Consider the following 57,179-nt stretch of genomic DNA (forward strand, 5'->3'; position numbering starts at 1 on the left):
ACTGGGCGATAAAACGGATCCATTCGGCTGGCTGCATGATCTGCTCCCTGTGTGGTAAGTATGCAGAGTCAGACAGCAATGCCAAGGGAAGATTCCGGCAGTTCCCCTATTTACCGATGACAGAGCCCAAAAAAACGGAGGCCGCAGCCTCCGCAAAAACGCCGGGGTACGGCGTAATTAATACAGTACGACGGAGCGGATCGACTCACCGCTCTTCATCAGGTCGAAACCCTGGTTGATATCGTCGAGCTTCAGCCTGTGCGTGATCAAATCGTCGATATTGAGCTTGCCTTCCATGTACCAGTCGACGATCTTCGGCACGTCCGTGCGGCCGCGCGCGCCGCCGAAAGCGGAACCTTTCCACACGCGCCCCGTCACCAGCTGGAATGGACGCGTGGAAATTTCCTGGCCGGCCGCCGCCACGCCGATGATGATGGACTGGCCCCAGCCCTTGTGGCAGCACTCGAGCGACTGGCGCATGGTGGTGGTGTTGCCGATGCATTCAAACGAATAGTCGGCGCCGCCATCCGTCAGTTGCACGATGGTGTCGACCACGTTTTCCACCTCGTTGGCGTTGACGAAATGCGTCATGCCAAACTTGCGCGCGATGTCCTGGCGCGCCGGGTTGATGTCGACGCCGATGATCTTGTCGGCGCCAACCATTTTCGCTGCCTGGATCACGTTCAGGCCGATGCCGCCCAGACCGAATACGACCACGTTGGCGCCCGCCTCGACCTTGGCCGTGAACAGCACGGCGCCCACGCCCGTGGTGACGCCGCAGCCGATGTAGCAGACCTTGTCGAAGGGCGCATCTTCGCGGATCTTCGCCAGGGCGATTTCCGGCACGACGATGTAATTGGAAAAGGTGGAGGTGCCCATGTAATGGAAGATGGGCTTGCCGTCGATGGAAAAGCGCGAGGTGGCGTCCGGCATCAGGCCGCGGCCCTGGGTCGAGCGGATCGACTGGCACAGGTTGGTCTTTTGCGACAGGCAGAATTTGCACTGGCGGCATTCCGGCGTGTACAGGGGGATGACGTGATCATCCTTTTTCAAGCTTTTCACGCCCGGCCCCACGTCGACGACGATGCCGGCCCCTTCATGGCCGAGGATGGACGGGAAGATGCCTTCCGGATCGGCGCCCGACAGGGTGTAGTAATCGGTGTGGCAAATGCCGGTGGCCTTGATTTCGACCAATACCTCGCCCTCACGCGGGCCGGCCAGGTCGACTTCTTCGATGGTCAAAGGCGCGCCCGCCTTCCATGCAATCGCTGCTTTGGTTTTCATGTGTGTCCTGTGTATGGTTGAAACGCTTACTTGGCTTTCGCGCGGTTGAGGAAGGCGCCGTGCAGGCCGTTCAAGGTTTCCTCGGCCAGCAGCAGCTGGCTGGCGATTTCATTGATCTTGCGGCGGCTGGACCGGGCGTGGTCGCGCAACACTTCGAAAGCCGTGTTGCGATCCGTTTGGAACTTGCCCATCAGCAAACCGACGGCCAGGCTCGTTTCGCGGCCCGCGGCCAGGGCCGCGTTCAGGTTCAGCTCGGTGCGGCGCAGCTGGCGGATTTCGTCGGCACGGGCCAGGCCCGCTTCGAACGCGGGCATCAAGCGGCCTTCATCGACGGGTTTGACGACATAGCCGACAGCGCCGTAGGCGGCCGCCTGCTTGCCCGATTCGCTGTCGCCGCTGCCGGACAGGAACATGAATGGCACGGCCGTTTCGCCATGCAGGCGCTTGGCCAGTTCCAGCCCGGACATGCCCGGCATGTGGATATCGAGCAAGGCCAGGTCCGGCTCGCGCTGGGTGATCAGCTGCAGCGCCACTTCGGCCGAATGGGCCAGGGCTGTCTCGTAGCCGGCATGGCGCAGGACTTCGCCGAGGAATTCCAACAGGAGCTGGTCATCGTCAACGATCAGGATAAGGCGTTTCGCGGCGGCTGGCTGACTCATGGGCAAAGGGACCTCGGTAATGAATGATGCTCATATTATATGCCGATTATTCGCCAAATCCGTCCCCTCACGCCTCCCCTGCATGCGCAAATAGCAGATTGAATTGCTGCATCGCAATATCCACATCGTCCGCTTGATAGACGCTAGTGATGGCCGCCACCATGTCGGCGCCACGCGCGACCAGCGGCGCCGCGTTCTCCGGCGTCATGCCGCCGATCACCACGCAGGGCAAGGCAATCTCGCGCTTGGCTTGCAGCACGATATCCAGGGGCGTCGTGACCGGATACTTTTTTACCAGTGACGGATAAAAGCCGCCGAAGGCCACGTAGCTGGCGCCGCCCGCCTCGGCCGTCAGTGCCAGGGCCAGGTCGCCATAGCAGGAAGCGCCGACGATCTTGTCCTTGCCCAGGCGCGCGCGCACCTGCGCCACGGACGCATCCGTGCCGCCCACATGCACGCCGTCCGCGTCGAGCTCTTCGCACAGCTCGATAAAATCATTGATGATGAAAGGCACGCCATATTTGCGGGCCAGCGCCAGCAAGGCGCCCGCCTGTTCGCGCCGCTGCTCCGCCTCGGCGCTCTTGTGGCGGTATTGCAGCAGGGCCACGCCTTCCTGCAAAGCTTGCTCGCTCACGTCGAGCAGGCGGTCGGTGTCGTCCCAGTTCGGGGTGACCAGATACAGTCCACGCATGATGTTTTCCTTATTGAATGAATCGTTGCGGCATGAGTTGACCTGGCGCAATCGCATACGCACCGGCCAGGGCCGCATGGCAATAGCGTTGCGCCAGATCAAGCGCTTCAGGCAATGTCTGTCCCAGCGCCAGGCGCGCGGCGATGGCGGACGCCAAAGTGCAGCCGCTGCCGTGGAATTCACCGGGCAGGCGCGGCCAGCGCCACTCGCGCTCGCCGCCAGCGCCGTCAAACCAGCGGTTGACGATCACCTCGCCGTCGCCATGGCCGCCCGTCACCAGCACGTTCTGACAGCCTTGCGCGCGCAAGTTTTCTGCGCCACCGAGGGCCAGCGCTTCCGGCCCGTTCGGTACGATGACGGTCGTCACCGGCAGCAAGGGCGCCAGCGCCAGCACGGCGTCGTCTCGGCTGAGCACGTCGCCATGGCCACTGGCCAGCACAGGATCGAGCACGACAGGCAAATCCGGCCGGAGTAGCTTCAATTGCGCGATCAGCTGCGCAATGACGGCCGCATTCGCGGCGCTGCCGGGAATGCCGATCTTGACGGCATGAATCGCCATCTTGTCGATCAGCGCCTGCGCCTGGCGGCGCAGCAATTCCGGCGCCACCGCTTCCACGCCAAAAACCCTGTCGTTGTCCTGCACCGTCAAGGCCGTGATGACGGGCAGCGCATGCGCGCCCTGCGCGGCAATCGCCACGATATCGGCGGCGATGCCGGCGCCACCCGACGGGTCGGCGCCGGCAAACACCAGCACAGTGCGGCGCATCGGCACCATCACGCCAAGCGACCCGCCATCGGCGACGACGGCGACGCGGCGAATTTACGCGGCATGCGGCCGGCCAAAAACGCTTCGCGCCCGGCCCGCACGGCCAGCTTCATCGCATGCGCCATGCGCACGGGGTCGCGCGCGCCGGCAATGGCCGTATTCATCAGCACGCCATCGCAGCCGAGCTCCATGGCAATGGCCGCATCCGACGCCGTGCCCACGCCCGCGTCGACCAGCACGGGCACCTTCGCCTGGTCGATGATCAGCGACAAGTTCCACGGATTCAAAATGCCCATGCCCGAGCCGATCAGGGAAGCGAGCGGCATGACCGCCACGCAGCCAATGTCTTCCAGGATCTTCGCCTGGATGGGATCGTCGCTGCAATAGACCATCACGTCAAAGCCATCCTTGACGAGCGCTTCGGCCGCGACCAGGGTTTCCGGCATGTGCGGAAACAGGGTCTTTTCATCGCCCAGCACTTCCAGTTTCACCAGATTGCGCCCGCCCAGCAGTTCACGCGCCAGCTGCAGGGTGTAGACGGCGTCTTTGGCGTTGTAGCAGCCGGCCGTGTTCGGGAGAATCGTGTACTGGTCGGGCGGCACGAAATCGAGCAGGCTGGGCGCGTTTGGGTCCTGGCCAATATTCACCCTGCGGATCGCCACCGTGATGATCTGCGCCTCGGCCGCATCCGTCGCTTCGCGCGTCTGCGGCAAATCCTTGTACTTGCCGCTGCCCACCAACAAGCGCGATTGATACTGTTTGCCTGCGATGGTCAGCAGGTCGTTATGTGTTACGGTATTCATGTGTTCTTCCTTGTCTATTCTGAACTTAGCCGCCGCCAATCGCGCGTACGATCTCAACCTGGTCTTGTACTTGCAAGACCTGTCCCGGCCACGCCTTGCGCGGCACGACATTGCGGTTGACGGCCAGCGCCAGCGCCTGGTTTTCCAGCGACAGCGCGGCGATCAGCTGGTCCAGGGTTTGCCCCGGCGGCACCTGGTGCGGCGCGCCGTTGAGCGTGATGGATATCAATGCAGGCATCACGCTCTCCTTCAGACCTTGCGGTACAGCTCGGCACCGTTCTTGATGAATTCGATAGCCTTGATTTCCATGCCCTGCTTGAGCGCCTTGTCTTCCGCGATGCCCATGCCGGCCGCGTATTCGCGCACTTCCTGCGTGATCTTCATCGAACAGAAGTGCGGGCCACACATGGAGCAGAAATGCGCCACCTTGGCAGAATCCTTGGGCAGGGTTTCATCGTGGAATTCGCGCGCCTTGTCCGGGTCCAGGCCGATGTTGAACTGGTCATCCCAGCGGAATTCAAAGCGGGCTTTTGACAGGGCGTTGTCGCGGATTTGCGCGCCCGGATGACCCTTGGCCAGGTCGGCCGCGTGCGCCGCAATCTTGTAGGTGATGATGCCATCCTTGACGTCCGCCTTGTTGGGCAGGCCCAGGTGTTCCTTCGGCGTCACGTAGCACAGCATGGCCGTGCCGTACCAGCCGATCATGGCCGCGCCGATGCCCGAGGTGATGTGGTCGTAGCCGGGCGCGATATCGGTGGTCAGCGGTCCCAGGGTGTAGAACGGCGCTTCGCCGCACTGTTCCAGCTGCAAGTCCATGTTTTCCTTGATCAACTGCATCGGCACGTGGCCAGGCCCCTCGATCATCACTTGCACGTCGTGCTTCCACGCAACTTGCGTCAGCTCGCCCAGGGTTTTCAGCTCGCCCAGCTGCGCCTCGTCGTTGGCGTCGTAGATGGAGCCGGGACGCAAGCCGTCGCCCAGCGAAAACGACACGTCATACGCCTTCATGATTTCGCAAATGTCTTCGAAATGCGTGTACAGGAACGATTCCTGGTGGTGCGCCAGGCACCATTTCGCCATGATGGAGCCGCCGCGCGAAACGATGCCCGTCAGGCGCTTGGCCGTCATCGGCACATAGCGCAGCAGCACGCCTGCATGGATGGTGAAATAGTCGACGCCCTGCTCGGCCTGCTCGATCAGGGTGTCGCGGAAAATTTCCCAAGTTAAATCTTCGGCCTTGCCATTCACCTTTTCCAGCGCCTGGTAGATGGGCACGGTGCCGATCGGCACGGGACTGTTGCGCACGATCCATTCGCGCGTCTCGTGGATATGTTTACCTGTGGACAGATCCATCACGTTGTCGCCGCCCCAGCGGATGGCCCAGGTCATCTTTTCCACTTCCTCGCCGATCGACGAGGTGACGGCCGAATTGCCAATATTCGCGTTAATTTTCACCAGGAAATTGCGGCCGATGATCATCGGCTCGACTTCCGGGTGGTTGATGTTGGCGGGGATGATGGCGCGGCCGCGGGCGATTTCTTCGCGCACGAATTCCGGCGTGATCTCGGCCGGGATGCTGGCGCCAAACGACTGGCCGGGATGCTGGCGGCCCATCAGCTCGGCCAGGCGCTCGCCCATGGGGCCGGACGCTTTCAGCTCTTGCAGATACTCCTGGCGACGCATGTTTTCGCGGATGGCGACGAACTCCATTTCCGGCGTGATAATGCCGCGCCTCGCGTAATGCATTTGCGTCACATTCTTGCCGGCCATGGCGCGGCGCGGCTTGCGGTGCAAATTGAAGCGCAGCTCGGCCAGCTTCGGGTCTGCCAGGCGGGCAATGCCGTAGTCGGAGGTCGGGCCGGGCAATTCTTCCGTGTCGGCCCGCTCCATGATCCACGGCAAACGCGGCGTATCGAGGCCGGAGCGGATGTCGATCTGCACGTCCGGATCCGTGTACGGGCCGGAGGTGTCGTAGACGTAGATCGGCGGATTCTTTTCGCCGCCGAACGACGCTTCCGTGTCGGACTGGCTGATCTCGCGCATGGGCACACGGATGTCGGGACGGCTGCCTTCAACATATATTTTGCGCGAATTGGGCAGCGGCGCGATGGCGGCTTCGTCGACCGTGGCGGTGGCGGAGAGGAATTTCGGGTTGGCGTTCATTTTGGCTCCTTGGCTAGACTATTTTTAAGCCTGGAGCCAGCTAAGGAGGTTCGGAATTACGCACGCGGAAAGGCGGGGTGCGTTCATCCTAAAGCTTCCCTTCGCTGGCATTATCCAGATCAGGTTCGGAGGGTATTTCTCACCCGCGCTTGCACCGTGTTTCCACAGCGAAAGGCAGGACCCCTAGCGTTTGCCGCCTTGCGGCAGCGAGCCAATTATACGCGGTTCACGCCGCGCGGCCAGATGATTTCTTGCAGGTGTCGTCTTTGTACATCGCGCTACTTCTTCTTGCCCCAGCGCCAGGTGGTCGGTTCGCCCTTCATCTGGCAGATGAAAATGAGCACGGCAACGATGGCCGCTTCATAGATGATGTACCGCGCCAGCGAGTCTTGCGGCGGGAACAGGAAGGCGCCGCAGGCGAACAGCGCCAGCGCGGCCAGGAACACCAGCCAGCCTTGCCAGGTGATGGGCAAGCCCCAGCCCCAGCCATAGGTCTTGGCGGGGAACCAGTATTGCTGCGGCGTTGCCGGGGGCGATTTGTCAGCCATGATGCTTTCCTTGTGGATATGGATAGCAGCAAGTATAAATCAGGCGCTGCGATGGCGCTCCGTGACATCGAGGCCGATGCCGCGGTAGCCGATGAAGCGGCTGCCCGTGTCGAACATCGGTTCACCGCTCACCTGCAGGTACTGCGTGCTGCCGTCGAGGTTGGCGCGGCTGTAGATAAAATCGAGAAACGGTTCGCGCGCGGCGATTTTTGCATCGAGCAAGGCGCGCTCGGTGGCGTTCCAGCGCTGCGGCTCTTCCTCGCTGCCGATGCCCAGCATTTCAGCCACGGGGCCGGAAAAGCGCGTCAGGTTACCCTGCGCATCTTGCTCCCAGTACCAGTCGGACGACAGTTCCGTGAAGCGCTGGAAACGCGCTTCGCTTTCGCGCAACTCCGCCGTGCGCTCTTCCACCATCTGCTCCAGCGACTTGTTGTATTCGGCCAGCTTCTGGTACAGCAGGCGCACTTCCAGCATGTTGTGGATGCGGGTCTTGACTTCCACCAGGTCGAAGGGCTTGCTGACGAAATCCTTGGCGCCAGCCTGCAGCGCGCGCAGCTTGTGGCCCGGCTGTGCCGTGATCACCAGCACGGGCAGATAGCTGCCCGCCTCGATGTCGCGCAAGGCTTCCATGACTTCAAAACCATCCATTTCCGGCATCTGCAAGTCGAGCAGGATCAGGTCATAGCGGTGCTGCTGGTGCAACGCGCGCACGGCTTGCGGATCCATGGTGGACGTGATGCGCGTATAGCCGGCATTGCGCAGCACCTGTTCCAGCAGCATGACGTTCGCCTCCTGGTCATCAACGATGAGGATGCTGGCGTTCAGGATCTCGGTGGCTTGAAGCATGGCGGTATTCCTAAAAATAAGTGCTGAATTAGCGTATTACGTGAGAGTCATCGGCCAGGCCGAGCGCGGCCGCGTGGTGCAGGGCCACATCGAGCGCATCCATGAATTCGACGACCTTGATCGGCTTGGTCAGGTAGCGGAAGAAACCCGCTTCCAGGCCTTTCTCGATGTCGCGCGGCACGGCGTTGGCCGACAGCGCCATCACGGGAATGTGGCTGGTGAGCGGGTCGTTGTGCAGGATATGCAGGGCGCCGAAGCCGCTGATACCGGGCAGGTTGATGTCCATCAAGATCACGTCCGGCTGATACGTGCGCGCCAGGTCGATACCCAGGTGCGCATCGATGGCCGTGAGCAACTTCAAATCGCTGCGGCGGGCGATCAATTGCTCCACCAGCGCCAGATTGGCGGGATTGTCTTCCACGTACAGCAAGGTACGCTGGCTTTCCTGCGCTTCCGGCACCTGCGGCAGCGCGTCGCCGCGCCCCAGTACCAGTGCCGGCGCGCTGGTGGCGGCCAGCTCGAACCAGAAGGTGGTGCCCACGCCGACCGTGCTGTCGACGCCGATGGTACCGCCCATCAATTCGATCAGCTGCTTGGTGACGACCAGGCCGATGCCCGTGCCCTCTTCCGTGCTGTTTTCCTGTCCCAGGCGGTTGAAGGGTTGGAACAGCTGGGCAACCTGTCCCGCATCGAGGCCGGCGCCGCTGTCGCGCACGCTGACCCGCACCTTGGCGCCGCGCTGGCTGCAGTCGACGGTGACGGAACCGCCACCCTGGTTGTATTTGATGGCGTTCGACAACAGGTTGATCATCACCTGTTTCACGCGCGTGCGGTCCGCATGCACGAAATAGGCTTCGCCGCAGCGGGGGAAATGCAGGCTGATGCCGCGCTTTTCCGCCTGCGGCGCGATCATCGCCTGGCAATCCTGCAGCACGTCAAGCAGGGACATCGCTTCCTGCGACAAGGTAACCTTGCCCGATTCGATCATGGCCAGGTCGAGGATTTCATTGATCAAACGCAAGAGATACCAGCCGCCCTTGAGGATCTGTTCGATCGAGCGTTGTTGCGGCACGGTGGGCGGCGGCACGTCGGACGCCATCAGCTGCGCAAAGCCCAGCACGGCATTCAGGGGCGTGCGCAATTCGTGGCTCATGCTCGACAGGAATTCGGACTTGGCACGGTTGGCCTTTTCCGCCACCAGGCGCGCCTTCTTCAGTTCGGCATTGTTGGTCTCGACCAGCGAGCGCGTGTACGCCTGCTGTTCGCGCAGGCGCTGGTCCAGCAGCGCCTGTTCCGCCTCGACCTGCTTGCGTGCCGTATTGTCAGTGCCGATCAGCAAGTAACCGATGACCTTGTTCTGCACGTCGCGCAAGGCCGTCACGGAAACGATGGCGGGGAAGCGGCTGCCATCCTTGCGGATGTAGGTCAGTTCATAAATGTCTTCGATGCCGCGCGTGGCCTTGAAGACGAGCGCTTCCACGCCGGGCGTGATGACCCTGTCGAGTTCGGCACTGAGGGCCGCCGCGCGCGCGACGATTTCTTGCGCATCGGAAATGCCGGCCGGTGTCAGCTTGTCGACCACGTCGCTCGCTTCATAGCCGAGCATGCGTTCGGCGCCCACATTGAAAATCTGGATCACGCCCTGCGCATCGGTGGCGATGCAGGAGAAATTGGCGCTGTTGAAAATCGCATCCTGCAAGGCGCCCGCCTTGAGCAGTTGGCGCGGCAGGCTGGCCGCCAGGGTGCGCCGGTATAGCGCCACGAGCAGCATCAGCAGCAAAAAGACCAGCGCGTCGATGGCGCAGGCCGTCTCGAACGGCGCGCGCCAGGCCAGCAGGCCGATGGCCAGCAGCACGATGGCGCTGAAGGAAAACGCCAGCGCCATGGGCCAGCGCGACGGTGCGCGCGGGGGAATTTTTTCGACAGATTGCATGGGGTAGCCCGGGCTGTGACAACGATAAGAATAAGGGGGAATGCCGTGCTCAAGAAGCCTGGCGCTGGCGCACGTCCGACAGCAGGCGCGCGAATTCCTTTTTGACCACGCCATAGCATTCGCACACATGGCCTTCGAGGCCGCTGCGGTCCAGCACGGAAATATGGCCGCGCCGGTAACTGATGAAGCCGCGCGTCTGCAGGCGCCCGGCCGCTTCCGTCACGCCTTCGCGGCGCACGCCCAGCATGTTAGCAATGAGTTCCTGCGTCATGGTCAGCTCGCGGTTCGGCAGGCGGTCCATGGTCAACAGCAGCCAGCGGCACAATTGTTGCTCCACCGTATGGTGGCGGTTGCACACGGCCGTCTGCGACATTTGCGTGATCAGGGCTTGCGTATAGCGCAGCAGCAAGCGCATGACGGGACCGGCGCGGTCGAATTCTTCCATCAGCAAATGCGCCTTCAGGCGGTAGCCGACGCCACCCGTCTGCACGACGGCGCGGCTCGGCGTCGAATTGCCCCCCATGAACAGCGACACGCCCACGACGCCTTCATTGCCGACGCCGGCAATTTCCGACGAGCCGCCGTTTTCCAGCAGGTAGTGAATGGAAACGATGGCCGTGGTGGGGAAATACACATGCTGCAGCTTGTCGCCCGAATCGTAGATCACGTCACCGAGCAGCATCGACACTTGCTCCAGGTGGGGGGCCAGGCGCGCGAAATCGGCGTCGAGCATGGCGGCGAGCAAATGGTTTTGATTCGGGTTGTGCAACTGGGCATGCGGACTCGACATGGGCAGGTTTCCTGGTTTCCAGTCGTCAGCTAGGGGGTCGATGAAAGGCGTCCGAACGAGGGCCGCCATGTGGTGCAGCGTAACACAGCGCTGGCACGGTGCCCCGACTATATTTCTTGCTGGCATGGCCGTCCGTTCGGTAGCGAACGGAGACATTTCGCCATGCGCCCTACAGTCAGTCACTGCCCGGCCTGCCTGATCATGGATCGGCACCGGCGCTGCCACGGGACTCACCATGCAATCATTCTTCAAGCGCATCTCCATTTCCGTTTCCACTTCGGCCCTGCTCACCCTGGCGTGCGGACTGTGCCTGACGGCCCTGTGCTACGCCTCTGCGCGCCAGATCGAAGCGGAAAGCGCCCGGCTACTGCTGCAGTACCACGCCAGCGGGCACACCTTGGGCGCCGCCCTGCTGCCGGCCAAAGGCATGGGCCTGGACGCCAGCCATCGCGGCTCGCTGTATGTGCTGCTGGGTGGAATGCTGTCGAGCCTGCTGGCGGCCGCGTATGTGTATCAGCTGGTGTCGCGCAATTCCGTGATTGCCCGCATCACGGGCGAGCGCACGGCGGCGCTGCAGTTTGCCAATTTGCGCCTGTCCGAAGACATCGCCGCGCGCATGCACAATGAAAAGTCGCTGCGTTTGCGCGAACGCATCATCGAAGTGTCGGCCAATGCCATCATCCTGTGCAGTGCCGACGCGCCCGGCTACCTGATCGAATACGTCAATCCCGCCTTCGAACGCATCACCGGCTATGCGGCAAGCGAAGTCATCGGCCAGCGCCTGGAAGACTTGCAGGGTCCCGAGCAGGGCCGGCAAGACATGCACGCCATTACGGCGGCCCTGCGCGAACAGCGCGAAGGCAAGGCCATCGTGCGCAATTTCCGCAAGGATGGCAGCTGCTACTGGAGCGAGCTGTTCGTCGCCCCCGTGCGCGACGATGGCGATGGCGCACTCAGCCACTTTGTCGTGGCGCAATACGACATCAGCACCGTCATGCGTTTCGAACAGGAACTGGAATTCCAGGCCCGGCACGATATCCTGACGGGCCTCGCCAACCGGGCCCTGCTGCGCGAACGGCTGGAGCAGGCGATGGCCGTGACGCGGCGCAGCGGGCTGCCCCTGTGGGTGGTGTTCATCGACCTCGACCGCTTTAAATTCGTCAACGATACCCTGGGCCACGATGCGGGCGACCTGGTGCTGAAAAGCGTGGCCGAGCGCCTGCGCGACGCGACGCGCGAAGTCGACACGGTAGCGCGCCTGGGCGGCGATGAATTCGTGCTGCTGCTGCCCCAGCATGGCAATGGCGAACCGGGCGCGGCCATCCTGCAGCGCATCTTGGACGCCGTGGCGCAGCCGCTGCAACTGGGTGAATATGAATTTTTTCTCAGCTGCTGCATGGGCGTGGCCGTGTATCCCGACGATGGCGACGATGCCGACACCCTGATCAAGCACGCCGACATCGCCATGTACCGCGCCAAGGAACAGGGACGGGGCCACTGGCAATTCTATGCCTCGAGCATGAATGCGGGCACCCTGGAACGGCTGGGACTGGAGAGCGAGTTGCGCCACGCCCTGGAGCGGGGGCAATTCCACCTCGAATACCAGCCCCAGCTGGACCTGGCCAGCGGCGAAGTGGTGGGCATGGAAGCGCTGCTGCGCTGGCAACATCCGCAGCTGGGACGCATTCCGCCTGCCAGTTTCATCGGCCTGGCCGAGGAAATGGGCTTGATCACGCCCATCGGCGACTGGGTGCTGCGCACGGCATGCGCGCAGGCACGGGCTTGGCAACTGGCCGGCCATGGCCCGCTGCGCCTGGCCGTCAACCTGTCGGCGCGGCAATTCAAGCAAAAGAATCTGCTGCACGCGGTGGCGCAGGCACTGGCGGAAACGGGACTCGCCGCGGCCCACCTGGAACTGGAATTGACGGAAAGCATGGTCATGCATGACGTGGAGCAAGCCACGGCCATCATGGCCAACCTGAAGGCGCTGGGCGTGCAACTGTCCATCGATGACTTCGGCACCGGCTATTCCAGCCTGGCCTATCTGCGCCACTTCCCCATCGACGTATTGAAAATCGACAAAACTTTCGTCAGCGACATCACGCACAGCGACGATGACGCGGCCATCGTGCGCGCCATCATTTCGCTGGCGCACAGCTTGCGCCTGAAAGTCATCGCCGAAGGCGTGGAAACGGCGCAGCAACTGGCCTTCCTGCGCCAGCACGGCTGCGATCAGATGCAGGGTTACCTGTTCAGCCGACCGCTGGCCGCCGACGCATTCGAAACATTGCTGCTCGAAGGCAGCATGCTGCCCGCTTAAAACGCGTGGCGCAGGCCGACGTTGAAGGCGCGGTTGCCGCTGCCCACTTCGGTTGCATTGCCCACCATGTAGGCGGCGTCGTTGCGGTTGCGGATATGCGCGTAGGCAACATACACCTTGCTGCGCTTGGACAGAGCATACGTGGCGCCGATGGCCAGCTGCTGCGCGTCGCGGTTGGCCGCATCGCGGTCATCCTTGTGGACGTACGAGGCGAGCAAGGTCGTCGCGCCGAGCGGCACGGACACGCCGACGATAGCGTCGCGGCTGTCGCTGGACTGGGCCGGCGCCTGCGCCGCGCCGTACGGATTCTCGGCAAAGAACATGCTGCTGCCATCGCCCGTGTTGCGGCCATAACCGGCAAACGCCGTGGCCACGCCGAAGTTGTAATTGCCGGCCAGAATGGTGTTGTTCACGTCGGCCTTGCCGGGTTCGCCGGCACGGCTCTGGCGCGCCAGGCGCAAGGTCAATGGACCGTTGACGTAGCCGAGGGCCAGGCCCAGCGAACGCTGGTCCGCCGCAATCGCCGTGTGTTCGCCGGCACCATACATGACGGTGGCCGTCACGCCGCGCCATTCCGGCGAGGTATAGCGCACGGTATTGTCGATGCGCGTGGCCGAATAGCCGGCCAGGTTGGTCGCCGCGCCGGCCAGACCGCCCTCGAATGGATCGGCCACGTCGGTCAGCGCCTGGCTTTGCAGGTTGTACTGGCGGCCCACGGTCAGCATGCCCAGCGGACTGTTGAGGCCGACAAACGCCTGGCGGCCGAACAATTGGCCCGCCTGGTCCGAGCGGCCCGTGTCGCTCAGGACACCCGCTTCCAGGGTGAACACGGCTTGCAAGCCATTGCCCAGCGATTCCGTGCCGCGCAAGCCCAGGCGCGAACCGGCCGAGACGCCGCTGGTGAGCTTGCTGACGCCGCCTTCCTGCACCAGGCCCGCATCCATCAAGCCATACAAGGTGACTGACGACGGGGTGACTGAAGACGGGTCGACGGACGACTGGGCGTGGGCGGCAGGCATGGCGCCCATGGTGGCGATGGTCGAAACGAGGCCGACGGTGATCGAGATTTTTTTCATGCTGGTTTCCTTGTCAAGGCAAAACCGGGAAAGCGCGCGGCCATGGCGCGGCCACAGGCGCCAAAGGCGCGCTGGGGAGTGCCGTATCGAAAGACGACTGGCCAGGCAACGTGATTCCTGGCGAAGCTGTGGCGGCAGCGGCGTGCAATGACGCCGCTTTGATTCCGCCGTGAATGGTGCACCGCTGGCGGTGCGCGTGGCTCAGGCACCCGGCCCGAAGGGGACGCTCTGAAGGTGGCTGGCATCGCGGATGCGCTGGCCTTGAGACGCGGACGAGTGCTGGATATGCAACGTGAATACAACCGCGTCTGCTGGCGCCGTCCGCAAGGATGAGGCAGGAAGCGCCGAGGCCGGCATTATAGCATCGGCGCCGCCCCTATCCCCGTTCTGTTGCGGGAAAACGACTCGCCAGGCCGCCAAAACACGGCCATACGGCCGCGTTCACTTCACCTTGTCGTATGACAGCATTTGCCCGTCGCGATCCCAGGCCAGTGCGCCATCCTCGATGCCAATGACGGCGTGGAAATCACGCATGCCCGAGCGCGGCGGATACAGCGCAAAACGCAACAGGCCTTGACGGGCCGGCAGCGTTACCGTGGCAAAGCCCGCTTCCGGATGGGACAGCGCCAGATGGCGCAGCGGCCCGGCAAACGGCACCTGCCACGGCTGTGTCCCGCTGACGCCTTTGGCAAACGCGGGTGCATCGCCGAGCGCCGCCAGGCCGATATCGGGCACGGCCTCGTTGCGATATTCGACGATGATGCGGGCCGGGCCGGTGGTGGTGTCGCCGGAGCGCGGCGGCAACAGCGCAAAGGGAGCGTCGGGCGACTTCCCGTCGCCCTGCAGCAGCAGTGCGCCGTCCCGCACCGACCAGCGTCCCTGCGCCGCTTGCTCATCGGCGCCGTACACCATCTGATAACTGAAACGCCCGTCGGCGCGCAGCACGATCTGCGACGCGACCTCGGTCCGGCGCCCCATGGTGTAGCGTCCCGGCAAGCGCTGTTGCAGCGCCAGGTCGGCTGCCTTGTCCTTGTGTGCGGGCGCAGCCGCAAGCTGCGCAGGCGGCACCCGCCAGCCGCCGGCCGCCAGGATGGCCAGCATGTCGGCGCGTCCCGCGGCTCGCAGCGCGCTCCAGTCCTGCGGCGCGAGTTGCCGCAGGCTGCCAGCCAGGCGCGGCAGGCGCGCGGCAAAGCGCTGGCCCAGCCAGCCGGCCAGGATCAACCCCGGTTCCTCGGCAAAGGCGGTGATCAGGCGCGGCGCCATGGCGTGCTCGCACTGCGGCGGCGCGCTGGAAAATCCATGCTTGAGCAGCAAGTCCCAGTACGCATCGGACGCGTTCATGACGATGTCGATCAGGTTCGGCGTGTCCGGCAGGCAGACCTTGTCCAGCGACAGCGTCCAGTCGCGCGTGACGAGCGCCAGCATATCGGTATTGAGACTGGCGGCGGCCAGGTCCAGCGCGCCACCCCATGCGTGCTCCGTGCCGTCATCGATCCGCGCGCCGCGCGCGAGGAACAGGCGCACGGCCTCGGTATTGCCATTGACGATGGCCTGCTCCAGCGCGCTCTTCTGATTGGCGCCGCGCCAGTTCGGGTCCAGCCCCAGGTCCAGCAGACGCGGCAGCAGATCGCCGCGCTGCGCCCGCAGCGCCTGCCGCAGCACCACCGCATCGCCCGGCGCGCGCCGCACACCGTCGGCGCGCCGCAACATGCCGTGCTCCAGCAACAGCGGCGCCAGTGCGCGCTGCGGCGACTGTACGGCGAGCACGGCGGCGTTGTTGCCCAACTGGCTGGCCGGCAGGCCGGCCGCCAGCATCAGGCGTACCCGCTCGACGCCGGCCGCATCGCGCACGGAACGCAGCGCCTCGTCCAGCGGCGACCACTTGATGTCTGCCAGCGGCTGGCGCGCCGCAACGGCCGCCAGCAGCAAGGTCAGCACGGTATTGTTTTCCGGCGTCGGCTTCAGTTTCAGCGCCATCCTCAAGACGGGGAACTCGCCGCCCAGCGGGTCGGCGCCCAGGCCCAGCAGCAGCTTGACCATCGCCGCGTCACTATTTTCGACGGCCGCCAGCAAGGGCGGACGATAGCCATCGCTGACGACGGGCGCACCCATCGCGGCCAGGCGGGTGACCCAGTCAGGCCGCTGGCTGCGCACGGCATGCCACAGCAGGGTTTCCGTTTCCAGATGCAGCGTGTCGAGCGTCGTCAGTTTGCTCATATGAAAGTCGTCGACTGCGGGACCAACTTGCTTCCACGGCATGCCGGGCATCACCAGCTGGCGCAGCACCTCCTCGGACGCCGGCTGATGGTTGTACATGGCGCGCATCGCGGCGTCGAGCCAGCGGTCCTTTCCCTTTGCGTCATGCCGGGGCACGCGCTGCTTGAGCCAGTCCAGCGCGCCGGCGTTGCCCGCTTCGGCGGCGTAGGCGTACAGCGACTTGCCCTGTTCGTAGATCTCGGGCGTGGTGCCGGTGGCCAGCATTTTATCGAGCACTTCGGTGCCGCGCGTCAGGCCCAGCAAGCGCCCCCAGAGCATGTGATCAGCCAGCGGCCGTTCGGCTGGCGGCGCCGCGCCGTCTTTCGCCGTCTTTTTCTCTGCCTGGCGCAGCTCTGCCATGCGCTGGTCACCCACCAGATAGGGCAGGCCCGAACCAGCGTCCAGCAAGGCGATCATGTTTGCCGTGCGTTCATCCGCGTCGAGCAATTCCGGCAGCATGTCCGCGTCTTCCTGCTGCAGCGCGTATTCCAGCGGCGCCAGCGTTTCATTTCCGGCGCCGTAGTGCCGCACATCGGCGCCATGGGCCAGCAACAGGCGCACCATCGCGGCGTTGCCGTACATGGCCGCCAGATGCAGGGGCGCGACGCTATTGCCCCCGGTGCCTTCGCCGACCGGCACGCCGCGCTGCAACAGCAGCGTCATCATGCGCAGCCTGGCCGGCAGCAGCGCCGCGTGCCGCTCGCGTTGCGCCTCGCGGTGCGCCCGCCGCTGCACTTGTTGCAGCAGATGATCGTCCAGACGCGGCTGCGCCTTCTGCCATGCCGATTCGGCTTCGACCAGGCTGTACGCGGGCAAGATCAAGGTGTGCAGCAGGGTGCTCGAGCCGCTTCGGTAGGCGCCCGGCAGGGCGACGCCGGCGAGCAGCTGGCCGAAGGCGGCTTCATCGCCCTCGCTGGCGGCATCGAACAGCGCCCGCACTTCGGGCGTCGGCGGCAGCTTGTCGCGCGCCACGCGCACATAATGGATCATGCGTTCCATGCCGTGCACCGAGACCTGCGGCAGCGGCATGCCCACCTTCCACGCCCGCGCCAGCTGATCCGCCTCGGCGTTTTGCGCCGCGTTCATCGCCTTTGCCCAGCCTGCCACGCTGGCGGCGGCCCCCGGCTCCCCGCCCGCCGCCGCCAGCTGGCTCAGCATGGAGGCGAGCACATAGTCCTGCGGCACGCCCCAACCCATGCCGTACACCTTGACCAGTTGCAACTGGGCCTTGGCGTTGCCGCTTTCGGCCGCCTTGCGCAGCCAGCGGGCGGCCTGCATTTCATCCAGGCCGTCTGCTCCGTTGCAACACAGCATGCCCAGCTGGTAGGCGGCGTCCATGTCGCCGCCCTCGGCGGCACGGAGGTACCAGTCCTGCGGCGAGCGCCGCCCCGTCAGCGACGTCGCCGGCAAGGGCATGCCGCGCCGCCAAAGGCCGGCCAGGCGCACGGCTTCGTCGACCTGGTCCGGCGACATCGCGTTGCGGCGTGCCGGCAGATACCTTTCCAGCTCGGCCGCGCCGCGCCATTCCTTGTCCTGCAGCGCCAGCAGTCTGAGCGCATACGACAACACCTTGTCGGCCGGCACGCCTTCGCCCTGTTCATACATTTTCGCCATTTGGGCCATCGGCTCGCCGGCGCCCTGCGACGCCAGGCTGCGCAGCCAGGGCAGCGCGCGCGCGGGATTGCGCATGCTGCCCAACATGATCGTATACAGAGAAACAAGTTCCTCCTGAGCAACGCGGTCGCCGCGCTTGGCCGCCAGCAGATACCAGCGCACGGCATCGGCATCGCTGCGCGCCACATCCGAACACCGCTCCGCGCCCGCGTAGATATCGCCGAGAACCTTTTGCGCCTTGATATTGCCGCCCAGCGCAGGTCCGCGCAATTGGGCCACGGCGTCAACGCAGCGCCCGCGCTGGAAAGACGCCATTCCTTCCGGAACACCGGCGCACGCGCCACCGGCAGCCCATCCTGCGCCGAGCACGGCCAATTGCCACAATTTTTTCATGATTGCCTAAGCTTTCAAATAATGTTGCAAAGATGATAGCTTAGAAAAAATACAATGCAGCAATATTGCGCAATTGTGCGCGGCTTTTCGGGTCATCCAGGCCCGCTATTTGCTGCGCATGCTTTATGCACCCCTTATAATGGTTCCTTTTGCCAATCACACGCCAAATCATGGAATTAGCCAAGTCTTTCGAGCCCGCCGACATTGAACAATTCTGGCGCACCGAGTGGGAACAGCGCGGTTACTTCACCGCCACCCTCGATGCCGGAAAACCTTCCTTCAGCATCCAGTTGCCGCCGCCGAACGTCACCGGCACCCTGCACATGGGCCATGCGTTCAACCAGACCATCATGGATGGCCTGACCCGTTACCACCGCATGCTGGGCCACAACACGGCCTGGATTCCCGGCACCGACCACGCGGGCATCGCCACGCAAATCGTCGTGCAACGCCAGCTGGACGCGCAAAAGATTTCGCGTCATGACCTGGGCCGCGAGAAATTCGTGGAAAAAGTGTGGGAATGGAAAGAAAAATCCGGTTCCATCATCACCGGCCAGATGCGCCGCCTGGGCGCCTCGGCCGACTGGAAGCGCGAATACTTCACGATGGACGAGCCGCGCTCGAAAGTCGTCACCGACGTCTTCGTGCGCCTGTTCGAGCAAGGCCTGATCTACCGCGGCAAGCGCCTGGTCAACTGGGACCCCGTGCTGGGCACGGCTGTATCCGACCTGGAAGTGGTGTCCGAGGAAGAGGACGGTTCCATGTGGTACATCAAGTACCCGCTGGCCGACGGCAGCGGTTTCCTGACGGTGGCCACCACGCGTCCTGAAACCATGCTGGGCGACGTGGCCGTGGCCGTCGATCCGACGGACGAGCGCTATCTGCCGCTGGTGGGCAAGATGCTCAAACTGCCTTTGAGCGACCGCGAAATCCCCATCATCGCCGACGAATACGTCGACAAGGAATTCGGCACCGGCTGCGTCAAGATTACTCCTGCGCACGACATGAACGATTACGCCGTCGGCCAGCGCCATAAACTGGCACAGATCGTCATCCTGACCCTGGACGCGAAGATCACCGACGACGCGCCCGAAGCCTACCGCGGCATGGACCGCTTTGCCGCGCGCAAGCAGATCGTCGCCGACCTCGACGCGCAAGGTTTGCTCGAGCAAGTCAAGCCGCATAAACTGATGGTGCCGCGCGGCGACCGCACGGGCGTCGTCATCGAGCCGATGCTGACGGACCAGTGGTTCGTCGCCATGAGCAAACCGGCCCCGGAAGGCACCTTCTTCCCAGGCAAATCGATCGCCGAAACGGCGCTGGACAAGGTCGCCAACGGCGAAATCAAGTTCGTGCCGGAAAACTGGAGCACCACTTACAACCAGTGGCTCAACAACATCCAGGACTGGTGCATCTCGCGCCAGCTGTGGTGGGGCCATCAAATCCCGGCGTGGTACGACGACGCCGGCAATATCTTCGTTGCCAAGACGGAAGCCGAGGCACAAGCCAAGGCGCAGGCGGCCGGCAGCACGGGCCCGTTGAAGCGCGACGACGACGTGCTCGACACGTGGTTCTCGTCGGCCTTGGTGCCGTTCTCGACCATGGGTTGGCCGGAAGAAACCCCGGACATGAAGGCGTTCCTGCCATCGTCCGTGCTGGTGACGGGTTTCGACATCATCTTCTTCTGGGTTGCGCGCATGGTCATGATGACGGCGCATTTCACGGGCAAGGTACCGTTTGAAACCGTCTACGTGCACGGCCTGGTGCGCGATTCGACGGGACAGAAAATGTCCAAGTCGAAGGGCAACACCCTGGACCCGATCGACCTGATCGACGGCATCGACCTGGAAGGCTTGATCGTCAAGCGCACCACGGGCCTGATGAACCCGCGCGACGCGGAAAAGATCACCAAGGCGACGCGCAAGGAATTCCCGGAAGGCATTTCGGCCTACGGCACGGATGCCGTGCGCTTCACCATGGCCAGCTATGCCTCGCTGGGTCGCAACATCAATTTCGACCTGGGCCGCTGCGAAGGCTACCGCAACTTCTGCAACAAGATGTGGAACGCCACCCGTTTCGTCATGATGAATACGGAAGGCAAGGATTGCACGCCGAACGACGCCGACCTGTCGCAAGCGGACAAGTGGATCATTTCCCTGCTGCAAAAGGCGGAACTGGACGTGGCCAAGGGCTTTGAAGACTTCCGTTTCGACAATATCGCCGCATCGATCTACAAATTCGTCTGGGACGAGTATTGCGACTGGTACCTGGAAGTGGCCAAGGTGCAAGTACAACAGGGCACGGAAGGCCAGCAGCGCGCCACCCGCCACACCCTGCTGCGCGTACTGGAAGTCGTGCTGCGCCTGGCCCATCCGATCATCCCGTTCGTCACGGAAGCCCTGTGGCAAACCGTGGCGCCTTTGGCCGGCAAGACATTGAAGGCGGAAGGCGATTCGATCATGATGCAACCGTATCCGATCGCCAACACCGACAAGATCGATGAGTCGGCCGAAGCGTGGATGCAGCAGCTGAAAGCCTTGACGGATGCGACGCGCAACCTGCGCGGCGAAATGCAAATCTCGCCTTCCGTGCGCGTGCCGCTGATCGTCGAAGCGGGCAATGCCAGCGAGAAAGAAGCGCTGGCGTCGTACGCGCCGTACATCCAGTCGCTGGGCAAGCTGGCCGACGTGCAGATCGTCGATGCGCTGCCGGACTCGCCAGCGGCCGTCGCCATCGTCGGCACCACCAAGCTGATGCTGAAAGTGGAAATCGACGTGGCGGCCGAACGCGAGCGCCTGGGCAAGGAAATCGCCCGCATCGAAGCAGAAATTGCCAAAGTAAATAGCAAATTAGGCAATGAAAGCTTCGTCGCACGCGCCCCTGCCGCCATCGTTGCGCAAGAAAACGAGCGTTTGCTCAGTTTTTCGGCCACAATTGAAAAATTGCGCGAACAGTTTGCTAAACTAGCCAGCGCATAAGGCAAGTTTGGAAGGATTGCGCGGCCGTCCCCCGTGACGCCGCGCAATACCGCTGGTCTTGCCTTGGTATATACACTGTTCGTGATCCGATCAAAAAAACCAATGGAGACTAGCGATGCATAAAGTATTCACAGCAAGTGTTAAAGCAGGCGTACTGGTGGCCGCCCTGGCCATCGCCGGCAGCGCCACCGCGCGCGACGATAACCACACCCCCGTGGGTACGTGGAAAACTATCGACGACGCCAGCGGCAAGCCGAAATCCCTCGTCGTCATCACGGAAAACAATGGCGTCTTGCAAGGCAAGATCGAAAAGCTGTTCCGTGGCCCGAATGAAGATCAGAACCCCAAGTGCGACAAGTGCACGGGCGCCAACAAGGACCAGCCCATCATCGGCTTGGTCATCCTGACGGGTTTGAAAAAAGACGGCGATGCATGGACGGGCGGTGAAATCACGGACCCGGCCAGCGGCAAGGTCTACAAGAGCAAGGCCGAACTGCAGGAAGGCGGCACCAAGCTGCAAGTGCGCGGCTATGTCGGCGTGCCGATGTTTGGCCGCTCGCAGACGTGGGTGCGCGAAGAGTAAGCGACGCACGCCCTGCCCTGATCCCTGATGAAGCCGGCCCTGCGCCGGCTTTTTTGCGCCTGCGCTCCGCACACGGCCGTTGTTTTTCAGGCCGAATCGCACCCTTTGGAACCCATTTCCAGTCTAAGACAAGCTATGCGCGCCACCGAACATACTTGAAGTTTCCTAAATGAAATAGTGCATGCCTGTGACGCCATCGCCTGTAGCGACGGGCGGCATGGCTCTGCCGGATGACCTCATCCGCGGATGCCCGGCAATGACTGCCATGCACAAAGGAACACTATGAATCTCTTCAAGCGATACTTGAACCCGCTGCTCGTCTCGGCAGGTTTGCTGGCCATGGCCGCCCTCGCCGGCTGCGGCGGCGGTGACCAGGGGCGCGATCCCATCCTCGGCTTGCCGGGCGCTACCCTGTCCAGCCTCGTCGTCACGCCAGCCACGGCCACGGTCGCGATCGGCGCGGGCCAGCAATTCACGGCCATCGCTACGTATAGCGACGGCTCCTCGCAAGACGTCAGCGCCAAGTCGGCCTGGACGTCGGCCACGCCGGCCAGCGCGACCGTCAATGCCGCCACAGGCTTGAGCACCGGCATCGCTGCCGGCAGCAGCGGCATCAGCGCCGCGTTTGGCGGCAAGAGCGCCAGCGCCGTGCTGACCGTCACGCCAGCCACCTTGCTGTCGATCGCCGTCGCGCCGCAGAACCCGATCATCCCCGTCGCCGCGACGCGCCAGCTGGCCGTCCTTGCCACGTATTCGGATAACAGCACCGCTGACGTCACGGCCGGCAGCAGCTTCGTTTCTGCTACGCCCGCTGTCGCCACGGTCGCCAGCAATGGCCTCGTCACCGGCGTTGCTACCGGCAGCAGCGTCATGAATGCCAGCTTCAACGGCAAGACGGCCAGCACCACCGCCACCGTGCCTGCTGCCACCATCGTCAGCATCGCCGTCACGCCAGCCACCGCCAGCATCGCTGTCGGTGCCACACAGCAATTCGTTGCCACCGCAACGTATTCGGACAGCTCGAACGCCATCATCACCAACGGCGCCATCTGGACGTCGGGCACGGTTGCCAACGCCAGCGTGCTGAACACGGGCGTCGCTACCGGCATCGCCGCCGGCACCAGCGGCATCACGGCCACCGCTGACGGCCAGTCGGGCAGCGCGCTGCTGACCGTCACGGCCGTCGCCATCCCGCCCGTCCTGAACCCGATCATCCTGGGCCGCGCGGCACCATTCGGCGTACTGGCCGGCACTTCGATCACGAATAATTCGGGCGGCACCACCCTGATCACGGGCGACGTCGGTGCGCCGTCGCAGACCACCGATCCGACCCAGGCGGCCGGCTTTAGCAACTACAAGTCAGGCGCCATCCTGGCCGGTGCCATGACGGATCTGCAAGCGGCGATTACGGACGGCAACAGCCGCAGCTGCGACGTCAGCTTTGCCGGCGGCATCGACCTCGGTGGCCAGACCTTCGGACCCGGCGTGTATTGCTACGCGGGCGCCATCAGCATCACGGGTAGCCTGACACTGAACGGTCCCGGCGTGTACATCTTCCGCACGGCATTGACGCTCGATTCGACCGTCAATTCGGTAGTTGCCCTGAACAATGGCGCCACGGCCGACAACGTCAGCTGGCTGCCCGTCGGCCCCACCACCCTGGCCGCGAACAGCGTCTTCAAGGGCAATATCCTGGGCCAGTCGGCCGCCATCACGGTGGGCGACAACACGACCCTGCTCAATGGCCGCGTGCTGACGGCTGCCGCCGTTACCCTGCGCAACAACCAGATCACCAAGTAACCGGGACATGACCATGACTATCGCACACACACTGGGCGCCCTGAGCGTCATCACCGGCGCCTTGCTGGCAGCCCAATCGGCGCAAGCGCAGGACAACACGTTCATCAACCCGGACTGGGCCAACAGCGCCTGGTATATCGGCGCGGGCGTGGGCCAGTCGCGCGCCACCATCGACGAGCCGCGCCTGCGCGCCAGCCTGGCCGCCAACGGCGAAACCGTCACCGGTTTCAGCAAGGACCAGCGCGATACCGGCTATAAACTGTTTGTCGGACGGCAACTGAACCAGTATGTCGCCGTGGAAGCGGGCTACTTTGACCTGGGCAAGTTCGATTTCCAGTCGACCACCAGCGGCAACGGCGTGCTGAACGGTCAAGCGGCCTTTCGCGGCGTGAACCTGGACTTGCTGGGCCAGCTGCCGCTGTCGCAGCGTTTGTCCCTGCTGGGCCGTGTCGGCATGCACTACACCAAGACCAACACGGAGTTCAGCGGCAATCGCCTGCTGGGTTCGACCAATATGCATGCCAGCGAGCGCAAGCTCAACGCCAAGCTGGGCCTGGGCCTGGAATACAAGTTCAGCGAAGCGCTGGCACTGCGCGGCGAAGTCGAGCGTTATCGCCTGAACGACGCCGTCGGCAACCGCGGCGATGCGGACCTGTATTCCGTCAGCCTCGTGTATAAGCTGGGCCGCCCGACCAGCGCCGCGCCCGCCTACCAGCCGGCGCCCGAAGTCGCCCCGGTCGTCGCGATGCCGGCGCCGCTGATCGAAGCCAAGCCCGCACCGGTGCCCGTGGCGGAAAAAGTGTCGTTTGCTTCGGAGGCATTGTTTGATTTCGATCAATCGACGCTCAAGCCGCAAGGCAAGGCGGCGCTGGACCAGTTGCTGGGCCAGTTGAAGGGCATGGATCTGGAAGTCATCGTCGCGGTCGGCCATACGGATGCCGTCGGCCCGGACGCCTACAATCAGAAACTGTCGCAGCGCCGCGCCGAAGCCGTCAAGGCCTATCTGGTGGCGCAAGGCGTGGAAACGAACCGCGTCTACACGGAAGGCAAGGGAGAAACGCAGCCCGTGGCCGACAACACGAGTGCCGCCGGCCGCGCCAAGAACCGCCGCGTGACGGTGGAAGTGGTGGGCACAAGAAAAGTGCTGCGCTAGATCAAACTGACGCGTAAAAAAACCGGCTTGCGCCGGTTTTTTTACGTCTGGCGCAAGACCGCCGCCGGCTTGCGGTGATGCTTGCTCAAATGCCGGTCCAGGCTGTTGGCGAACTGCTGCCTGTCGGACTGGCTGAAGGCGGCAGGGCCGCCCGTGTCGACGCCGCCGCTGCGCAATTCTTCCATGAAGGCGCGCATCGTCAGTTGCTGGGCGATATTATCCTTCGTGTAAAACTCGCCACGCGGGTTCAGCGCAAAACCGCCCTTGGTCAGCACGTCGGCGGCCAGCGGGATGTCGCCCGTGATGACGAGGTCGCCAGGATTCAACAGACGCACGATTTCCTGGTCGGCCACATCTGCGCCGGACGGCACTTGCACGGTGCGGATAAAACGCGAGGGCGGCACGCGCAAGCCCTGGTTAGCTACCAGGGTGAGCGGCAATTCCAGGCGGTCGGCGACTCTATACAAAATTTCCTTGATGACAACGGGACAGGCATCGGCGTCGATCCAGATCTGCATCCCCGGCGTGGCCTGCTGGCTGCCGTCCGCCATCACAGTTCCCACGCTTCGCCGCCAGGACCCATGCGCGGCGCGCTGACGCCGAAGTGCAGGTAGGCGGCTGGCGTGGCGACACGGCCACGCGGCGTGCGCTGCAAAAAGCCTTGCTGGATCAGATACGGTTCCAGCACGTCTTCGATGGTATCGGCCGCCTCGCCGATGGCAGCCGCCAGGTTGCCAATGCCGACGGGGCCGCCGCCGAACTTGAACAGCACGGCTTCGAGCAGCTTGCGGTCCATCACGTCAAAGCCAGCGGAATCGACGTCGAGCATGGCCAGCGCGCGGTCGGCCACCACCTTGGTGATCTCGCCATTGCTTTTGACTTCCGCGAAATCGCGCACGCGACGCAACAGACGGTTGGCGATGCGGGGCGTGCCGCGGGCGCGCTGGGCGATCTCATGCGCGCCTTCCGGATCGATGGGGGCCTTCAGCAAGGCGGCGCTGCGCGTGACGATCTTCGTCAGTTCGCCCGTGTTGTAAAACTCCAGGCGCGCGACGATGCCGAAGCGGTCGCGCAGCGGATTGGTCAGCATGCCGGCGCGCGTGGTGGCGCCCACCAATGTAAACGGTTGCAGATCGAGTTTCACGGAACGGGCGGCCGGGCCTTCGCCGATCATGATATCGATCTGATAATCCTCAAGCGCCGGATATAAAATTTCCTCGACAACCGGCGACAGGCGGTGGATTTCATCGATGAACAGGACGTCGTTCGCTTCCAGGTTCGTCAAGATCGCCGCCAGGTCGCCCGGGCGTTCCAGCACGGGGCCGGAAGTCTGGCGCAAATTGACGCCCATTTCGCGCGCGATGATGTGCGCCAGGGTCGTCTTGCCCAGGCCCGGCGGACCGAACAACAAAGTATGGTCGAGCGCTTCCTTGCGCTGGCGCGCGGCCGTGATGAAGATTTCCAGCTGGTCGCGGATCTTTTCCTGCCCCACATACTCGTCGAGCTGCTTCGGACGCAAGGCCCGTTCGATGGCCTCTTCGTTGTGCGAGATGGGCGCCGCGTCGATGATGCGCTGTTCCGTGAAGCTGTCGGTCTGGATGCTCATGCCCTATCAGCCTTTCGACAGCGCTTTCAGCGCCAGTTTGATGCCGTCCGACACGCCGGTGCCGGCCGGCACGTTTTTCACGGCGGCCAGCGCTTCCTTGTCCGAATAGCCGAGCGCGACCAGGGCATTCAAAATGTCCGATTGCGCATCCGGCGCCGCATGCGCGCCGCCGGCGCCGATATCGGCCCCCAGCTTGCCTTTCAATTCCAGCAGCAGGCGTTCGGCCGTCTTCTTGCCGATGCCGGGCACTTTCACGAGGCGGCCAGAATCCTGCAGGGTAATGGCTTGGGCCAGGTCGGCGATCGTCATGCCGGAGAGAATCGACAAGGCCATGCGCGCGCCCACGCCCGTGATCTTGATCAACTGGCGGAATACGGCCCGCTCGGCCGTATTGCCAAAGCCAAACAGCAAATGCGCATCTTCGCGGATGGCCTGGTGCGTGAACAGCACGACTTTTTCACCCACGTGGGGCAAGTTGTAAAAGGTGCTCATCGGCACGTCGACTTCATAGCCGACGCCCTGGCAATCGACCAGCAATTGTGGCGGATTCTTTTCAAGCAAAATACCGGAGAGACGGCCTATCATCGCGTGTTCCTAATGTTAAATTTCAGAGTGATGCCTTATCCAACGAGGCGGCCGCGCTTCATGCGCAAACCCTGCAGTTGCGGCGCCAGCGCGCCGAGCATGGCCAGCGCGTCGAGGCTGTTGGCGTGGCAAATAGCCACGCCCAGGGCATCGGCCGCATCCGTGCCGGGCAAGCCGGGCAAGGACAGCAGCCGGGACACCATGTCCTGCACTTGCTCCTTGGCTGCCTTGCCATGGCCCGTGACAGCCTGTTTCACTTGCAGCGCCGTGTATTCGGCCACCGACAGGTCGGCGTTGACCAACGCACAAATGGCCGCGCCACGCGCCTGGCCCAGCAGCAAGGTCGATTGGGGATTGACGTTGACAAACACTTTTTCGATGGCCGCGCAATCGGGCTGGTAAGTGCCGACGATTTCGCTCACGCCCTGCAGGATGATCTTCAGGCGCGGCGGCAATTCCCCTTCGGAACCCGTCTTGACGGTACCCGAAGCGATATAGCGCAGCTTGTTGCCGTGTTTTTCAATGACCCCAAAGCCGGTCGTGCGCAGGCCAGGATCGATGCCAAGAATAATCATCGCCAGATTCTATAATGAATACGGCAGGCACCGGTGAATAACCGGTGCCTGCCGCTGAGTTACTGCTGGCCGAGTATGGAATCCCGGCCTGTTCCAGATCAATGACGGAAGTGACGCGTTCCGGTATAAAGCATTACGACGCCGCGCTCGTCCGCCGCATCGATCACTTCCTGGTCGCGCATGGAGCCGCCCGGGTGGATCACGCAGGTCGCGCCCGCGTCAACGACGACGTCGAGGCCGTCGCGGAACGGGAAGAAGGCGTCCGACGCCACGACGGAACCGGTCAGGCTCAGGCCGGCGTTTTGCGCCTTGATGGAAGCGATACGGGCCGAGTCGATGCGGCTCATCTGGCCGGCGCCCACGCCCAGCGTCATGTTATTGCCGCAGAAGACGATGGCGTTCGACTTGACGAATTTCGCCACTTTCCAGGCAAACATCAGGTCGGCCAGCTGCTGCGGCGTTGGCTGCAGCTTGCTGACCACGCGCAAGTCGCCGATACCGACGTTTTTCGCGTCCGGCGATTGCACCAGCAAGCCGCCACCGACGCGCTTGAAGTCCATGGCGTGCACGCCGCTGCCCAGCGGGATTTCCAGCATGCGCACGTTTTGCTTGCTCGACAGAATCTGTTTCGCTTCAGCGGAGAACGACGGGGCGATCAGCACTTCGACGAACAGCTTGGCGATTTCGCCGGCCGTGGCGCCGTCGAGTTCCGTGTTGAAGGCGATGATGCCGCCGAATGCCGAGGTCGGGTCCGTCTGCAGGGCGCGCGCATACGCTTCCGCCGCATTCTTGCCCAGGGCCACGCCGCACGGGTTCGCGTGCTTGACGATGACGCAAGCGGCGCTCTGCTCGAAGCCGCCCATGCTCTTCACGCATTCCCAGGCCGCATCAGCGTCGGCGATGTTGTTGTACGACAATTCCTTACCTTGCAGCTGGCGATAGTTGGCCAGCGCGCCGTCGGTGGTGACGAGGTCGCGGTAGAAGGCGGCGCTCTGGTGCGGGTTTTCACCGTAGCGCATGTCTTGCACTTTTTCAAAGGCCACGTTCAGGATTTGCGGATAAGCGCCGCGCTCGGCGTGCACTTTCGTCGGGCCCAGGCTGGTCAGGTAGTTGGTGATGGCGCCATCGTATTGCGCCGTGTGCGCAAAGACTTTTTTCGCCAGCATGAATTTGGTGTCATAGCTGACGTCGCCTGCCTTGCCGTCGGCCGAGCGCATTTCCGCCAGCACCGCGTCGTAGTCGGTCGGATCGCAAATGACAACCACGTCCTTGTGGTTCTTGGCAGCCGAACGCAGCATGGTCGGGCCGCCGATATCGATGTTTTCGATCGCGTCTTCCAGGGTGCAATCGGCCTTGGCGACCGTGCCCTGGAACGGGTAAAGATTCACCACCACCATGTCGATGGTCGGCATGTCGTGCTCGACCAGTTTCGACATGTGCTCAGGGAAATCGCGGCGCGCCAGGATACCGCCGTGCACTTTCGGGTGCAGGGTTTTCACACGGCCATCGAGCATCTCCGGGAAACCCGTGTAATCGGCAACTTCCGTCACAGGAACACCGTTGTCTGCCAGCAATTTGGCGGTGCCGCCCGTGGACAGGAGGTTGACGCCGAGGGCGGACAGGGCGCGGGCGAATTCGAGAACGCCGGTCTTGTCGGAAACGGAGAGGAGAGCTTGTTTGATCATGGCTGTGGCTAGGTGGTTAAGTGTTCTTGGCGAATGGCGCAGCGGTCAGCTAACAGGCTGGGCCCGCTGCGGCGGATTCAAATCTTGGCGTCACTTGCATGCCGGCATTACAGCAAACCGTGCTCCTGCAATTTCTTGCGCAGGGTATTGCGGTTGATGCCCAGCATCTGCGCGGCGTGCGACTGGTTGCCATCGGCGCGTGTCATCACGACTTCCAGGATGGGCTTTTCCACGGTCAGTACGACCATGTCATAGATATTCGATGCTTGCTGTTCGCCCAGGTCATTGAAGTAATCTTCTAGACTTTTCTGTACGACTTCCTGAATGCTTTCTTTGCTCATTTTTATGCTTCAACCGGCTGAACACCTGGCTATCCGGTGCCGCGTCGCTCATGCGGTCCGCGTGCTGCCCTCTTGCCTCGGTGTTGTAATTAATATTGCATGACGCTCTGTATAGGCGCTCGCCCTTGTACTGCTGGTAACTGATTTACCCTGCTTGTTGCTATCTGCTCATGCTGCCGTGGCCATCGGTTTGATCACATCGATCAGGCCACTTTCACTGGATTCGGAGAGGCGGTATTGTAACCGTTCGCCAAATTTCCATTGCGACTCAAAAAATTGATCGACGGCCAGCAACTGCGCGTCCGTCGACTCCAGCAAGTTCATTTGCTGCCGGAACGCTTCGCCGCCTTCCAGATCCTTGACATACCAGCCGATGTGCTTGCGCGCCGTGCGCACGCCGAGAAATTCCCCATAAAACGCGTAATGGGCGCGCAAATGCTCATCCATCAGGCTACGCACTTCATCCACGTACGGCGCCGGCAGCAAGGTGCCGGTGCGCAAAAAATGGTCGATTTCGCGGCAAATCCACGGCCTGCCCTGCGCCGCGCGGCCGATCATGACGGCATCGGCGCCCGTTTGATCCAGCACAAAACGGGCCTTTTCCGGGCTGGTAATGTCGCCATTGGCCACCACGGGAATGCCCACCGATGCTTTCACGGCGGCAATGGTTTCATATTCGGCATCGCCCTTGTAGCCATCGGCGCGCGTGCGGCCGTGCAGGGTCAGCATCTGGATGCCGGCTTGCTCGGCAATGCGGGCGATTTTCAGGGCGTTCTTGTTTTCGCGGTTCCAGCCCGTGCGAAATTTCAGGGTGACGGGCACGTCAACGGCGTTGACGACGGCGTGCAAGATCTTTTCGACCAGGCTTTCGTTTTGCAGCAGGGCCGAACCGCACCAGCTGTTGCACACCTTTTTGACTGGGCAACCCATGTTGATGTCGATGATCTGCGCGCCCCGGTCCACATTGAACTTGGCGCAGTCGGCCAGGTCTTGCGGATCGGCGCCGGCGATCTGCACGGCTTTCGGTTCCATTTCGCCTTCATGGTCCGTGCGGCGCGAGCTTTTTTCCGTCGCCCACAGGCGCGGATTCGACGCCGCCATCTCCGACACGGCGTAACCGGCACCCAACTGCTTGCACAACTGGCGGAAAGGCCGATCCGTCACGCCCGCCATGGGAGCGACGAAAACGTTGTTGCGCAGAATGTGAGGGCCGATTTGCACTGAAGAACCTGGAATGGACGGAGGAACCTGCTATTTTAACCGATTCCCTGCCTAATTAATAAGCACTATTTTTTTAGCTCAGTGCGTCAGAGTGACGATGAGGCCGCTTGGAGCGCTCTTAGCCCAGCTCGTCCATCGCGGGCGCGCTCAGGTGTTCGATATTTCCCCAGTGCACTAAATGCAGTTTGCCGTCGGCGTAAGAAAAACGGTTGACGCTGGCATTTTTGACCTGGAAGTCGCGCGGACTGTCGAGCGTCATGCCGACCGCCTCGCGGTAAGCGCACTCGAGCACGCCGCCGTGGGCCACGATGGCGATCGTCTGGCCGTCGTACTGCCGGGCCCAGCGGGCGATGGCGCCATTCGCGCGCGCATAAAACTGGCGGAAACTTTCGGCCTGGCGCTCGCCCGACGGCATCACGGCATCGATCTGGCGCGATTGCCACTGCGCATACTCGTGCGGATAGCGCGCGGCAATATCCGCATACAGCAAGCCTTCGAAGGAGCCATAGCAGCGCTCGCGCAGCAAGGGATCCGTTTGCACGGGTAAATCTTTCACGTCGGCCACGGCTTGCGCCGTCTGCTGCGCGCGCTGCAAATCGCTGGCGAGGATGGCGGCCAGCGGTTCGTCCGCCAGCGCCTGCCCCAGCGCGGCCGCTTGCGTCAGGCCCGCCTCGTTCAAGGCGATGTCGATATGGCCCTGCAGGCGGCGGCCCGCATTCCAGGCCGTTTCGCCATGGCGTATCAGTAAGATCGTGGTGCTCATGCTTTATTTCTTCAGGGTAAGTGCCAACTCGGGATTGAGCGAATAGGCGACGACGAGTTGGGCTTCGTCGAGGATGTGGCCGTACAGGGCGGCATGCGCTTGCTGCCCCGTAAAACGCTCAGGCAAGGCCAACTGTGGCACGTCGAGCGCGTACAGACGGAAGATATAGTGATGGATGCGCTCGTCGTTCCACGGCGGGCACGGGCCATCATAACCGTAATAATCGCCGGCCATGGCCGCATCGCCGGCAAACCAGGCCGTGTAGTCGTTGAGGCCCTGACGCAGCCCTGTACCAGTGCCGGCAGCCTTGCCGCGCGGGGTGATGCCGCTGGAAAATTCTCCGGCGGCAATAACCCGCATGGCAGGCGGCAAGTCGAGCAAGCTCCAGTGATAAAAGTCGCCGCGCAGCGCCGTCAGCGGCAACGCCTGGTCATCGCGGTTGGCCAGGCTGGCGTCTTGCGGCGCATCGGGGTCGATGCAGAACAGGGCGAGCGACTCGGTACCGTTGGGCACCTCATCCCAGGCCAGATGGGGATTGCGGTTGCCTGCGAGGCGCACGCGGCTGGCCGGATCGATCTCGGCAAAAGTATATTCGGCCGGCATCAGGCCGCCATCACGAAACGTCTCGCTCCACAATTTCATCGCTTGCTCCTCTTTATAGTTTTTATTTATTGCTTGGCATTCACTTGCAGCCAGAAGGTCACCGGGCCGTCGTTCGTCAGCGACACTTGCATGTCGGCACCAAACTGCCCCGTTTGCACGGTCGCATGGCGGCTGCGCGCCTGGTCCACGAAATGCGTGAACAGGCGCAAGCCGTCCTGCGGCGCGGCCGCCGGCGTGAACGACGGGCGCGTGCCGGACTTGGTGTCGGCCGCCAAGGTGAACTGCGGCACCAGCAGCAGGCCGCCGGCCACGTCCGTCACGCTGCGGTTCATCTTGCCCGCCTCGTCGGTAAACACGCGGTAGCCGAGCAGCTTGGCCAGCAGGGCGTCTGCCTCCTTCTCGGTATCACCCCGCTCCGCGCACACGAGCACCATCAGGCCAGCGTCGATGGCGCCGATGGTGGCGCCGGCAACATCGACCTTCGCCTGCGTAACGCGCTGCAACAGCGCGATCATGCCGTCAAGGTGACGCGCGCGAAACTGCGCTTGCCAACTTGCAACACGAACTGGCCGGCGTCCACTTGCAAGCCCTTGTCGCTGATGACGGCGCCATCGATGCGCACGCCGCCCTGGTCGATCTTGCGCATGGCTTCCGACGTCGACGGACACAGGCCAGCCTGTTTCAGCAACTGCGGGATGCCCAGCGGTGCGCCGGCCAAGGTCACTTCCGGGATATCGTCGGGGATGCCGCCCTTCGAGCGGTTGACGAAGTCGGCCAGCGCATCTTCCGCCGCCTGCTGCGAGTGGAAGCGGGCGACGATCTCTTGCGCCAGCGCAACCTTGGCGTCGCGCGGATTGCGGCCTTCCTCGACTTCACGCTTCAGCTGCGCCAGTTCGGCGATCGAGCGCCACGACAGCAGCTCGTAGTAGCGCCACATCATGACGTCGGAAATGCTCATCAGCTTGGCGAACATGGTGTTGCCAGGTTCCGTGATGCCGATGTAGTTATTCTTCGACTTGGACATTTTTTCCACGCCGTCCAAACCTTCCAGCAGCGGCATGGTCAAAATACACTGCTGCTCCTGTCCGTACTGCTTTTGCAGTTCGCGGCCCACCAGCAGGTTGAACTTCTGGTCCGTGCCGCCCAGTTCCAGGTCCGATTTCAGGGCCACCGAGTCGTAACCCTGCATCAGCGGGTACAGGAATTCATGGACGGAAATAGGAATGCCGCCCTGGAAGCGCTTGGTAAAGTCGTCGCGCTCGATCATGCGCGCCACCGTGTAGTGGGAAGCGAGTTGGATGATGCCGCGCGCGCCCAGCGGATCGCACCACTCGGAGTTATAGCGGATTTCGGTCTTGCTGGCGTCCAGCACCAAAGATGCTTGCGCGAAATACGTCATCGCGTTAATCTCGATCTGTTCCTTGGTCAACGGCGGGCGCGTGACATTGCGGCCCGAAGGGTCGCCGATCATGGACGTGAAGTCGCCGATGAGGAAAATGACTTGATGACCGAGGTTTTGCAGCTGGCGCATCTTGTTCAGCACGACAGTGTGGCCCAGATGCAAGTCGGGTGCGGTCGGGTCCAGGCCCAGTTTGATGCGCAGTGGAACACCGGTTTTCTCGGAGCGTGCTAATTTTTGCGCAAATTCGCTTTCGATCAAGAGTTCGTCGACGCCACGCTTGGTAATCGCGAGGGCTTCTTGTACTCTGTCCGACAGCGGAAGCGCGGTCTGAGCGGCGTTAGCCTTTGTAGGCGATGCGGTGGTGTTGATTTCCATAAAATTTGACTGTAGATCTCAAAATGGTAGTAGGTTTGCGGAGTTTGCTATAATGCTCGATCCCATCAATCTTGCCGTATGAAAACGAACCAAAATAACAATAACAAAGAGCACTAGTTCACGAATCGTTCAAGGGCAAATTTTAACTGATTGCATGAACCCTATACATAAAATCACAGGCTCACGCTTGTACACACAGTTGACGACGACACGCAAGGCACGCATTATCGGCGCGTCCGCAGTGCTGCTCGCCGTGGCCGCCTTCGGCGCGGTCGCTGTGTCGCCCATGGCGCCCGATGCGTCTGACCTGCCGGTCACGTCCATCGCCCAGAACCTGGAAATGCCTGATCTCGCCTCGCAAATTTCCGCGATGGAACAGGTAGACCAGAATTTCACCCACGAAGAAAAAGTCCGCGCTGGCGATACCCTCGCCACCCTGCTGACACGTCTCGGCGTGGATGATCCTGTGGCCGCCAATTTCATCAAAACCGACAAGATCGCGCGCGGCGTGATGTTGCTGAAATCGGGCAAGCGCGTGCAAGCGCAAACGTCCGAAAACGGCGACCTCAACTGGATGCGCGCCACCCTCGTCGACGGCACGGACAAATCGGTCAAGAACATCCTGATCACCCGCAAGGGCGACAAGTTCGTGGCCACGGAAGTGGCAGCCCAGCTGGAACGCCGCGTTGAAATGCACGCGCGCAAGATTACTTCCACCCTGTTCGCCGCCACCGACTCCAGCCTGGACGGCACCCGCCTGCCAGACTCGATTTCCGCGCAAATCGTGGAAATGTTCTCCACCAATATCGACTTCCGCTCCGACCTGAAACGCGGCGACTCGTTCAATGTTGTCTACGAAACATTCTGGCAAGATGGCGAATTTGTCCGAGCGGGCCGCATCCTGGCCGGTGAATTCACCAACCGCGGCACGACTTACCAATCCGTTTGGTTCGAAGACCCAGCCAGCAAGCAAGGCGGCGGTTACTACAGTTTCGACGGCAAGTCCCTCAAAAAAGCCTTCCTGAAATCCCCTCTCGAATTCTCCCGCATCTCGTCCGGCTTCTCCATGCGCGTGCACCCGATTTCCGGCAACTGGAAAGCGCACAAGGGCATCGATTTCGCTGCAGCAACGGGCACCCCTATCCGCGCTTCGGGCGACGGCGTGGTCGATTCCGTTGGCAGCCAAAACGGTTACGGCAATGTTGTTGTCCTGAAACACTGGGCCAACTACACCACCGCCTATGCGCACATGAGCCGCTTCGCTTCGGGCCTGAAAAAAGGTCAAAAAGTCAGCCAGGGCGATGTGATCGGCTACGTCGGCACCACCGGCTGGTCCACGGGCGCCCATTTGCACTATGAATTCCGCGTCGGCGGCGTGGCACAAGACCCAAGCAAGCTGAACGTACAAGCCCAGGCGCCATTGACGGCTGCCGAGCTGAGCCGCTTCCGCATGGTGTCCAATGACATGATGCACCGCTTCACCCTGCTGCGTCCGAACGACACGGCGCTGGCGTCGCGTTAAGCAACACTGCCTTCGGGCAATATATAAAGGCACCGCCCATGCAGATGGCCGGTGCCTTTGTTTTATGTGCGCAGGAAAATGCGGCACAATGCATCCATCACTTACGCACGCGAGGAAACACCATGCTGTATATCGGTTTAATGTCGGGCACCAGCCTGGACGGCGTCGACGGCGCGCTGGTCGACTTTTCCGACGAGGGCACGCGCAGCCTGGGCGATGCGTACATTCCTTTCCCCGCCAGCCTGCGCGCCGACCTGATGGCGTTGCAAAGTGCCGGCCAGAATGAAATCGAACGTGAAGCGCTGGCGGCAAACCAACTCGTGCGCCATTACGCCGATTGCGTCGCCATGCTTTTAGGCAACGCGGGCATAGTCGCGGACGCCATCGTCGCCATCGGCGCGCATGGCCAGACCATCCGCCACCGCCCCGAGCTGGGCTTTACGCGCCAGCTGAACAACCCGGCCCTGCTGGCTGAACTGACGGGCATCGACGTCATCGCCGACTTGCGCAGCCGCGACGTGGCGGCCGGCGGCCAGGGCGCGCCGCTGGTGCCTGCTTTTCACCAGGCCATTTTCAATTTGCCCGGCCACACGCGCGTGCTTGCCAATATCGGCGGCATCAGCAATATCAGCGTGCTGCACGCGGACGGCACGGTGACGGGCTACGACACGGGTCCCGGCAATGCGCTGATGGATGGCTGGGTCCTGCAGCACCTGGGCCAGCCCTACGATGCCAACGGCGCCTGGGCAGCGACAGGCCAGGTCATCCCTGCCCTGCTGGCGGAATTGCTCAACGACCCGTATTTTGACTTGCCGGCGCCAAAAAGCACGGGACGCGACCTGTTCCATGCCGACTGGCTGAATAGCAAGCTGAGCAACTATCCGCTGGCCAAGCCTGCCGACGTGCAGGCGACCCTGACGCAGCTGACGGCCGCCAGCCTGGCGCACGCCATCTTGCGCGACGGGGCAACGGCGGAAACGGTCTATGTATGTGGCGGCGGCGCGCAGAACGCCAGCCTGATGGCGGCGCTGGCCCGGCAATTGCCGGGCATGGCGGTGGAATCGACTGCAGCCCTGGGCGTGGCGCCGAGCCAGGTCGAGGCGCTGGCGTTCGCCTGGCTGGCCTGGCGTTTTACGCAACGCAAGCCGGGCAATTTACCCACGGTGACGGGTGCGCAGGGGTTGCGGGTACTGGGAGCGCTGTACCCACGTTGACATGGAATAACTATTCCAGAAACACAAATAGCGGATCATCGATCCGCTATTTTCTTGCTTGCCCAGTTTAGTACTTAAACGGAGAACGAAGAACCGCAACCGCAGGTCGACGTCGCGGTCGGATTCTTGATCACGAACTGCGCGCCTTCCAGGTCATCCTTGTAGTCGATTTCCGCGCCGACCAGGTACTGGTAGCTCATGGAATCGATCAACAGCTGGACGCCGTTCTTGACCATGGTGGTGTCATCTTCGTTGACGATTTCGTCGAAGGTGAAACCGTACTGGAAACCGGAGCAGCCGCCACCCTGCACGAAGACGCGCAATTTCAGGTCGGGATTGCCTTCTTCTTCGATCAGCTGCGCGACTTTTTCAGCGGCGCTATCGGTAAAGATAATAGGGGAAGGGATCACATCTTGCATTTCAGCGACGGCATTCATATCAGGCACTCCTACTAGAAAACATTAAGTCATTATAGACTGTTGGCGCAACTCGCGCTGCGGCCGCCGCTGATGCGGCTGGACGGTGTTGTTCCTGCTCACATTTCCGATACGGCCAGGTGCAGCACGGGGTCGGCGCTGTCGTGCCGGCTGAGCTTGCCCTGCACCAGGGCGCCGCTGTGCATTTCCAGCACCTTGTAATAGACCTCTCCTACAATGCGGGCTTTTGGCTGGATTTCAAGCATTTCGGACACATACACGGGGCCATTGATCTCGCCGCTGACGACCAGGCTCGAGCAGCGCACCTCGCCATCGATGCGGCCCGCCTCGCCCAGCACCACATACGTGGGCTCGCCCGGCTCGCCCGTGACATTGCCGCGCACATGGCCGTCGATGCGCAGGCCGCCGCAAAACAGCAAGTCGCCCTCGATCCGCGTGGCAGCGCCGATCAGGGTATCGATGGGGTTTTTCGCGTTGCGCTCGAACATGAACGTCATCCTGTCGGGGTACGTGGCAGTCCAATTTATCACAGGTCCGGCAAAAAGGCGCCGGACCTGCGCAAGCACAGTCGCGTATCGTTACGGCAGCAGGGCGATGTGTTGCAAACCGGCCGTTTCTTTCAAGCCAAACATCAAGTTCATGCATTGCACGGCCTGGCCGGACGCGCCCTTGACCAGATTGTCCTGCACCACCAGTACGATGACGGTATTGCCGCCTTCAGGACGGTGCAAGGCCAGGCGCAACATGTTCGAACCGCGCGTGGAGCGGGTTTCCGGATGCGAGCCGAAAGGCATCACGTCGACGAAAGGCTCGTCCTTGTATTGCTCTTCGAACAATGCTTGCAGCTCTTCATTGCTGACATCCTTGTTCAGCTGCGCGTACAGGGTCGAATGCATGCCGCGGATCATCGGCACCAGGTGCGGCGTGAAGGTCAGCGCCACTTTCTCATCCGTGAAACGCTGCAATTGCGCCGTCGTTTCCGGCAGGTGGCGGTGACCCGCCACGCCATAGGCCTTGAAGCTGTCGCTGCTTTCCGAGAACAGGATACCGATTTCCGCCTTGCGGCCGGCGCCCGACACGCCCGACTTGCAGTCGGCGATCAAGCCGCCCGCGTTGACCAGGCCCGCCTTGAGCAGCGGGTAAAAACCCAGCTGCATGGTGGTCGGGTAGCAACCGGGGTTGGCGATCAGCTTCGCTTGCTTGATGTCTTCACGGTTCAGCTCCGGCAAACCGTACACGGCTTGCTCGATCAGCTCTGGCGCCGTATGGGGAATCTTGTACCACTGCTCGAACTTGGCCTGGTCTTTCAGACGGAAGTCGGCGGCCAGGTCGATGACTTTCACGCCGGCGGCCAGCAGGGCTGATGCTTGTGCCATCGCAACACCATGCGGGGTGGCAAAGAAGACCACGTCGCACTGCTCCAGATTGGCTTTATCGGGCGAGGAAAACGCCAGTTTCACGTGGCCACGCAGGGAAGGATACATGTCAGCAACGGGCAAGCCATCTTCCTTGCGCGAGGTAATCGCCGTCAACTCGACATCTGGATGGGTAGCGAGCAAGCGCAGCAATTCCACGCCCGTGTATCCAGTGCCGCCGACGATGCCAACTTTGATCATGTTCTTTCCTTGTGTATAGAGTGCATAAAGATGAGGGGAAATGCTCCCCCTGCGGGTTTTCCGCGTATTTTACAGCGCAACGGCGTATCCCGCTGAAATGCAAAAAAGCCGCGAGACCGAAGTCCAGCGGCTTTTCGACCAGCACCCCGGAAGGTGCTGTAGCGTAGAAATTAACGCTTCGAGAATTGCTTTGCGCGACGTGCTTTGCGCAGACCAACTTTTTTACGCTCGACTTCACGTGCATCGCGGGTCACGAAGCCGGCTTTCGCCAGTTCCGGTTTCAACGCTGCATCGTAGTCGATCAGAGCGCGGGTGATGCCGTGACGAACTGCACCAGCCTGGCCCGACTCACCGCCGCCATGGACGTTGACTTTGATGTCGAAACGCTCGACATTGCCGGTCAGTTCCAGTGGTTGACGGATGACCATCAGACCCGTTTCGCGCGAAAAGTATTCGTTTGCTGGTTTGCCGTTAACAACGATCAAGCCTGTGCCAACTTTGATAAAAACCCGAGCCACTGCACTTTTGCGACGGCCGGTTCCATAATTGTAATTACCGATCATGTCAGTTCCTTAGAGAACAAGTGCTTTAGGTTGCTGAGCAGCGTGCGGATGGGAACCTTCCGCGTACACTTTCAGCTTCTTGATCATTGCGTAGCCGAGTGGGCCTTTAGGCAACATGCCCTTGACCGCTTTCTCAAGCGCGCGACCTGGAAAACGCTGTTGCATTTTCTGGAAGTTGGTTTCGTAGATGCCGCCTGGATAGCCAGAGTGACGGTAGTAAATTTTCTCAGTAGCTTTGGTACCGGTCACACGCAGTTTGCCTGCGTTGATGACGACGATAAAGTCGCCGGTATCGACGTGAGGAGTAAATTCTGGTTTGTGTTTGCCGCGCAGTCGGAGTGCCACTTCGCTGGCAACACGTCCGAGGACTTTGTCCGTCGCGTCAACCACGAACCAATCGCGCTGGACTTCATGTCCTTTAGCGGAAAATGTTTTCATGTTGACTTCCTAATAGATTACACGCTCAAATGGTGGTTCCGCCGATGCTGCTATGCGGACTCTGCCTTATTTACTTTTCCTGAGCGAACGGAAAGCCGACAAGTATAAGCGGCTTTGGCTTGCCGCGTCAAGCCGCAATCGAGGCCGGCTGCGGGCCGGCGGGCGGCACATGGATGGGCATTCCTCTATTACAATACAAAACGCTTACAATTTTCGGAGAGTACGATGGAATGCAAAGTCAGCTGGAATGGCCCGTCGGGCATGAGTTTTCGGGCAGAAACGGGTTCCGGCCACCTGGTGACCATGGATGGCGCGCCCGATGGCGGCGGCCACAACCTGGCGCCACGCCCCATGGAAATGGTCTTGCTGGGCACGGGCGGCTGCACTGCCTATGACGTGGTGCTGATCCTGAAACGCGGACGCGAAGCCGTCAGTGGCTGCGAAGTGACCCTGAAGGCCGACCGCGCCGACACCGATCCGAAAGTGTTTACCAAGATCCACTTCCACTTCACCGTGCGGGGCAAGGCCCTGAAACCGACGGCCGTGGAACGGGCCGTGGCCTTGTCGCATGACAAATATTGCTCGGCGTCGATCATGCTGGCCAAAACGGCGGAGATTACACATTCCTTTGAAATCATCGAGGAATAATGCAGGGCGCTCCACGGAGCGCCTTTTTTATCGCTTATTTATATGTAATACGCGGTTTTCGTCATCACTTTACCCATGATGCCCATCAGCGCCTTGACGGGCGCCGGCGTATCGATGGCGCCCAGCCGCTGGGCCGCAGCGCCGTGCTCCACTTCATCGATGGCCATCTGTCTCACGATGGCGCGCGACTTTGCGTCCTGCGGCGGCAATTCCTGCAAGTGGCTGGCCAGGTGCGCTTCCACCTGGCGTTCCGTTTCCACCACGAAACCCAGGCTGCGGCCGTCGCCCATGCGCGCGGCGATGGTGCCCAGCGCAAACGAACCCGCATACCACAGGGGATTGAGCAGGCTCAGACGCGAGCCCAGCTCCGTCAGGCGCTGCGCCGTCCAGGCCAAATGATCTTCCTCTTCGCGTCCCGCTTCGTCGAACTGGGCGCGGATGGCCGGGCTATGCGCATAGCGCGCCTGCGAGTTGTACAGGGCTTGCGCGCACACTTCGCCCACATGGTTGACGCGCATCAAGCCGGCGCTGTGGCGCTGTTCGGCCGGGCTCAGCTGCGCATCGGGCGCATGTGCGGCCGGCGTGGGGCGCGAAGCGGAGGCCACGCCAGCCATGACGCGCAGGGCCTTGTCGGCGCCAACAATCAAACGATCCAGGGGGTCAAAGTGGCGGTTCGCGGTCATCGTGGCTATGCTCATGAGTAGTAAAGCATGAATTATAGGACGATCAGGGCCAGCAGTCCCCACGCCGCGCGCAGGGTGAACGGGGCTTTATTGACTTGTGCGCGCTTTTTCCTGCTCGATCCAGTCCACCACGGGACCGACGGCGTCCAGGCCGGACAGGCTTTTCGCCACGCCCAGGTTCAGTGAAATCAGGAAAGAAATGCTGTCGACGGGAATGTCCGGGCAGTATTCGGCAAACGCGGCGCGAAAACGCTCCGATTGCAGCACGCGCAAGACTTTCTCACCGCTCATGAATTGCAGCACGCTGGCAATGCTGTGCCCGCCACCCAGCGAGTGGTAGATAAAACGGTTGTACTTCGCGTCGATCTGCTTGAAATCGAGGGTTTCCTCCGTCATCAGGCCGGCCAGGTAGTACAGCCCCAGGCTGACGCGGAAGAAACCGATGGCTTCGGCACTGGTCATGCCGGCGCGCGCCACGGCCAGTACCTTGTCCTGCATCGCCTGATCGATCGTTTGCATTGCGCTCTCCCGCGCCGTCCGCCGGCGCCCACCGGGCCAGCTTGCATGAAGATGCTGTTTTTTTCAATAGACCAAACGATATTTCCACCTTGCAAGTTACATTTTTTGCATGCTACTCTCGTTCTTCACCGTTAAATGGATGAAGCACATGATTGAGGTCAAGCACCTGGCAAAACGTTTCCGCATGCCGCCCCACAAAGGCAAGGCCGTGCACGTCAGCGATCCGCGCGAACATGAGGGCTGGTTTCACGCCGTGCGTGACGTCAGTTTCAGCTGCGCTCCCGGCGAAGTGCTGGGCCTGCTGGGCCCGAATGGCGCCGGCAAGACGACCACCCTGCGCCTGCTGTCGACGGCCTTGCAAGCGGACGCGGGCAGTGCCCTCGTCAACGGCGTCGACGTGCTGCGCCAGCCGCTGGTGGCGCGCCAGAGCATCGGTTTCCTGTCCGGTTCGACAGGCTTGTATGGCCGCCTGACGGCGCGCGAGAACGTGGAATATTTTGGCCGCCTGCATGGCATGCCGGCCGACAAGCTGAAACACCGCTGCGACGAACTGTTTTCCCTGCTGCAGATGGAGGAATACGGCGGCAAGCGGGCCGATCAATTGTCGACGGGCATGAAACAGAAGTGCGCGATCGCCCGCACCGTCGTGCACGAGCCGCAGGTGGTGATCCTCGACGAGCCGACCTCGGGCCTGGACGTGATGTCGGCCAAGATCCTGCTCGACTTCATCGCCAGCTACAAGGCGCTGCGCGTGCCGCTGATCTTTTCCACGCACCACCTGCACGAGGTGGAAAAGCTGTGCGACCGCGTCTGCATCATCAACCGCGGCACCACCGCCTTCAATGGCACGGTCAACGAACTGCGCCACCTGGGCGGCAGTACCGATCTGTACGACGCCTTTGTCAGCGTCATCAACCAGGGAGCCTGAGCCATGTGGACCATTTATCTGAAAGAGTTGCTGGAACTCACGCGCGACCGCAAGACGCTGATCTTCACCATCCTCATCCCCATCTTTGCCATGCCGCTGATCTTTGGCGGCTTTGCTTATGTTTCAAGCAATATGTTCAAGAACGCGAAGACGGCGGAAATGCGCTACGCGCTGTTCGGCAAGGACCATTCGCCGGGCTTGAGCGGGCGTTTTGCCCAGCAGCACAACCTGCGCGAAGTGCCGCTGGCCAGCGAGGGCGACATCCGCCGCGCCATCGGCGACGACACGATCAAGTTCGCCGTCGTCATTCCGCCCCGGTTTGAAGAGGCGCTGCAGCAACAGCAGCAAGCCAAGGTAGTGCTGCACTACAACAGCGCCAGCACGGTCGACGTGACGCAGCAGCGGGTGCGCGAGATCGTCGAGGCGTATAACGCCAGCCTGCGCGAAAGCGCGCTGTCGGCCCTGAACCTGAGCCCGGCCCAGCTGGCCTTTGCCCTGCACCCCATCGTGCTCGATAAGCAGTCGACGGCCAACGAGCGCGAGCAGATGGGCGCCATCGTCGGCGGCATGCTGCCCTATCTGCTGCTGATGGTGTGCCTGACGGCGGCCATGTATCCGGCCATCGACCTGGGCGCGGGCGAAAAGGAACGGGGCACCCTGGAAACCCTGCTGCTGGCGCCCGTGCCGCGCAGCGCCATCGTGCTGGCCAAGTTCCTCGTGCTGTTTACGGTGGGCATGACCTCGGCCGTGCTGATGGTGGGCAGCATGGGCGCCCTGCTGGCCTTCTTCGGCAGTTCGCTCGAAGGCAACATGGCCGTCATGGTGCGCAGCATCGGCTTGCCCGACCTGGCCATGGTGACCCTGATGCTGGTGCCGACGGCCGCCATCTTCGCTTCGCTGCTGCTGTCGATCTCGATCTATGCGAAAAGCTACAAGGAAGCGGCCGGCATGATCACGCCATTGATGCTGTTCGTCATCCTGCCCACGGTGGCGGCCATGCTGCCCGGCGTCGAACTGAACTGGATGTGGGCCATGGTGCCGCTGACCAACGTGTCGCTGGCCATGAAGGAACTGGTCAAGGGCACCATGGATTACCGCATGTTCGGCGTCATCCTGGCCTCGACCACGGTGATCGCGGGCGCCCTGCTGATGCTGTGCCGCTGGTGGTTCAATCGCGAATCCGTACTCTTCCGCAACTAGACCCGCGAACAAGGGCGAAGCGGGGTGCCGTCCACCCCGCTCAGCTGCACTCTGGGCACGCGAAAATGCCGTGTATCGCATGCAACTGCCCAGTACGTCTTAAATTCAATACAATGCCAGCATAGAGAAGCCCTGCACCATCGGGCTGCAACGCATGAGTTAGGAGTTGTATGGAATTGCAGATTCGCAAATTGTCGAAGACCTACGCGAATGGCGTGGTGGCGCTGGATAACGTGTCGCTGACGATACCGCCCGGGATGTTTGGCTTGCTGGGCCCGAATGGCGCCGGCAAGTCGACTCTGATGCGCACCCTGGCCACCTTGCAGGAATGCGATTCCGGCTCCATTTTCTTCGGCGACTACGACGTGCTTGACGACAAGGACGAGATCCGCCGCATGCTGGGCTACCTGCCGCAAGACTTCGGCCTGTACCCGAAAGTGACGGCCTACGAGCTGCTCGACCACTTCGCCACCTTGAAAGGCCTGTCGCAACGGGCGCGCCGGCGCGAGGTCGTCGATGGCCTGTTGCAGCAAACCAATTTGTTCGACGTGCGCCACCAGCGCCTGGGCAGCTTTTCCGGCGGCATGCGCCAGCGCTTCGGCATCGCGCAAGCCCTGCTGGGCGACCCGAAACTGATCATCGTCGACGAGCCGACGGCCGGCCTCGACCCGCAGGAGCGGGTCCGCTTCCATAATCTGCTGTCCGACATCGGCGAAGACAAGACGGTAATCCTGTCGACCCATATCGTCTCCGACGTGGCCGACCTGTGCGCCAACATGGCCATCATCAACAAGGGGCATTTACTGCTGTGCGGCAAGACTCAGGAACTGATCGACGAAGTCAGCTGCAAGATCTGGGCGCGCTTTGTCGAAAAGAAAGAGCTGGCCAGCTTCCAGCAACGCCACGCCGTCATTTCCACGCGCTTGCTGTCGGGCCGCACCTTGATCCACGTTTACAGCGACGACGATCCGGGCGATGGCTTCGAGGAAGCCATCGGCGACCTGGAAGACCTGTATTTCGCCACCATTGCCGGGCGCCACCGCGTCGCCCCGCAATGCGACTGAGGGGGCGGCCATGTTTGCCATCGCCCGCTTTGAAGCGCGACAGCGGCTCAAGCTGCTGTCCACCTGGGTGTATTTCGTCATGTTCCTGGCGCTGGCCATGCTGTGGATGGCTGCGGCCGGAGGCGTCTTCAAGGAAGCGAGCATCAGTTTCGGCGGCAAGTTCCTGATCAACGCGCCCCGCTCGCTGGCATTTACGTGCAGCCTGCTGGGCTGTTTCGGCGCCGTGGTGGTGGCCGCCATGATGGGCCGCTCGGTGCAGCAGGATTTCGAGTACGGCATGCAGCATTTCTTCTTCAGCGCACCGATCAAGAAGTACCAGTACGTATTCGGCCGCTTCCTCGGTGCTTATCTGGTACTGGCCGTGGTGTTTTCCAGCATCGTCATCGGCGCCTGGCTGGGCGCCTGGCTGCCCGGCATCGATCCGGAACGGCTGGGACCGCAACGGGCGCTGGCCTATCTGATGCCCTACGTCTTTACGCTGCTGCCGAACCTGTTCATCTTTGGCGCCATCTTCTTCGTCATCGCGGCCCTGACGCGGCGCATGCTGCCCGTGTACATCAGCTCGGTGGTCATGCTGATCGGCTACCTGGTGGCGCCCTCGCTGGCGCGCGACCTCGACTACAAGACCCTGGCCGCCCTGATCGACCCCTTCGGCACCACGGCACTGATACGCCTGACGGAGTACTGGCCGAATGCGGAGCGCAACACGCGCCTGCTGACCCTGGAGGGCGTGTACCTGCTGAACCGCGCCATCTGGTCCGGCTTCGCCTTGGTGGCCTTGCTGCTCGGCTACTGGCGCTTCCAGTTCCACGCGACGACGGACGCGGGCGCCGGCAAGCGCCGCAGCGAAGGCGACGTGCCGCTGCGCCTGTCGAACGCTTCGCTGTCGACGCAGGAAACACCGGACTTCGCGCAGCGCAACCTGGCCGCCCTGCTCGTCAAGATGAGCTGGCTGAACCTGCGCGAAACCATCAAGAACATCTATTTTGTCGTCATCGTGCTGGCCGGCGTGCTGACCATGTACGCGGGCGCGCTGGACATGGGCTCCATCTACGGCACGAATACATATCCGGTGACGGAAAAGGTGCTGGACATGGTCAGCGCCTCGTTCGCCCTGTTCATGCTGATCATTACCACCTTCTATGCGGGCGAACTGGTGTGGCGCGAACGCGAGGCGGGCACGTACCTGATGCTCGACGCCCTGCCCGTGCCGAACTGGCTGCCCCTGCTGTCGAAACTGTTTGCGCTGATCGGCCTGCAAGCCTTGCTGAGTCTGGTCATCATGCTGTGCGGCATGTCGATCCAGGTCTTCAAGGGTTATTACCGCCTCGACCCCGGCCTGTACCTGGAATCGCTGTTCCTGTCGCACCTGCCGTCCTACGCGCTGATCGCCGTGCTGGCCATCTTCCTGCAGGTATTGATCAATCACAAATACCTGGCGTATTTCGCCATGATTCTGTACCACATCGCCAGCATCAGCTTTTCCTCGCTGGGCCTGGGCGATCCGCTGCTGCTGTACGGCAACACGCCAGGCTTCGTGTATTCGGCCATGAACGGCGCCGGCCACTATCTGCTGCGCGAGCGCTGGTACTTGCTGTACTGGAGCGGCGCGGCCGTCATGTTGACGGTGCTGTCGCTGCTGTTCTGGCCCCGCGGCGCTCAGGACAGCTGGCGCATCCGCCTGCGCCTGGCGCGCCACGGCCTGACGCAGGGCGTGCTGGCCAGCTTTGCCGGCGGCGCCCTGCTCTTCGTCGGCGCCGGCGCGGTGCTGTTCTACGTCTTCCACGTGGCCAACGATTACAAATCCGACTACGCCCGCGATGCGGACCGCGCCAGTGTCGAGCGCCAGTACCGCAAGTTTGCCACCACGCCACAGCCGAGAATCACCGACGTGAAACTCGACGTGGCCATCTACCCGGCGCAGCGCAGCCTCACCGTCACGGGCCGCTATGTGCTGCAAAACAAGACCAGCTTGCCGATCAGCCACATTTTTGTGCAGCAAGACCCGACCGCCACCATGCGCCTGCGTTTCGATGCGCGCGTGCATCCCGGCCTCGATGACGGCAAGCTGGGCTTTTACAGCTACCGCCTGGCCGCGCCGCTGGCGCCGGGCGCCACCCTGGGCCTCGATTTCGACGTCCGCTATGCGCCATGCGGCATCTTCGGCCTGGGCCAGGATACGCCCGTGGTGGCCAACGGCACCTTCTTCACGAATGCCGTGCTGCCGCACATCGGTTACCAGCCGCAGCAGGAACTGACGGACCCGCGCGACCGCAAGAAACATGGCTTGCCCGCGCGCGAACGGGCCTTGCCGCGCGACGATGCGAAGGGACTGGCCGACAATTACGTCAGTAACGACGCCGACCGCATCAACTTTGACGCCACCGTCAGCACCGTCGACGGCCAGACGGCCATCGCGCCGGGCATGCTCGACAACGACTGGATCGCCAAGGGCCGCCATTACTTCCATTACACGATGGAACAGCCGATCCTGAATTTCTATGCGTTCCAGTCGGCCCGCTACGCCGTCAAGCACGAGCGCTGGCAAGACGTGGCCATCGACGTGTATTACCACCCTGGCCATGAATACAATCTCGATCGCTTCGTGCGCGGCAGCAAGGAAGCGCTCGAGTACTACTCGAAAAACTTCGGCCCCTACCAGCACAAGATCCTGCGCATCGTCGAATTCCCCCGCTACGCCACGTTTGCGCAATCGTTCCCGAACACGATTCCATATTCGGAAGGGCTGGGCTTCATCGCCAGGGTCGACGACAAGAACCCGAAGGACATCGATTATCCGTTCTACGTCACGGCGCATGAAGTGGCGCACCAATGGTGGGCGCATCAATTGGTGGGCGGCAATACAAGGGGCGCTACCGTGCTCAGCGAAACCCTGGCCGAATATTCGGCCCTGATGGTGATGAAGAAAAGCGTGGGGCCGGCCAAGATGCGCCGCTTCCTGCGCTATGACCTGAATCAATACCTGATGGGACGCAGCGAAGAGCGCAAGAAGGAATTGCCGCTGGCCGAGAATGAAAACCAGGCCTACATCCACTATCACAAGGGCAGCCTGGCCATGTACTTGCTGCAAGACATCATCGGCGAAGACAAGGTCAACGGCGTGCTGCGCGAGCTGCTCAAGACCTATGGCCAGAAAGGCCCGCCGTATGCCAGCGTAACGGCCCTGGTCCAGGGCTTGCGCCAGGTCACGCCGCCCGAGCAGGCTTACCTGATCGATGACCTGTTCGAAAAAATCGTGCTGTTCGACAACCGCGCCCTGTCGGCCACGGCCACCAAACGCAGCGATGGCAAGTACGCCGTCACCGTCAAGGTGCAGGCCAGCAAATTGACGGCTGGCGAACAGGGAGAGGAACACGACGCACCCCTGCACGACTGGATCGAGATCGGCGTCGACGACGCGAATGGCCATCCGCTGCTGCGCGAACGCCTGCGCATGACGGCGCGAGAAGCGAGCTATACCGTCATCGTCGGCAGCCGACCCGGCAAGGCGGGCATCGATCCCGACAACAAGCTGATCGACCGCAAGCCCGATGACAATATGGTCACCGTTGACATCGCCGAACCATGACAAAAAATGGCCACCCTGAACAGGTGGCCATTTTTTTCAGTGTCAGGCGTTCATCAAGCCTCGGCGCAGCGCGTCACCAGGCTCAGGCTGATGCCCATTTCCGTCAGGTGCTGCATGTCGGCCAGGGTCAGGTCGAGCGGCGTGTCGACCGTGTCGTCGCCGCTCAGTTCCAGTTGCAGCTCGGCAACGATGCGCGGCATGGTGAAGCTGACGCCACGCGAGCGGCATTCGGCCAGGTAGCTGCGTATGCGCGAGGGCAATACTTGCGATTTGGGCGCCTGCGCGATCAGCACTTCAAAACCGGAATCGAGATGCACGCGGCCCGCGCCCTTCGCCTCGCCCTTGCGCCATTGCCGTTCAGGATCCGTGGGCAAGACTTCGAGGATGGATTTGAGCGTGGGGTCGTCCCCATGCACCGACAGCTTCGCCATATTCATATTGCAAGACTTTCTAGTCAGGACGCCGCCAGGAAGGCGGCGCGATCATCAGACCGACAAGTCTACGCATGGAAGGCAAATATGTCCATACGGCAATATTTGGTATCCCACTCTAATTTGTGCTGCATCAACAGCAGGCGGAACATACTTGTTCCGCCTGCAACATCCGCTTACACGGTCACGCCACGCGCCTGCAAGGCGGCCCGCACGCCGGCGCCGTAGGCCGCATCGGCCCGCTCGAAATGCCCGAGCTGACGCTGCAAGGTTTCCGTCCGCACCTGGCTCAACGGGCCAGCCAGGTTGTCGAACAGGTTTTGCTTCGCCTGGGCGGACATCAAGCGGAACAGATTACCGGCTTGCGTAAAGTCATCTTCCACGCCGCGACCATCGTAGCGCGCCGCGCCGCCATCGAGCGCCAGCGCCCCCTCACCGTGGCCCAGCCCTTGCGGCTGCGTGCCTGCCGCCGCCACGTTCGCGTAATTGCGCGCTGCGCCGCCGTTGTGGATCGCCATGCCGCCATCGCGCTGCTGGTTGTGGAAGGGACAGCGGGCCGCATTCACGGGCAGATGCTGGTGGTTGGTGCCGACCCGGTACAGCTGGGCGTCGTGGTAGGCGAACAAGCGACCTTGCAGCATCTTGTCCGGCGAGTAACCCATGCCGGGCACGGCGTTGGCCGGCGAAAAGGCGGCTTGCTCGACTTCCGCGTGGTAGTTGTCCGGGTTGCGGTTCAGCTCGAAAATACCGACCGGCAGCAGCGGGAAGTCCGCGTGCGGCCACACTTTCGTCAGGTCGAACGGGTTCCAGCCCGTGCGCTGCTCCCATGCATCGAGTTGCTCCTGCGTCGCCACCTGCAGCTTGACTTCCCACTGCGGGAAATCGCCGCGCTCGATGGCGCCGAACAGGTCGCGCTGGGCGTAATCGGGATCGGCGCCGGCCAGGCGCCCCGCTTCCGCCGCAGGCAAATTCTTGATGCCCTGGCGCGTCTTGAAGTGCCATTTCACGTACACGCGCTGGCCGTCGGCATTGATCAGGCTATACGTGTGGCTGCCGAAGCCATCCATGTGACGGTAGCCGTCTGGCGTGCCCCGGTCCGAGAACAGCATGGTGACCTGGTGCAGGCTTTCCGGCGCATGGCTCCAGAAATCGAACATCATCTCGGCCGATTTCAAGTTGCTTTGCGGATCGCGCTTTTGCGTGTGGACGAAATCGGGGAACTTGATCGGGTCCTTGATGAAAAACATGGGCGTGTTGTTGCCAACCAAATCCCAGTTGCCCTCTTCCGTATAGAAACGCACAGCAAAGCCGCGCGGATCGCGTTCCGTGTCTGCACTGCCGCGTTCGCCGCCGACGGTGGAGAAACGGGCGAAAGTCGCCGTCTGCTTGCCCACTTCAGCAAACAATTTGGCCTTGGTGTAGCGCGAAATGTCGTGCGTGACGGTAAAGGTGCCGTAGGCGCCAGAACCTTTGGCGTGCACGACGCGCTCGGGGATACGCTCGCGGTTGAAATGCTGGAGTTTTTCGATCAGGTGAAAGTCTTGCAGCAGCAGCGGGCCGCGGGGGCCGGCACTGATGGAATTCTGGTTGTCGGCGACGGGGATGCCCGAGGCGGTACTGAATGGCGGCTGTTGGCTCATGCTGCTTTTCCTTCGTTGTTGACTAATGGAACCAGTGTAACGAGGTCAACAACAAAGGAAAAGTTAATTGATTTTATCGATCTGATAGATATTTACAATGCGCAACCTTGGGCGTCACACACGCCGCCGAGCTGCGCCTGCAACTTCGCCGGCTGGCCCAGGAAGCCGCCGATGTCGATCACGGACAATTTCCCGCTGCCATCGTCGAGCACGAAGGTGGGAAAGCCCTGCCCACCCACCTGCGCCAACAAGGCGCGGCTGGCATCGATGTGCTGCTGCGTGGCGGCGCCCGCCTGCCGCGCATACTCGGCCTCGAATGCCGCCCCATCCATGCCCAGCCCTTGCGCCAAGGTCACCAGCACGGGCACGTCGGCGATGCGCAAGCCGTCCACGTAATGGGCGCGCTGCACGCGCTGCAGCATGTCCAGGCCCTTGCCGGCCAGGACTTCCGCCGCCAGGATGGCCGTGATCGGCGGTTCGGAATCCATCATGGCCGTCGTGTCGTTCAGCAAGCCATTGACGTAGGCGTCGCCGAAGGGCTGGCCAGACAATTGCTCGATGCGCCGGTCATGCGGCAGCACATAGCCGCGCCATGCGGGCGTGATCTGGCGGCGATTGCTGCCCGTCATCATGCCGCCGGCGTGAAACGCCATCGTCAGACCTGGCACGGCGCGCGCCGCCTCGACCAGCGGCGCGGCGCCGTAGCACCAGCCGCACAGGGGATCGAAGATGTAGTGCAGTGTGGGCATGAGAGCCTCCTTGTTGCCGCTTACCATTTCATTTCACCTTTTGCCACTTTCGCGCTGGTTTCCAGTGCGCCATCCAGGCCCAGCTTCGGATAGCGCATTTTCATCGCCTCGATCAGCGCGGCCGAATTGGCGGCCTTGCCCGTTTCCGCTTCAAACGTCACCAGGTAGTCGCGCGTAAAACCGATGCTGTCCGGCGTCAGCGGCGAACCGACCTTGAAGTGGCCCGGCACGACGGTCACCGGTTTCAGGGCGGCGATGCCGTCCAGGGTCTTGAGCCAGTCCTGGCGCGATTGCAGGCTTTGCGTATCGGCCGTCCACACGTGCAAGTTGCCAAACAGCACCACGCCGCCGACGACGGCCTTGATCGATGGAATCCACACATAGGTGCGCGCTGGCGTCGGGCCGGCGATATCCAGCGACTGGCCTTCCAGGCTGATGCGCTTGCCCTTCAACGCTTCCGGAATGACGATGCCGTGCGGCGCATTGTCTTTCAGAATAGGCCCCCAGTAGGCGACTTTGGCGTCGGCCTTGCGGCGGATTTCCGCGACGGTCTCAGGCGTGGCGACGATCTTTGCCTGCGGGAACGCTGCCTTGATCACGTCGAGGCCAAAGTAAAAATCGGGATCGCTGTGGCTGATGTATACCGTCGTCAGTTTCTTGCCGCTGGCGCGGATCTTTTCCACCAGCTTTTGCGCTTCGGCGCGCGAGAATTGCGCATCGATCAGCACGGCGTCATGCTTGCCCGCGACCAGCACGGAAGCGACGGGGAAGATGGCCGCTTCGCCCGGGTTGAAGACTTCCAGGCTCAGGGGAGCGCTGGCGGCGGCCGAGGCGGCGCCGGCGGCAAACACGGTGGAAACGAGAACGCTGCTGATGGATTTGGAGAACATGATGTGCCTTCACAAGATGATTGGGATGCATGCATCTTACGTTGCTCAATTCGGCAGAAAAACCCGTAAAAGCGCAATAGTTTGTTGCTTAATTCGGATGAATCGACAACTGCCGCGCCAATGCATGCAGCCATTGCCCCGCCAGTTCGCCATGCCACACGAGCAGCACCTGCTCGCTGCAATCAACGCTGCCGGCCAGCTCGACCTGCACCAGATTGTGCGCGCGCACGGCGAAGTCGGGCAGGTAGGCCAAGGCCCGACCGGACTGCACATAGCCTAGCAGCAATTGCACGTCGTCGCTCCAGTAGCGGATGGAACGTGCCGCCACGCCGCGCCAGCCATCGGCATGGCGGCCCCGTTCCTCGCCGCACAGCAGGGAGTGCGTCGGGCTGGCAAAGGCGTGCGGCAAGATGTCCTGCATGCCGCAGCGCACGGATGCGCAGGCTGCCGGCACGCCGCGCGCCAGCACATGGCCGCGTCCGGCCGCCAGCAGCATGCGCATGCTGCCCAGCGGCGTGCTGCGCCAGCTGGCAGGCCAGTCGGCGCCGCGCTGGGCGATGGCGTCCTGCGTCACCAGGGCCGCATGGCAGTCGCCGCGCGCCAGGGCTGCCAGCGCCGCATCCTCGAACGCCGGCTGCAGCCGCACACTGGCCTGCGGATAGGCGTCCAGCGCCGCCGCCAGGGCGTCCGCGTGGCGCCACAGCAGCAAGGCGGGGCCGGCGATGCGGCCTTCGATGGCGCCCCGCTCACCCATCACGTCCAGGCGTGCCTGTTCGGCCAGCGCCAGCAAGATGCGCGCACGCTCGAGCAGCAGACGGCCGCTGTCGTTGAGCAGCAATTGCTTGCCGCTCCGGTCAAACAGGGGGGCGCCCATGTCGCCTTCCAGGCGGCGCAAGGCTTTCGACACGGCCGATGGCGTCAGGTGCAATTCCAGCGCCGCCGCACCCAGGGTCGGCTGGCGCGCGGCGCTGCAAAACACGCGCAGGTCGGCAAGGCTCATGTGCATGATGATTTCCAAATGGGACACGAAAAGTGAAAAATGGTTGCTGTACCGTTCATGATACCGCCTCTATCATCCGGGCATTCCCACTCACCGATGAAACCCATGCTGCGCACCCTCTTCCTTTCCCTCTTCCTGCTCGCCTCCAGCCTCGCCCACGCCACGCCCCTGACCTGGGGCCTGCACGGCATGGTGCTGTTTGGCGGCAAGCAAGGGCTGTATGCCTCGCACCTGCCGATGTTCCATGCGCCGCACGATTACCAGGTGGTGCTGCAAATGCGGCTGGCCGATCCCGCACTCGATGCGCGGCTGCGCCAGCAGCTCGATGGCAAGACCGCCCTGTGGACCCTCGAGCCGGAGCGCTTCGAGCTGGCGCGCCTGCTGCCGGCCGCGCCGCTGCCGCTGCGCCAGTTCCGCGCGACGGTGGTGCGCGGGCATTTCGAGAAAGATGGAAAAGCCGAACCCGGTTACGGCGCCGCCGCCATCATCGTCGAGCGCGTCCTGCTGATGCGCCGGTTGTCGCCGGCGCCAGCCAGCAACGCCAGCGCGCGCTACCTGCAGGTGGGCGACGGCACGCAGCGCTTCCTCGTCAAGCGTATCGACAGCCGCCCCGATTTCGAGCATATCGTCGCCTGGAGCAGTCCTGCTCAGGCGCCGCACGGCGACATCGTGGTGGCCAAGTCCGGCATACGGCAAACCCCGATCGCCGCCCTGCGCGCGCAGCTGGGAAAAACGGCGCGCTTGCGCGGCACGCTGTACTTTTCCACCGAGGACGTGCGCTAAAACAACACGACCGGGGGACGCGTACCGGCGTGGCCAAATGTGTCACAGCGTCATGAGGGTGTCACATTGGATTGTTATCTTGCTAGCTCTTTCAAACCTAGCCGGATGAACCACATGACACGCAGAAAAATTTCCGTCGCTGGCTGCAGCGTCGCCATCACCCTGATGCTGGCCGCCTGCGGCAGCGATGCAAAAAAAGAAGAAGTAGTGGCTGAAGCGCCGCCGAAAAACGTCATCTTCTTCCTCGGCGATGGCATGGGCCTGACCACCATGACGGCCGCGCGCATCTATTCGGTGGGCGAAGAAGGTGCGCTGACCATGGACACCCTGCCGGAAACAGCCTTCGTGAAAACCTTCTCGAACGACGCGCAAGTGACGGACAGCGCGCCGTCGATGGCCGCCTACATGACGGGCGTCAAGATGAACAATGAAGTCATCTCGATGTCGGCCAATACGGTCGCCATCGATCCTGGCACGGATGCGAACGGCAACAAGCTGGTCAACAAATGCGGCACCGGCAACGGCACGCCCGCCACCACCCTGCTGGAACTGGCCAAAGCCAAGGGCTTTGCCGCCGGCGTCGTCAGCACGGCGCGCGTGACGCACGCCACGCCGGCCGCGACCTATTCGCACATCTGCCACCGCGACCTGGAAAACGATATCGCCGCGGCCCTGGTACCGGGCGGCACGGGCTACAACAGCGCGCTGGGCACCACCGGCCTGGACGTGGTCCTCGGCGGCGGCGCACAATTCTTCAAACCGTTCAAGGATGGCGGCAAGCGTTCCGACGGCCGCGACCTGCTGGCCGAACTGAAAGCGAAGAGCTACACGGTGGCCAACACGGGCGCCGACTTCAAGGCCGTCGATGCGGCCAAGACGGAGCGTTTGTTCGGCGTGTTCACGTCCAGCCACATGAGCTACGACCTGGACCGCGATGCAGCCAAGGAACCTAGCCTGGCGGAAATGACCACCAAGGCCATGGACGTATTAGCCAAGAACAAGAAGGGTTACTTCCTGATGGTCGAAGGCGGCCGCATCGACCATGCGCTGCATGAAACGACAGCCAAGAAAGCACTGCAAGACACCGTCGCCTTCGATAACGCCATCAAGGCCGCCATCGAGAAAGCCAAACTGACCGACCCGACCCTGGCCAATACCCTGATCGTCGTCACGGCCGACCATGACCACACCCTGGTGCTGAACGGCTACGCCAAGCGCACGGGCAAGACGGCCGCCGGCAACCCTGGCGTGCTGGGCGTGGTGAAGAACTACGTCACCGGCGCGGTCGAAAAAGACCTCGATGGCGCACCGTATTCGATCATCGGCTTCGGCAACGGCGAAAACCGCACCCAGTCGAGCCGCGCCGCCATGGCCAGCCTCGATGAAACCGTCACCAGCGCCAATACCTACCACCAGGAAGCGGTGATACGCACGGCGGCAGGCAACGAAACCCACGGCGGCACCGACGTCTTCCTGGGCGCCATCGGCAAGGGTTCGGAAACCTTCCTGGGCACCATCGACAACACCAAAGTATTCGGCCTGGTCAAGACGGCCGGCGGTCTGTAATCCCCAAGAGACAAGAATTGGACAAGCATATGAAACCAGCATTGAAATCCGCCTTGAAACTGTCGCTGCTGACCACGCTCGTGGCCGCCAGCGTTGCCAGCGCCTACGCCGCCGACGCCAAGAACGTCATCTTCTTCCTCGGCGACGGCATGGGCCCGTCCGTCGTGACGGCGTCGCGCATCTACCAATATGGCGAAAACGGCAGCCTGACGATGGACACGCTGGAGCGCACGGCGCGCATCAAGACGTTCTCGAACGATGCGCAAACGACGGACAGCGCGCCATCGATGGCCGCCTACATGACCGGCGTCAAGATGAACAATGAAGTCATCTCGATGGCGCAGGAGACGATCGCCAAGGAACCGGGCCGCGACGCCAACGGCAACCTGGGCGTGGACAACTGCCCGGCCGGCGGCAAGAGCGTGCCGACCATCCTGGAACTGGCAAAAGCCAAGGGCAAGGCCGTGGGCGCCATCACCACCACGGAACTGACGCACGCCACGCCGGCGACGACGTTCTCGCACATCTGCAACCGCAATGCGCAATACGCGATCGCCGCGCAAACGGCGCCAGGCGGTGTCGGCTACAACACGGCCCTGGGCGACGGTGTCGACGTGCTGATGGGTGGCGGCCGCAACCACTTCACCCCATGGTCGGCAAGCAACAAGTATGGCCGCGCCGATGGCCGCAACCTGTTGACGGAATTTGCCGCCAAGGGCTACACCGTGGCCGCGACGAAAGCGGAAATGGCGGCGGCGCCTAGCGGAAAAAAATTCATCGGTCTGTACAGCACCCGCAGCCACCTGGAATATGAACTGGACCGCACGGCCACGCCACCGCTGGGCGAAGGCGCGACCCAGCCTAGCCTGTCGGAAATGACCCTCAAGGCCATCGACTTGCTGTCGAAAAACGCGAACGGCTATTTCCTGATGGTTGAAGGCGGCCGCATCGACCACGCCTTGCACGGCATCAACGCCAAGCGCGCGCTGACGGACACCATCGCCTTCGACGACGCCATCAAGGCCGCCATCGCCAAGATCAAGGAAACCGATCCGACCCTGGCCAATACCCTGATCGTCGTCACGGCCGACCATGACCACACCCTGGCCTTCAACGGCTATGGCAAGCGCGGCAACAATATCCTCGACATCAACCGCGGCTACAAGGATAACCAGCCGAGCAAGGATGCCGATGGCAATACATACACCACCCTGGTGTTCGGCAATGGCCCGAACCGTCCTGACCTGCGCAGCAACGTCGACAGCGCCACGGCCCTGAAAGACAATTACCTGCAAGAAACAGGCGTGCGTCTGGCCAGCGAAACCCACGGCGGCGGCGACGTCAAGCTGCTGGCCACGGGCGCCGGCGCAAAACCTTTCAAGGGCACCCTGGACAACACCAAGGTGTTTGACTTGCTGAAGGCAGCGTTCGGCTTCTGATCCACATCAACACGGTAACCCCACCGGGGCGGATGGCGTAAGCCCTCCGCCCTTCTGCACGTAAAGGCAACACCATGAAATCGTCCCTGATCGCCGTCCTCCTCGCCGCCGGCTTTGCCGCCAGCGCGCAAGCCGCCCCTGCCACGCCATCCGCTCCTGCCGACCTGGACCTGGGCATCACCTATTACAGCCGCGTCCTGACGCCGGAAGGCGTGACGCGCGAGAGCCGCTACGAAGAAAAGATGCTGCGCCGCCCAGGCCACGTGTGGGTCGAGCGCGTGCTGGCGCCGTCGACCGATGCGCATGCGGGCCACAACCATGGCGACAACAAGAAAGTGGCACTGAAAGCCACGCAGCATGAACACAAGCACTTCAATCCCGTGCTGATCCCGCGCCACGTGATGCTGGAAAAGAACACAGTGCGCGTGGAATACATCGATGCGCATGA

52 protein-coding genes and 1 riboswitch (1 of these 53 running past the window's edge) are annotated in these 57,179 nt (G+C 62.4%); of the genes, 16 read left to right on the top strand and 36 right to left on the bottom strand.

Annotated features, from left to right (window positions below):
* Window positions 1–177: 177 nt before the first annotated feature.
* From CSQ93_RS22280 to CSQ93_RS22330, 11 genes are all read right to left on the bottom strand, one after another.
* Complete coding sequence (locus CSQ93_RS22280; RefSeq protein WP_035824628.1) at window positions 178–1,284, bottom strand: S-(hydroxymethyl)glutathione dehydrogenase/class III alcohol dehydrogenase; 1,107 nt, start codon at window positions 1,282–1,284, stop codon at window positions 178–180.
* Between the two features lie 26 nt (window positions 1,285–1,310).
* Window positions 1,311–1,943, bottom strand: coding sequence for an ANTAR domain-containing response regulator (locus CSQ93_RS22285; protein ID WP_099379923.1), 633 nt, complete (start codon window positions 1,941–1,943; stop codon window positions 1,311–1,313).
* 67 nt (window positions 1,944–2,010) lie between these two features.
* On the bottom strand, window positions 2,011–2,634 hold the full coding sequence (thiE, locus tag CSQ93_RS22290; protein WP_099379924.1) for a thiamine phosphate synthase: 624 nt from the start codon (window positions 2,632–2,634) through the stop codon (window positions 2,011–2,013).
* Between the two features lie 10 nt (window positions 2,635–2,644).
* Complete coding sequence (gene thiD / locus CSQ93_RS22295; RefSeq protein WP_099380011.1) at window positions 2,645–3,400, bottom strand: bifunctional hydroxymethylpyrimidine kinase/phosphomethylpyrimidine kinase; 756 nt, start codon at window positions 3,398–3,400, stop codon at window positions 2,645–2,647.
* Between the two features lie 8 nt (window positions 3,401–3,408).
* Window positions 3,409–4,203, bottom strand: a complete 795-nt coding sequence (locus CSQ93_RS22300; protein ID WP_099379925.1) for a thiazole synthase — start codon at window positions 4,201–4,203, stop codon at window positions 3,409–3,411.
* Window positions 4,204–4,228: 25 nt separating this feature from the next.
* The gene (gene thiS, locus CSQ93_RS22305; protein WP_071079564.1) at window positions 4,229–4,432 is read right to left on the bottom strand and encodes a sulfur carrier protein ThiS; all 204 of its coding nucleotides are present in this window, start codon (window positions 4,430–4,432) and stop codon (window positions 4,229–4,231) included.
* A gap of 20 nt (window positions 4,433–4,452) precedes the next feature.
* Window positions 4,453–6,366 (bottom strand): phosphomethylpyrimidine synthase ThiC, encoded by a 1,914-nt coding sequence (gene thiC, locus CSQ93_RS22310; RefSeq protein ID WP_099379926.1) that lies wholly within the window; start codon window positions 6,364–6,366, stop codon window positions 4,453–4,455.
* A gap of 79 nt (window positions 6,367–6,445) precedes the next feature.
* A riboswitch (TPP riboswitch) is annotated at window positions 6,446–6,561 on the bottom strand.
* Window positions 6,562–6,644: 83 nt separating this feature from the next.
* Complete coding sequence (locus CSQ93_RS22315; RefSeq protein ID WP_099379927.1) at window positions 6,645–6,914, bottom strand: hypothetical protein; 270 nt, start codon at window positions 6,912–6,914, stop codon at window positions 6,645–6,647.
* 39 nt (window positions 6,915–6,953) lie between these two features.
* Window positions 6,954–7,760, bottom strand: coding sequence for a response regulator (locus CSQ93_RS22320; protein ID WP_099379928.1), 807 nt, complete (start codon window positions 7,758–7,760; stop codon window positions 6,954–6,956).
* Window positions 7,761–7,788: 28 nt separating this feature from the next.
* Window positions 7,789–9,693: a hybrid sensor histidine kinase/response regulator gene (locus CSQ93_RS22325; RefSeq protein ID WP_233516299.1), complete on the bottom strand. Its 1,905-nt coding sequence runs from the start codon at window positions 9,691–9,693 to the stop codon at window positions 7,789–7,791.
* A 49-nt stretch (window positions 9,694–9,742) separates the two neighbouring features.
* On the bottom strand, window positions 9,743–10,483 hold the full coding sequence (locus tag CSQ93_RS22330) for a Crp/Fnr family transcriptional regulator (protein WP_099379930.1): 741 nt from the start codon (window positions 10,481–10,483) through the stop codon (window positions 9,743–9,745).
* A gap of 235 nt (window positions 10,484–10,718) precedes the next feature.
* On the opposite strand from CSQ93_RS22330, the gene CSQ93_RS22335 reads away from it, so the two are divergent.
* A complete protein-coding gene (locus tag CSQ93_RS22335; RefSeq protein WP_099379931.1) occupies window positions 10,719–12,803 on the top strand; it encodes a putative bifunctional diguanylate cyclase/phosphodiesterase in 2,085 nt (694 codons plus the stop codon).
* On the opposite strand, the gene CSQ93_RS22340 is transcribed toward CSQ93_RS22335, so the two are convergent.
* Window positions 12,800–13,879, bottom strand: coding sequence for a porin (locus CSQ93_RS22340; protein WP_099379932.1), 1,080 nt, complete (start codon window positions 13,877–13,879; stop codon window positions 12,800–12,802). The two genes, CSQ93_RS22335 and CSQ93_RS22340, sit on opposite strands and share 4 nt — an antisense overlap.
* 441 nt (window positions 13,880–14,320) lie before the next feature.
* Window positions 14,321–18,142, bottom strand: a complete 3,822-nt coding sequence (locus tag CSQ93_RS22345; RefSeq protein ID WP_099379933.1) for a tetratricopeptide repeat protein — start codon at window positions 18,140–18,142, stop codon at window positions 14,321–14,323.
* Window positions 18,143–18,312: 170 nt separating this feature from the next.
* Here CSQ93_RS22345 and CSQ93_RS22350 point away from each other — a divergent pair, with 170 nt between their 5' ends.
* From CSQ93_RS22350 to CSQ93_RS22365, 4 genes are all read left to right on the top strand, one after another.
* A complete protein-coding gene (locus CSQ93_RS22350; protein WP_099379934.1) occupies window positions 18,313–21,120 on the top strand; it encodes a valine--tRNA ligase in 2,808 nt (935 codons plus the stop codon).
* 115 nt (window positions 21,121–21,235) lie between these two features.
* Window positions 21,236–21,703 (top strand): DUF2147 domain-containing protein, encoded by a 468-nt coding sequence (locus CSQ93_RS22355; protein WP_099379935.1) that lies wholly within the window; start codon window positions 21,236–21,238, stop codon window positions 21,701–21,703.
* Window positions 21,704–21,985: 282 nt separating this feature from the next.
* A complete protein-coding gene (locus CSQ93_RS22360; protein WP_099379936.1) occupies window positions 21,986–23,503 on the top strand; it encodes an ice-binding family protein in 1,518 nt (505 codons plus the stop codon).
* A 13-nt stretch (window positions 23,504–23,516) separates the two neighbouring features.
* Window positions 23,517–24,656 carry an OmpA family protein gene (locus tag CSQ93_RS22365; protein ID WP_099379937.1) on the top strand — a complete coding sequence of 380 codons (1,140 nt, stop codon included), beginning with the start codon at window positions 23,517–23,519 and terminating at the stop codon, window positions 24,654–24,656.
* A 41-nt stretch (window positions 24,657–24,697) separates the two neighbouring features.
* On the opposite strand, the gene CSQ93_RS22370 is transcribed toward CSQ93_RS22365, so the two are convergent.
* The 11 genes from CSQ93_RS22370 to tyrS all read right to left on the bottom strand — a co-directional run bounded on the left by CSQ93_RS22370 (window position 24,698) and on the right by tyrS (window position 33,812).
* The gene (locus CSQ93_RS22370) at window positions 24,698–25,174 is read right to left on the bottom strand and encodes a YaiI/YqxD family protein (protein WP_099380012.1); all 477 of its coding nucleotides are present in this window, start codon (window positions 25,172–25,174) and stop codon (window positions 24,698–24,700) included.
* Between the two features lie 32 nt (window positions 25,175–25,206).
* Entirely contained in the window at window positions 25,207–26,262 is a 1,056-nt protein-coding gene (gene ruvB, locus CSQ93_RS22375) for a Holliday junction branch migration DNA helicase RuvB (protein WP_034749202.1), read from the bottom strand.
* A 6-nt stretch (window positions 26,263–26,268) separates the two neighbouring features.
* Window positions 26,269–26,847: a Holliday junction branch migration protein RuvA gene (gene ruvA, locus CSQ93_RS22380; protein WP_099379938.1), complete on the bottom strand. Its 579-nt coding sequence runs from the start codon at window positions 26,845–26,847 to the stop codon at window positions 26,269–26,271.
* 35 nt (window positions 26,848–26,882) lie between these two features.
* Window positions 26,883–27,422 carry a crossover junction endodeoxyribonuclease RuvC gene (gene ruvC, locus CSQ93_RS22385; protein WP_099379939.1) on the bottom strand — a complete coding sequence of 180 codons (540 nt, stop codon included), beginning with the start codon at window positions 27,420–27,422 and terminating at the stop codon, window positions 26,883–26,885.
* A gap of 98 nt (window positions 27,423–27,520) precedes the next feature.
* Window positions 27,521–29,107: a bifunctional phosphoribosylaminoimidazolecarboxamide formyltransferase/IMP cyclohydrolase gene (purH, locus tag CSQ93_RS22390; RefSeq protein WP_035824592.1), complete on the bottom strand. Its 1,587-nt coding sequence runs from the start codon at window positions 29,105–29,107 to the stop codon at window positions 27,521–27,523.
* A 107-nt stretch (window positions 29,108–29,214) separates the two neighbouring features.
* Window positions 29,215–29,448, bottom strand: coding sequence for a helix-turn-helix domain-containing protein (locus tag CSQ93_RS22395; protein WP_008445162.1), 234 nt, complete (start codon window positions 29,446–29,448; stop codon window positions 29,215–29,217).
* Between the two features lie 168 nt (window positions 29,449–29,616).
* Window positions 29,617–30,669: a tRNA dihydrouridine synthase DusB gene (gene dusB / locus CSQ93_RS22400; RefSeq protein ID WP_099379940.1), complete on the bottom strand. Its 1,053-nt coding sequence runs from the start codon at window positions 30,667–30,669 to the stop codon at window positions 29,617–29,619.
* Between the two features lie 118 nt (window positions 30,670–30,787).
* A complete protein-coding gene (locus CSQ93_RS22405; RefSeq protein ID WP_099379941.1) occupies window positions 30,788–31,432 on the bottom strand; it encodes a histidine phosphatase family protein in 645 nt (214 codons plus the stop codon).
* 3 nt (window positions 31,433–31,435) lie between these two features.
* Window positions 31,436–32,074 (bottom strand): YbhB/YbcL family Raf kinase inhibitor-like protein, encoded by a 639-nt coding sequence (locus CSQ93_RS22410; protein ID WP_099379942.1) that lies wholly within the window; start codon window positions 32,072–32,074, stop codon window positions 31,436–31,438.
* A 26-nt stretch (window positions 32,075–32,100) separates the two neighbouring features.
* Window positions 32,101–32,550 (bottom strand): D-aminoacyl-tRNA deacylase, encoded by a 450-nt coding sequence (gene dtd, locus CSQ93_RS22415; protein WP_099379943.1) that lies wholly within the window; start codon window positions 32,548–32,550, stop codon window positions 32,101–32,103.
* Window positions 32,547–33,812: a tyrosine--tRNA ligase gene (gene tyrS / locus CSQ93_RS22420; protein ID WP_099379944.1), complete on the bottom strand. Its 1,266-nt coding sequence runs from the start codon at window positions 33,810–33,812 to the stop codon at window positions 32,547–32,549. Before tyrS ends, dtd begins: the two co-directional genes overlap by 4 nt.
* A gap of 154 nt (window positions 33,813–33,966) precedes the next feature.
* Here tyrS and CSQ93_RS22425 point away from each other — a divergent pair, with 154 nt between their 5' ends.
* Window positions 33,967–35,334: a M23 family metallopeptidase gene (locus tag CSQ93_RS22425; protein WP_099379945.1), complete on the top strand. Its 1,368-nt coding sequence runs from the start codon at window positions 33,967–33,969 to the stop codon at window positions 35,332–35,334.
* A 122-nt stretch (window positions 35,335–35,456) separates the two neighbouring features.
* A complete protein-coding gene (locus tag CSQ93_RS22430) occupies window positions 35,457–36,548 on the top strand; it encodes an anhydro-N-acetylmuramic acid kinase (protein WP_099379946.1) in 1,092 nt (363 codons plus the stop codon).
* Window positions 36,549–36,622: 74 nt separating this feature from the next.
* Here the strand turns inward: CSQ93_RS22430 and erpA are convergent, their stop codons facing one another.
* The 5 genes from erpA to rplM all read right to left on the bottom strand — a co-directional run bounded on the left by erpA (window position 36,623) and on the right by rplM (window position 39,602).
* A complete protein-coding gene (erpA, locus tag CSQ93_RS22435) occupies window positions 36,623–36,985 on the bottom strand; it encodes an iron-sulfur cluster insertion protein ErpA (protein ID WP_029496047.1) in 363 nt (120 codons plus the stop codon).
* Between the two features lie 98 nt (window positions 36,986–37,083).
* Entirely contained in the window at window positions 37,084–37,473 is a 390-nt protein-coding gene (locus CSQ93_RS22440; protein ID WP_035828615.1) for a bactofilin family protein, read from the bottom strand.
* 90 nt (window positions 37,474–37,563) lie between these two features.
* Window positions 37,564–38,601, bottom strand: coding sequence for an N-acetyl-gamma-glutamyl-phosphate reductase (gene argC / locus CSQ93_RS22445; protein WP_099379947.1), 1,038 nt, complete (start codon window positions 38,599–38,601; stop codon window positions 37,564–37,566).
* A 170-nt stretch (window positions 38,602–38,771) separates the two neighbouring features.
* Window positions 38,772–39,164, bottom strand: a complete 393-nt coding sequence (rpsI, locus tag CSQ93_RS22450) for a 30S ribosomal protein S9 (RefSeq protein WP_010393285.1) — start codon at window positions 39,162–39,164, stop codon at window positions 38,772–38,774.
* A gap of 9 nt (window positions 39,165–39,173) precedes the next feature.
* Window positions 39,174–39,602 carry a 50S ribosomal protein L13 gene (gene rplM, locus CSQ93_RS22455; RefSeq protein WP_010393282.1) on the bottom strand — a complete coding sequence of 143 codons (429 nt, stop codon included), beginning with the start codon at window positions 39,600–39,602 and terminating at the stop codon, window positions 39,174–39,176.
* Window positions 39,603–39,827: 225 nt separating this feature from the next.
* On the opposite strand from rplM, the gene CSQ93_RS22460 reads away from it, so the two are divergent.
* A complete protein-coding gene (locus CSQ93_RS22460; RefSeq protein WP_034749235.1) occupies window positions 39,828–40,250 on the top strand; it encodes an OsmC family protein in 423 nt (140 codons plus the stop codon).
* A 38-nt stretch (window positions 40,251–40,288) separates the two neighbouring features.
* On the opposite strand, the gene coq7 is transcribed toward CSQ93_RS22460, so the two are convergent.
* The gene (gene coq7 / locus CSQ93_RS22465) at window positions 40,289–40,933 is read right to left on the bottom strand and encodes a 2-polyprenyl-3-methyl-6-methoxy-1,4-benzoquinone monooxygenase (protein WP_099379948.1); all 645 of its coding nucleotides are present in this window, start codon (window positions 40,931–40,933) and stop codon (window positions 40,289–40,291) included.
* Between the two features lie 87 nt (window positions 40,934–41,020).
* Complete coding sequence (locus CSQ93_RS22470; RefSeq protein ID WP_099379949.1) at window positions 41,021–41,452, bottom strand: hypothetical protein; 432 nt, start codon at window positions 41,450–41,452, stop codon at window positions 41,021–41,023.
* Window positions 41,453–41,600: 148 nt separating this feature from the next.
* Between CSQ93_RS22470 and CSQ93_RS22475 the strand changes: the two genes are divergently transcribed.
* The 4 genes from CSQ93_RS22475 (at window position 41,601) to CSQ93_RS22490 (ending at window position 48,233) form a co-directional block, all read left to right on the top strand.
* On the top strand, window positions 41,601–42,380 hold the full coding sequence (locus CSQ93_RS22475) for an ABC transporter ATP-binding protein (protein ID WP_099379950.1): 780 nt from the start codon (window positions 41,601–41,603) through the stop codon (window positions 42,378–42,380).
* A 3-nt stretch (window positions 42,381–42,383) separates the two neighbouring features.
* Entirely contained in the window at window positions 42,384–43,580 is a 1,197-nt protein-coding gene (locus tag CSQ93_RS22480; protein WP_099379951.1) for an ABC transporter permease, read from the top strand.
* 170 nt (window positions 43,581–43,750) lie between these two features.
* Window positions 43,751–44,644 (top strand): ABC transporter ATP-binding protein, encoded by an 894-nt coding sequence (locus CSQ93_RS22485; RefSeq protein WP_035824559.1) that lies wholly within the window; start codon window positions 43,751–43,753, stop codon window positions 44,642–44,644.
* 10 nt (window positions 44,645–44,654) lie between these two features.
* Window positions 44,655–48,233 (top strand): ABC transporter permease/M1 family aminopeptidase, encoded by a 3,579-nt coding sequence (locus CSQ93_RS22490; protein ID WP_099380013.1) that lies wholly within the window; start codon window positions 44,655–44,657, stop codon window positions 48,231–48,233.
* Between the two features lie 53 nt (window positions 48,234–48,286).
* On the opposite strand, the gene CSQ93_RS22495 is transcribed toward CSQ93_RS22490, so the two are convergent.
* The 5 genes from CSQ93_RS22495 to CSQ93_RS22515 form a co-directional block, all read right to left on the bottom strand.
* Window positions 48,287–48,670: a hypothetical protein gene (locus tag CSQ93_RS22495; RefSeq protein WP_099379952.1), complete on the bottom strand. Its 384-nt coding sequence runs from the start codon at window positions 48,668–48,670 to the stop codon at window positions 48,287–48,289.
* Window positions 48,671–48,840: 170 nt separating this feature from the next.
* Window positions 48,841–50,304: a catalase gene (locus CSQ93_RS22500; RefSeq protein WP_099379953.1), complete on the bottom strand. Its 1,464-nt coding sequence runs from the start codon at window positions 50,302–50,304 to the stop codon at window positions 48,841–48,843.
* Between the two features lie 92 nt (window positions 50,305–50,396).
* The gene (locus CSQ93_RS22505; RefSeq protein WP_099379954.1) at window positions 50,397–51,053 is read right to left on the bottom strand and encodes a DsbA family protein; all 657 of its coding nucleotides are present in this window, start codon (window positions 51,051–51,053) and stop codon (window positions 50,397–50,399) included.
* A 20-nt stretch (window positions 51,054–51,073) separates the two neighbouring features.
* A complete protein-coding gene (locus CSQ93_RS22510) occupies window positions 51,074–51,943 on the bottom strand; it encodes an MBL fold metallo-hydrolase (protein WP_199534478.1) in 870 nt (289 codons plus the stop codon).
* 88 nt (window positions 51,944–52,031) lie between these two features.
* Window positions 52,032–52,949 carry a LysR family transcriptional regulator gene (locus CSQ93_RS22515; protein WP_158301323.1) on the bottom strand — a complete coding sequence of 306 codons (918 nt, stop codon included), beginning with the start codon at window positions 52,947–52,949 and terminating at the stop codon, window positions 52,032–52,034.
* Between the two features lie 99 nt (window positions 52,950–53,048).
* Between CSQ93_RS22515 and CSQ93_RS22520 the strand changes: the two genes are divergently transcribed.
* The 4 genes from CSQ93_RS22520 to CSQ93_RS22535 all read left to right on the top strand — a co-directional run.
* Window positions 53,049–53,726 carry a hypothetical protein gene (locus tag CSQ93_RS22520; protein WP_233516300.1) on the top strand — a complete coding sequence of 226 codons (678 nt, stop codon included), beginning with the start codon at window positions 53,049–53,051 and terminating at the stop codon, window positions 53,724–53,726.
* 114 nt (window positions 53,727–53,840) lie between these two features.
* The gene (locus CSQ93_RS22525; protein WP_099379956.1) at window positions 53,841–55,292 is read left to right on the top strand and encodes an alkaline phosphatase; all 1,452 of its coding nucleotides are present in this window, start codon (window positions 53,841–53,843) and stop codon (window positions 55,290–55,292) included.
* 29 nt (window positions 55,293–55,321) lie between these two features.
* Window positions 55,322–56,731 carry an alkaline phosphatase gene (locus tag CSQ93_RS22530; protein WP_099379957.1) on the top strand — a complete coding sequence of 470 codons (1,410 nt, stop codon included), beginning with the start codon at window positions 55,322–55,324 and terminating at the stop codon, window positions 56,729–56,731.
* A gap of 74 nt (window positions 56,732–56,805) precedes the next feature.
* Window positions 56,806–57,179, top strand: partial view of a hypothetical protein gene (locus CSQ93_RS22535; RefSeq protein WP_099379958.1) — the 5' portion only. It continues 352 nt past the right edge of the window; only the first 374 of its 726 coding nucleotides appear in the window; it begins with the start codon at window positions 56,806–56,808; its stop codon lies off the right edge, out of view.

Origin of the sequence: Janthinobacterium sp. BJB426, from assembly GCF_002735705.1 — a bacterium.
GTDB lineage: Bacteria > Pseudomonadota > Gammaproteobacteria > Burkholderiales > Burkholderiaceae_D > Janthinobacterium.

Coding starts and splice junctions, on each gene's coding strand:
- rplM (WP_010393282.1), bottom strand. CDS start 39,602: ATGAAAACATTTTCCGCTAAAGGACATGAAGTCCAGCGCGATTGGTTC.
- coq7 (WP_099379948.1), bottom strand. CDS start 40,933: ATGACCGCGAACCGCCACTTTGACCCCCTGGATCGTTTGATTGTTGGC.
- CSQ93_RS22330 (WP_099379930.1), bottom strand. CDS start 10,483: ATGTCGAGTCCGCATGCCCAGTTGCACAACCCGAATCAAAACCATTTG.
- CSQ93_RS22525 (WP_099379956.1), top strand. CDS start 53,841: ATGACACGCAGAAAAATTTCCGTCGCTGGCTGCAGCGTCGCCATCACC.
- CSQ93_RS22425 (WP_099379945.1), top strand. CDS start 33,967: ATGAACCCTATACATAAAATCACAGGCTCACGCTTGTACACACAGTTG.
- CSQ93_RS22360 (WP_099379936.1), top strand. CDS start 21,986: ATGAATCTCTTCAAGCGATACTTGAACCCGCTGCTCGTCTCGGCAGGT.
- CSQ93_RS22315 (WP_099379927.1), bottom strand. CDS start 6,914: ATGGCTGACAAATCGCCCCCGGCAACGCCGCAGCAATACTGGTTCCCC.
- CSQ93_RS22430 (WP_099379946.1), top strand. CDS start 35,457: ATGCTGTATATCGGTTTAATGTCGGGCACCAGCCTGGACGGCGTCGAC.
- CSQ93_RS22285 (WP_099379923.1), bottom strand. CDS start 1,943: ATGAGTCAGCCAGCCGCCGCGAAACGCCTTATCCTGATCGTTGACGAT.
- thiC (WP_099379926.1), bottom strand. CDS start 6,366: ATGAACGCCAACCCGAAATTCCTCTCCGCCACCGCCACGGTCGACGAA.
- thiE (WP_099379924.1), bottom strand. CDS start 2,634: ATGCGTGGACTGTATCTGGTCACCCCGAACTGGGACGACACCGACCGC.
- CSQ93_RS22395 (WP_008445162.1), bottom strand. CDS start 29,448: ATGAGCAAAGAAAGCATTCAGGAAGTCGTACAGAAAAGTCTAGAAGAT.
- dtd (WP_099379943.1), bottom strand. CDS start 32,550: ATGATCGCGCTGTTGCAGCGCGTTACGCAGGCGAAGGTCGATGTTGCC.
- CSQ93_RS22460 (WP_034749235.1), top strand. CDS start 39,828: ATGGAATGCAAAGTCAGCTGGAATGGCCCGTCGGGCATGAGTTTTCGG.
- ruvA (WP_099379938.1), bottom strand. CDS start 26,847: ATGATAGGCCGTCTCTCCGGTATTTTGCTTGAAAAGAATCCGCCACAA.
- CSQ93_RS22335 (WP_099379931.1), top strand. CDS start 10,719: ATGCAATCATTCTTCAAGCGCATCTCCATTTCCGTTTCCACTTCGGCC.
- CSQ93_RS22475 (WP_099379950.1), top strand. CDS start 41,601: ATGATTGAGGTCAAGCACCTGGCAAAACGTTTCCGCATGCCGCCCCAC.
- CSQ93_RS22325 (WP_233516299.1), bottom strand. CDS start 9,693: ATGCAATCTGTCGAAAAAATTCCCCCGCGCGCACCGTCGCGCTGGCCC.
- CSQ93_RS22340 (WP_099379932.1), bottom strand. CDS start 13,879: ATGAAAAAAATCTCGATCACCGTCGGCCTCGTTTCGACCATCGCCACC.
- erpA (WP_029496047.1), bottom strand. CDS start 36,985: ATGAATGCCGTCGCTGAAATGCAAGATGTGATCCCTTCCCCTATTATC.
- CSQ93_RS22500 (WP_099379953.1), bottom strand. CDS start 50,304: ATGAGCCAACAGCCGCCATTCAGTACCGCCTCGGGCATCCCCGTCGCC.
- purH (WP_035824592.1), bottom strand. CDS start 29,107: ATGATCAAACAAGCTCTCCTCTCCGTTTCCGACAAGACCGGCGTTCTC.
- ruvB (WP_034749202.1), bottom strand. CDS start 26,262: ATGAGCATCCAGACCGACAGCTTCACGGAACAGCGCATCATCGACGCG.
- CSQ93_RS22495 (WP_099379952.1), bottom strand. CDS start 48,670: ATGAATATGGCGAAGCTGTCGGTGCATGGGGACGACCCCACGCTCAAA.
- CSQ93_RS22485 (WP_035824559.1), top strand. CDS start 43,751: ATGGAATTGCAGATTCGCAAATTGTCGAAGACCTACGCGAATGGCGTG.
- CSQ93_RS22480 (WP_099379951.1), top strand. CDS start 42,384: ATGTGGACCATTTATCTGAAAGAGTTGCTGGAACTCACGCGCGACCGC.
- CSQ93_RS22515 (WP_158301323.1), bottom strand. CDS start 52,949: ATGCACATGAGCCTTGCCGACCTGCGCGTGTTTTGCAGCGCCGCGCGC.
- ruvC (WP_099379939.1), bottom strand. CDS start 27,422: ATGATTATTCTTGGCATCGATCCTGGCCTGCGCACGACCGGCTTTGGG.
- tyrS (WP_099379944.1), bottom strand. CDS start 33,812: ATGGAAATCAACACCACCGCATCGCCTACAAAGGCTAACGCCGCTCAG.
- CSQ93_RS22365 (WP_099379937.1), top strand. CDS start 23,517: ATGACTATCGCACACACACTGGGCGCCCTGAGCGTCATCACCGGCGCC.
- CSQ93_RS22530 (WP_099379957.1), top strand. CDS start 55,322: ATGAAACCAGCATTGAAATCCGCCTTGAAACTGTCGCTGCTGACCACG.
- CSQ93_RS22505 (WP_099379954.1), bottom strand. CDS start 51,053: ATGCCCACACTGCACTACATCTTCGATCCCCTGTGCGGCTGGTGCTAC.
- CSQ93_RS22370 (WP_099380012.1), bottom strand. CDS start 25,174: ATGCAGATCTGGATCGACGCCGATGCCTGTCCCGTTGTCATCAAGGAA.
- CSQ93_RS22405 (WP_099379941.1), bottom strand. CDS start 31,432: ATGAGCACCACGATCTTACTGATACGCCATGGCGAAACGGCCTGGAAT.
- rpsI (WP_010393285.1), bottom strand. CDS start 39,164: ATGATCGGTAATTACAATTATGGAACCGGCCGTCGCAAAAGTGCAGTG.
- CSQ93_RS22280 (WP_035824628.1), bottom strand. CDS start 1,284: ATGAAAACCAAAGCAGCGATTGCATGGAAGGCGGGCGCGCCTTTGACC.
- CSQ93_RS22510 (WP_199534478.1), bottom strand. CDS start 51,943: ATGTTCTCCAAATCCATCAGCAGCGTTCTCGTTTCCACCGTGTTTGCC.
- CSQ93_RS22350 (WP_099379934.1), top strand. CDS start 18,313: ATGGAATTAGCCAAGTCTTTCGAGCCCGCCGACATTGAACAATTCTGG.
- thiD (WP_099380011.1), bottom strand. CDS start 3,400: ATGCGCCGCACTGTGCTGGTGTTTGCCGGCGCCGACCCGTCGGGTGGC.
- CSQ93_RS22520 (WP_233516300.1), top strand. CDS start 53,049: ATGCTGCGCACCCTCTTCCTTTCCCTCTTCCTGCTCGCCTCCAGCCTC.
- CSQ93_RS22440 (WP_035828615.1), bottom strand. CDS start 37,473: ATGTTCGAGCGCAACGCGAAAAACCCCATCGATACCCTGATCGGCGCT.
- CSQ93_RS22320 (WP_099379928.1), bottom strand. CDS start 7,760: ATGCTTCAAGCCACCGAGATCCTGAACGCCAGCATCCTCATCGTTGAT.
- CSQ93_RS22355 (WP_099379935.1), top strand. CDS start 21,236: ATGCATAAAGTATTCACAGCAAGTGTTAAAGCAGGCGTACTGGTGGCC.
- CSQ93_RS22300 (WP_099379925.1), bottom strand. CDS start 4,203: ATGAATACCGTAACACATAACGACCTGCTGACCATCGCAGGCAAACAG.
- CSQ93_RS22345 (WP_099379933.1), bottom strand. CDS start 18,142: ATGAAAAAATTGTGGCAATTGGCCGTGCTCGGCGCAGGATGGGCTGCC.
- CSQ93_RS22410 (WP_099379942.1), bottom strand. CDS start 32,074: ATGAAATTGTGGAGCGAGACGTTTCGTGATGGCGGCCTGATGCCGGCC.
- CSQ93_RS22470 (WP_099379949.1), bottom strand. CDS start 41,452: ATGCAAACGATCGATCAGGCGATGCAGGACAAGGTACTGGCCGTGGCG.
- CSQ93_RS22490 (WP_099380013.1), top strand. CDS start 44,655: ATGTTTGCCATCGCCCGCTTTGAAGCGCGACAGCGGCTCAAGCTGCTG.
- argC (WP_099379947.1), bottom strand. CDS start 38,601: ATGATCAAAGTTGGCATCGTCGGCGGCACTGGATACACGGGCGTGGAA.